Here is a 57,671-nt window from a genome sequence, read left to right as displayed (position 1 = left end):
CCACCTGGGCAGGATCGGCCCCGGCGTGCACAGCATCGAAACCCCGGTGGGCACGGTACAGGCAACCTTGCACGAAGACCGCTCGGTCAGCGTGCGCAACGTGCCGGCCTATCGTTACCGCAAGGCACTGGCCCTGGAAGTGCCCGGCATCGGCCCGGTGGTGGGCGATGTGGCCTGGGGCGGCAACTGGTTTTTCCTGATCGCCGAACATGGCCAGCGCGTGGCCGGCGACAACCTCGACGCATTGACCGCCTACACCTACGCCGTGCAGCAAGCCTTGGAGCAACAGGGTTTTCGCGGCGAGGACGGCGGCCTGATCGACCATATCGAACTGTTTGCCGATGACCCGCAAGCCGACAGCCGCAACTTCGTGCTCTGCCCGGGCAAGGCCTATGACCGCTCCCCTTGCGGCACCGGTACCAGCGCCAAACTGGCGTGCCTGGCGGCCGATGGAAAACTGCAGCCTGGACAGATCTGGCGCCAGGCCAGTGTCATTGGCAGCGAGTTCGAAGGTTCCTACGAACGCTCGGGCGAGCGCATCGTGCCAACCATTCGCGGTCGCGCCTACATCAGCGCCGAAACCACCCTGATCATCGACGCGGACGACCCGTTCGCCTGGGGCATTCGCCCGTGAGCCAGGGCCATGTCGCCGACGTGATCATCATCGGCGCGGGCATCATTGGCGCAGCCTGTGCCCAGGCATTGGCCCGGCGCAACGTCAACGTGTTGGTGCTGGACGCCGGTTGGCACGGCGCCACGGCAGCCGGCATGGGGCATCTGCTGGTGCTGGATGACAACCCGGCGGAACTGGCCCTCAGTCAATACTCCCTGCAACGCTGGCGCGAACTGGCCCCGGCCCTGCCCGAGGGTTGTGCCTGGCGTAACAACGGCACCTTGTGGCTGGCGGCCAGTGCCGAAGAAATGGCGGTGGCCCAGAGTAAATACCTGAACCTGCTGGCCCATGGCGAAGCCTGCGAATTGATCGGCCAAGCCGCTCTGCAACAGCGTGAACCCGAGCTACGCCCAGGGCTGGAAGGCGGGCTGCTGATCAAGGGCGACGGCATCCTCTACGCTCCGGCAGCCGCCCGCTGGATGCTGGACGCGCCCAACATTCGCCAGCAGCGAGCCCAGGTCAGCGAAGTCGACGGAAACCGCGTGCGCCTCGGCGACGGTCGCTGGCTGAGCGCCGACGCGGTGGTCCTCGCCAATGGCATCCAGGCCACCGAGTTATGCCCGGAACTGCCGATCGAGCCGAAGAAGGGCCACCTGGTGATCACCGACCGCTACCCCGCCACCGTCACTCACACCCTGGTGGAACTGGGCTACGTCACCAGCGCCCATAACGCCAGCGGGCCGTCGGTGGCGTGCAATATCCAACCACGTCCGACCGGACAATTGTTCATCGGCGCCTCGCGGCAGTTCGGCAGCGTCGATCCGCAGGTGGAAGGCTGGATGCTGGCGAAGATGCTCAAGCGCGCCGTCGAATACATGCCAGGGCTGGCGCATCTGAACGGCATCAGGGCCTGGACCGGTTTTCGCGCGGCGAGCCCCGATGGCTTGCCGCTGGTGGGTCAACATCCACAGCGCAAGGGGCTGTGGCTGGCGGTCGGTCACGAAGGCCTGGGGGTCACCACGGCGCCCGCGACGGCCGACCTGCTGGTGGCGCAGCTGTTCAACGAAACCTCGCCGCTGCCCGCGCAGCCTTACCTGCCGCAGCGCTTCCTGGGAGAACCCGTCCATGCCTGAGCCTGACGCCCACACCTGTGGCGCGGGAGCTTGCTCCCGCTCGGTTCGTAGGAGCTGCCGAAGGCTGCGATCTTTTGACTTTGATCTTTCGTTTGAAATTCAAGTGTCTGGGGAAAGATCGCAGCCTCGTTGCACTCGTCAGCTCCTACAACGCGCCCCAGCGGGAGCAAGCTCCCTCGCCACGGGATGGGCGTTTGGCGCTGATATCCATTTACCCCTGGGGGATTGTTCCCATGCCTGATTTATTTCTCGACGGCCACCCCTTGTCAGTGGCCAACGGCACCAGCGTCGCGGCGGCATTGGCGCTGGGCGCGGACGGTTGCAGTCGCACCTCGGTCAGCGGCCAGCGACGGGCGCCCTTGTGCGGCATGGGCATCTGCCAGGAGTGCCGGGTGTTGATCGATGGCCGTCGCCGCCTGGCCTGCCAGACCTTGTGCCTCGATGGCATGCATGTGCAGACCCGACCATGAACGAAACCACCGACCTGCTGATCATCGGCGCCGGCCCTGCGGGCATGGCCGCTGCCCTCGCCGCGACAAGCAGCGGTGCACGCATCGTGCTGCTGGACGACAACCCGCTGCCCGGCGGGCAGATCTGGCGCGACGGCCCCCAGGCCAACCTGCCCGCCGCCGCCCGCCGCCTGCGCGATCAACTGCACACCTGCACCAACGTACGCTGCCATGCCGGTACTCGCGTGATCGCCTGCGCGGCGGATAAAACCTTGCTGGTGGAAGACGCCGAGCGCGGCTGGCAGATCAGCTACGAGCGCTTGATCCTGTGCACGGGTGCCCGTGAGCTGCTGCTGCCGTTTCCCGGCTGGACACTGCCCGGCGTGACCGGCGCCGGCGGGTTGCAGGCGTTGATCAAGGGCGGCTTGCCGGTGCGCGGCGAACGGTTGGTCATCGCCGGTAGCGGCCCCTTGCTGCTGGCCAGCGCCGCCACGGCAAAGCATCAGGGCGCACAGGTGGTACGCATCGCCGAGCAGGCCCGTCGCGGCGCCGTCGCCGGTTTCGCCGCGCAATTACCACGCTGGCCGGGGAAGTTTTTCCAATCGTTCAGCCTGTTCGACCGGCACTACCGCACCGATACCCATGTGGTGGAAGCGCTCGGCCGGGACCGGCTGGAGGGCGTGCGCCTGCAACAGCAAGGCGAGACGATTGAATTGGCCTGCGATCGGCTCGCCTGCGGTTTCGGGCTCATTCCCAATACCCAGTTGGGCCTGGCCTTGGGCTGCGCGGTCGAAGACCAGGCGCTGGCGGTGGACGCCTGGCAAGCGACCTCTCGCCGCGAACATTACGCCGCCGGTGAGTGCACCGGTTTCGGCGGCAGCGAACTGGCGCTGGTGGAAGGCGCCATCGCCGGCCATGCCGCCGTCGGCAACAGCAGCGCCGCCCAACAGCTGTGGCCCCGTCGCGCACGTTGGCAGGGTTTCGCCCGGGCCCTGAACACGGCCTTTGCCCTCGATCCACGACTCAAGACCCTGCCCACGGCGGACACCCTGGTCTGCCGCTGCGAGGACGTACCGTATGGCGAACTGGCCGGCCATGACAACTGGCGCGAAGCGAAACTGGCCAGCCGCTGCGGCATGGGCGCCTGCCAGGGCCGAGTGTGCGGCGCCGCCCTGGAACACCTGTTCGGCTGGACCCCACCCCTGCCGCGCCCGCCCTTCAGCCCGGCGCGGATCGAGACCTTGCTGAACCTGGCAGAAACCCCGCCCACCTGACTGATCTGCACTCACCCCAATCCCCTGTGGGAGCGAGCTTGCTCGCGATAGCGGTGGGTCAGCTTGCATCGATGTCGGATGCACTGACGCCATCGCGAGCAAGCTCGCTCCCATAGAAGGTTTGCAGGAGACACCGCGGCCCCCAATGTGGGAGTGAGCCTGCTCGCGAAGGCGGCGTGACAGGCAGCACATTTTCGACTGACACTGCGCCATCGCCCCCACAAAAAAAGACGACGCCGGCCATGTACCCCTCGCTCACCTCCCTAGCCCCTTGCGACCTCGACACCCTGCTGCGCAGCCTGCAGCCCATCGCCCCGCTGCTGGACACCCTCGCGGACGTGGTGTTTTTCATCAAGGACCCGCAGGCCCGCTACGCCTTCGTCAACCAGACCCTGGCCCGGCGCTGCGGTTTCAAACACCGCGGCGACCTGCTCGGCCTCACCGCCGACCAGGTGTTCCCCGAACGCTTCGGCCCGCTGTACACCGAACAGGATCGCCGGGTGCTGGCCAGCGGGCGGGAGTTGGCCGACCAGCTCGAACTGCATTTGTATTACGGCAACCAGCCCGTATGGTGCCTGACCCACAAGCTCGCCCTGCACGACCCGGATGGCCGGATCGTCGGCCTGGCCGGCATTTCCCGCGACCTGCAACTGCCGCAATCGAGCCACCCGGCGTTTCACAAACTGGCGGCGGTGGACGCCCATATCAAGCAGCACTTCGCCCGCCCCATCAGCCTTGCCGAGCTGACCGCCATCGCCGAATTGTCGGTGGCGCAACTGGAACGCCACTGCAAGCGCATCTTCCAACTCACGCCGCGGCAGATGATTCACAAGGCCAGGCTGGAGGAAGCCTCGCGGTTGTTGCTCGATCAGGAGCTGCCGATCACCGAGATCGCCCTGCGCTGCGGTTACACCGATCACAGCGCCTTCAGTCGCCAGTTCCGCGCCCTGACCAGCCTGTCCCCCAGCCAGTATCGCGAGAATCAGCGCTGATCCCTTGTTCCCTGATGGGGCATCGGGTCCCATGGTTGCTCCCATCTGTAACACCACGGGCCAACGCAGCCCCTGCCTCTATGTGCCCCGTCCGCCGGAAAAGCCTCTAGGTCAGTCCTCCCACACAATTACTGCGACTCAACCCGAAACAGGCATGCTGCTTGCTTATCTAATATCGTATACGAAATCCTCAATACGATATCTCACCGCATTTATTCGACAGCGAGGCATTTATGAAAAACCCTGCATTGGCTGTAGCCCTCAGCGTTGTCCTCACCCCGCTTTTCATCGCCCCGGCCCACGCCGACAAACTCGACGACATCATCGGTTCCGGCAAACTGCGCTGCGCCGTGACCCTGGACTTCCCGCCCATGGGCTTTCGCGACGAAAGCAACAAACCGGCGGGATTCGACGTGGACTATTGCCAAGACCTGGCGAAAGTCCTCGGCGTAGACGCCGAAGTGGTGGAAACGCCGTTCTCCGACCGAATCCCCGCGCTGCTGTCGGGCCGCGCCGACGTCATCGTCGCCTCCACTTCCGACACCTTGGAGCGAGCCAAGACCGTCGGCCTGACCGTGCCCTACTTCGCCTTCCAGATGGTGGTGCTGACCCGCGACAACACCGGCATCAACAGCTACGCCGACCTCAAGGGCAAGGCCTTGGGCAACACCAGCAGCACCTACGAAGCCATCGCCCTGGAGAAAGACCAGAAGAGCTGGGGCAGCGGCAGCTTCCGCGCCTACCAGTCGCAGAACGACACCCTGCTGGCCGTCGCCCAGGGGCACATCGATGCCACCGTGGTGACCAACACCGTGGCCGCCGCGACGATCAAGTCGGGCAAGTACAAGGGCCTGAAGATCGCCGGTGACGCGCCCTACGTCATCGACTACGTGTCCCTCGGCGCCAAGCGCAGCGAGTACGGCCTGCTCAATTACCTCAACCTGTTCGTCAACCAGCAGGTGCGCACGGGTCGCTACAAGGAGCTGTTCGTCAAATGGGTCGGTACCGACATCCCGCCGGCCAACCTCACCGTCCCCCAGGTCTACTACTGAGGATCGGCGCATGCCAAGCACGCCTGTCCGTGTGAAAGGCCGCAGCCTGGTGGAGGGTGCCGCCCAGGGCGCCCTGCTGTTCGCCGAGGTCGGGCTGAGTTTCTGGGGCGGAGTCGATCCGGCCAGTGGCGAGGTCATCGACCGGCACCATCCCTTGAGTGGCCAGCACCTGGCCGGGCGCGTATTGGCGATTCCCAGCGGACGCGGCTCCTGCACCGGCAGCAGCGTCTTGATGGAGCTGATCAGCAACGGCCACGCCCCCGCAGCCCTGGTGCTGGCCGAAGCCGATGAAATCCTGACCCTGGGCGTGCTGGTGGCGCAGGTGATTTTCCAGCGTTCGCTGCCGGTGTTGTGCGTGGGGCACGAGGCCTTCAATGGTCTGCGCGGCCAGGGTTTTGTCCGTCTGGAAGGCGATGTCCTGACATTGTCTGGCCGGCCCCTGGACGACGGCTGGCAAGGTTCGTACGCGGCGTCGCAACCGCCCACTTTCTCAACCCTGGGGCTGACCGAACACGACCGGGCATTGCTCGACGGCAGCCATGGCAAGGCCGCCCAAGTGGCGATGCACATCGTGCTGCGCATGGCCGAGATCCAGGGCGCCACGCAACTGCTGGACGTGACCCAGGCCCACATCGACGGCTGCATCTACACCGGTCCCGCCAGCCTGCGCTTTGCCGAACAACTGGTGCAGTGGGGCGCGAAAGTCCGTGTACCCACCACCCTCAATTCCATCTCCGTGGACCAGCGTCGCTGGCGCGAGCTGGGCGTCGAGCCGGCCCTGGGCGAGCCTGCCAGTGCCTTGGGCGACGCCTACATGGCGATGGGCGCCCAACTGAGTTTCACCTGTGCCCCCTACCTGCTGGACACCGCGCCAAAAGCCGGCGAGCAAATCGTCTGGGCCGAATCCAACGCGGTGGTCTATGCCAACAGCGTGTTGGGCGCGCGCACGCAAAAGTACCCGGACTTCCTCGACATCTGCATCGCCCTGTGCGGGCGGGCGCCGTTGACCGGCTGCCATCTCGACGACCCGCGCAAGGCCCGGTTGATCGTCGACGTGCCGGCGCTGGGCAGGGTCGACGACAGTTTCTATCCGCTGCTGGGCTACCACATCGGTAGTCTGGCCGGCCGGCGTATTCCGCTGATACGCGGCCTGGAACACGCCGCACCGAGCCTGGACGACCTCAAGGCCTTCGGCGCCGCGTTCGCCACCACCAGCGCCGCGCCGCTGTTCCACATCGCCGGGGTGACACCGGAAGCCCTCGAGCCGGCCGATGTCCTGGAGCGCGACGTCGCGTTGCCACAGGAAAGCGTCGATGCCGCGGGCCTGCTTGCCAGTTGGCGCGAACTCAACAGCGCCCGGGATAACTGGGTGGACGTGGTGTCCCTGGGCAATCCGCATTTTTCCCTCAGCGAGTTCGCCGCCCTCGCGACCTTGTGCGCGGGCCGGGTCAAGCATCCCTATGTGGTGCTGGCGATCACCTGCGGCCGGGCGGTGCTGGAGCAGGCCCGCAAAGCCGGGTATCTGACCGCCATCGAGGCCTTCGGCGCGGTGCTGGTGACCGACACCTGTTGGTGCATGTTGGGTGAGCCTGTGATTCCGCCCCACGCCACCACACTGATGACCAACTCCGGTAAATACGCCCACTACGCACCCGGCCTGGTCGGTCGCGGGGTGCACTTTGCCGCTCTCGCCGATTGCGTCGAGGCCGCGTGCAACGCCGCGACTCGCGGCCAGCCGCCGACGTGGCTACAACCGAACCGCACCGGGAGCCCGACCCATGTTTGACTACAGCTTCCAATGGCGCCCGGCCTTGCGCGCCCTGCCCGACATGCTCGCCGGGGCCTGGGTGACCTTCGAGACCGCCGCGCTGTCGATGATTTTCGGCGTGCTGATCGCCCTGGTGCTGACCGTGATGCGCCAGGCCCCGAATCGCTTGCTGCGGGGCGTGGGCAATGGCTGGGTGTCCATCGCCCGCAACACGCCCTCGCTGTTCCAGATCTACATCCTCTACTTCGGCCTCGGCTCCCTCGGGCTGCACGTCAGTTCCTGGCTGGCCTTGCTGGCAGGGATCACCTTCAACAACGCCGGCTACCTGGCGGAAAACTTTCGCGGCGGCCTCAAGGCCGTGCCCGGTACGCAAATGCGCGCCGCCCGTTCGTTGGGGATGAGTGCCTTCCAGGCCTACCGGATGATCATCGTCCCGCAACTGTTGCGCATCGTCTTCTACCCGCTGACCAACCAGATGGTCTGGGCGGTGCTGATGACGTCCCTGGGGGTGGTGGTCGGCCTGAACAACGACCTCACCGGCGTCACCCAGGAATACAACGTCAAGACCTTCCGCACCTTCGAATACTTCGCCCTCGCGGCGGTGCTGTATTACCTGATCGCCAAGCTGATCGTCGGGTTGGCCCGACTAGTGTCCTGGCGCTTGTTTCGTTACTGAGGAGGGTGGGTCATGTTTTCTACAAGCCTCAGCGTCAACGACCTGCTGTATTTGCTCGAGGGGGCCTGGGTCACGCTGCAACTGACCGTGTGGTCGATCCTGCTGGGCACCTTCGCCGGGTTGCTGTTCGGCCTGTTGCGGGCGCTGTTGCCGCGGGCCAGCCTGCCACTGGCCTGGCTGCTGGACGTGTTTCGCAGCGTGCCGCTGCTGATCCAGTTCGTGCTGTTCAACTCCCTCAAGAGCATCGCCGGCCTGAACCTCAGCGCCTTCGCCGTCGGCTGCATCGTGCTCGGGGTCTACGCCGCAGCGTACTTCACCGAAATCGTGCGCGGTGGCGTGCTGGCGGTGCCGTCGAGCACCCGCCGGGCCAGCCGGTCGCTGGGCCTGAGCTATGTGCAGGACCTGCGCTTCATCGTCCTGCCGATTGCCACGCGGGTGGCCTTTCCCGGCTGGCTGAACCTGGTGCTGGGCGTGATGAAGGACTCCGCGCTGGTGATGTGGATCGGCATCGTCGAATTGCTGCGGGCGTCGCAAACCATCGTCACGCGCATTCAGGAACCCCTGCTGGTGCTGTGCATCGCGGGCCTCATTTACTACGTCATGAGCCTGGTGGTCGCCCGCCTCGGCGCACGCCTGGAAAGAAGGTGGCAGGAAAATGATTGAGATCGAAAACGTGCATAAAGCCTTCGGCGCCCTGGAAGTGGTCAAGGGTGTGAGCCTGACGGTGGACAAGGGCGAAGTGGTGTCGATCATCGGCGGCTCCGGCTCTGGCAAGTCAACCCTGCTGATGTGCATCAACGGCCTGGAGCCCATCCAGAAAGGCAGCATCCGCGTGGACGGCATCGAGGTTCACGACCGGGCCACTGATCTCAATCGCTTGCGGCAGAAGATCGGCATCGTCTTCCAGCAATGGAATGCTTTCCCTCACCTGACCGTGCTGGAGAACGTGATGCTGGCGCCGCGCAAGGTGCTGGGCAAGAGCCGGCAGGACGCCGAGGCGCTGGCGGTGAAGCAGCTTGAACATGTGGGCCTGGGGGATAAGCTCAAGGCCTTCCCCGGCAAGCTTTCCGGCGGCCAGCAACAACGCATGGCCATCGCCCGGGCGCTGGCCATGTCGCCGGACTACATGCTCTTCGACGAAGCCACCTCGGCCCTGGACCCGCAACTGGTGGGCGAAGTCCTGGACACCATGCGCATGCTCGCCGAAGACGGCATGACCATGGTGCTGGTGACCCACGAGATCCGCTTCGCCCGGGACGTGTCCGACCGCGTGGCGTTCTTTTGCAATGGGCGGGTCCATGAAATCGGCCCGCCGGACCAGGTGATCGGCAACCCGGTGCAGCCGGAGACGGCGGCGTTTCTCAAGTCGGTGAAATAGCGGATGGCCCTATCGCGAGCAAGCTCGCTCCCACAGGGGAACGTATTTCAATGTGGGAGCGAGCTTGCTCGCGATGAGGCCCGACCAGACAACCCAAGGATTTGACTCATGCGCTCATCAAAAATCATCCATGTAGTCAGTTGCCACGCCGAAGGCGAAGTCGGCGATGTGATCGTCGGCGGTGTCGCGCCACCACCCGGTGCCACGGTGTGGGAGCAGTCACGCTGGATCGCCCAGGACCAGGCCCTGCGCAACTTCGTCCTCAACGAACCCCGTGGCGGTGTGTTCCGCCACGTCAACCTGCTGGTGCCAGCCAAGGACCCGCGTGCGCAGATGGCCTGGATCATCATGGAACCGGCCGATACGCCGCCGATGTCCGGCTCCAACTCGCTGTGCGTCGCCACCGTGTTGCTGGACAGCGGCATCCTGCCGATGACCGAACCCCAGACCCGCCTGGTGCTGGAAGCGCCGGGCGGCCTGATCGAAGCGGTGGCCGACTGCCGCGACGGCAAGGTGCAACGGGTCGAGATCAAGAACGTGCCCTCCTTCGCCGACCGCCTCGATGCCTGGATCGAAGTCGAAGGCCTGGGCTCCCTGCAGGTGGACACCGCTTATGGCGGCGACAGCTTTGTCATCGTCGACGCCCAACGCCTGGGCTTTGCCATTCGCCCCGACGAGGCCGCCGAGCTGGTGGCCGTGGGCTTGAAGATCACCCGCGCCGCCAACGAACAACTGGGCTTCGTGCACCCGTTGAATCCTGATTGGTCGCACATCTCGTTCTGCCAGATCGCCGCGCCCATCGTCCAGGAGAATGGTATCGCCACTGGCGCCAACGCCGTGGTGATCCAGCCTGGCAAGATCGACCGCTCCCCCACCGGCACCGGCTGCTCGGCACGCATGGCGGTGTTGCAGGCCAAGGGCTTGATGCAGGTGGGCGAGCGGTTTATCGGCCGCTCGATCATCGGCTCCGAATTCCACTGCCGCATCGACTCACTGACCGACATGGCCGGACGCCCGGCGATTTACCCGTGCATCGCCGGACGGGCGTGGATCACCGGGACCCATCAGCTGTTGCTCGACCCGGACGACCCGTGGCCGCAGGGCTATCGGCTTTCCGACACCTGGCCTGGCGCATGATCTTTCAACTTGCACACACCCCTGTGGCGAGGGGATTTATCCCCGCTGGGCTGCGAAGCAGCCCCCTGGTTCCTACTGATACACCGAGTCGCCAGATTTCAGGACCGCTTCGCGGCCCAACGGGGATAAATCCCCTCGCCACATACCATTAACCACCGGAGACAACCCATGAGCAAACGCATCAACTGGAGCGGCGTGTTCCCTGCCGTCACCACGCAATTCAACGATGACTTTTCCATCAACCTGGAAAAAACCCACCAAGTGATTTCCAACGTCATTCGGGACGGCGTTTCCGGCCTGGTGGTCTGTGGGTCGGTGGGGGAAAACACGTCCCTGAGCGCCGAGGAAAAAATCGCTGTGACCGAAGTGGCGGTGGACGCCTCCCGCGGCCGCGTGCCAGTGATTTGCGGCGTGGCCGAGTTCACCAGTGTGCAGGCCGCCAAGGTCGCCAACGCGGTGCGCAAGGTGGGCGTCGACGGGGTGATGCTGATGCCGGCGCTGGTCTACGGCTCCAAACCCTTCGAGACCGCCGAGCATTTCCGCTACGTGGCCCGCCACGCCGATGTGCCGCTGATGGTCTACAACAACCCGCCGATCTACAAGAATGACGTGACCCCGGACATCCTGATTTCCCTGGCCGATTGCGACAACGTGGTGTGTTTCAAGGACTCCTCTGGCGACACCCGGCGCTTCATCGACGTGCGCAATGAAGTCGGCGATCGCTTTGTGCTGTTCGCAGGCCTCGATGACGTGGTGCTGGAAAGCCTTGCCGTGGGCGCCGAAGGCTGGGTCTCGGGCATGTCCAACGTGTTCCCGAAGGAAGGCGAGACCATTTTCCGCCTGGCCCGCGCCGGACGGTTCGCCGAAGCGATGCCGATCTACGAATGGTTGATGCCGATCCTGCACCTGGACGCCCGCGCCGATCTGGTGCAATGCATCAAGCTGTGCGAAGCCATCGCCGGCCGCGGCAGCGCCCTCACCCGCCCACCGCGCCTGGCCTTGCCGGACGAAGATCGGCTGTATGTGGAACAAATCATGGCCAAGGCCATGGCCAATCGGCCGGCGTTGCCGGATGTGGGGCTTTGACCCCGGGGCATGGCGCTAACTGGCGGTGACTGGGACGCCGCCATCGCGAGCTAGCTCGCTCCCACAGGGATTTGTGGTGAATACGCGATAGTGAGCCCAGGGGATTCAAACGGTGGGAGCGAGCTTGCTCGCTCCCACAGGGATTTGTGGTGAATACGCGATAGTGAGCCCAGGGGATTCAAACGGTGGGAGCGAGCTTGCTCGCGATAGCGGTCTGCCTGAAGCGGCTATGCTGGATGTGCCGACTAAATCGCGAGCAGGCTCGCTCCCACAAAGTTTGACGAGGCTTCCCATGAATTATTTCCTGGCCCAGGCCCTGAACAACCGATGGGCCAACCACAGGCTGCTCGGCGCCTGCGCGCAGTTGAGCGAGGCTGACTACGCCGCGCCGCGCACGGGATTCTTCCCGTCCATCCAAGCCACGCTTTGCCACATCCTGGAAGTGGACCGTTACTACCTCACCGCCCTGGAAGGTGACCGGGATGGCCAGATAAAAGATTTCTCCCAGACCCTGCCCTTTGCCCAGCTCATGCAGAGCCAGGCTCAAACCGACCAGCGGCTGGTGACCTTCTGCGAATCACTGCGAGAAAAAGACCTCGCCCGCTCCGTCGACCTGATGCGTGCCGACGGTGTGGTGCTCGAACGAATCGACCGACTGCTGTTGCACCTGTTCGAACATCAGATCCATCACCGCGGCCAGGTGCATTCGATGCTCAGCGGCACGGGTGTCAAGCCACCGCAGCTCGATGAGTTTTTCCTCGACTGCGACCGTAGGTTTCGGCAGCAAGAAGAACAAACACTGCAACTCAACGAAGCAACTGTCTGGCGAGACTATCGGCCCGACTGAAGCGCTACGCCGAAAAAAAGGCGACGGCCGCTGCCGGCCATCGCCAAATCGCCCACCCGGGCGCTCTCAGATCCGTGCGGGAGACACGATGATCTTCACGTTGTGCTCCTTGTTGTTCACCAGTTCCTCGAAGCCCTGCCCGACGATCTCCTCCAACTGAATGCGCCCGGTCACCAGCGGCGAGATGTCCAGGCGTCCGTCGGCGATGAAGGCGATCACATCGGCGAACTCACCGTTGTAAGCCAGCGCGCCGAGCACTTGCTTCTCGGTGGAGACCAGGTCAAAGAAGTTGAACTCGCTCGGTTCCTCGAAAATGCCCACCAACACGCATTTGCCGGCCTTGCGGATCAGGTCGATGGCCAGCTTGGCGGTGTGCTTGTTACCAATGCACTCGAAACTGACATCGGCCCCCAGGCCAGCGGTCAGGCGGCGGACTTCGGCCAGGGCGTCGCATTCGTTCGGATCGATCACGTGGCTGGCGCCGACTTCCAGGGCCTTGGCCTTGCGGGCACCGGACATTTCCAGGGCGATCACCTGGGCCGCGCCGGCCGCCTTGGCGCACATGATGGTGCACAGCCCGATGGTCCCGGCACCGACCACCACCACGTTCTGACCCAACAGGCTGCCGGCCTTTTTCACCGCATGCATGCCCACCGCCAGCGGCTCGATCAACGCACCGGCCTCGGTCGGAAAGTCGGCAGGCAGTTTGTAGAGCAGGTTCGCCGGCACGTTGACCAGCTCCGCGAAGGCACCGTTGTTCATCAGCCCGGTGAAGGCCAGGTTCTCGCAGATGTTGTAGAGCCCGTGGGTACAGTAATAACAAGTGCCGCAGTGCTGGCAAGCATCGGCCGCCACCGGTTCGCCGACGCTGAAACCCTCGACGCCAGCGCCCAGTTCGACGATTTCGCCGCAGAACTCGTGGCCGAGGATGCATTGGCCCTTGATCCCGGTCAGCGGGTGCGGCGCGTCCACCGGGATGAACACCGGCCCGGCCACGTATTCATGCAGGTCCGAGCCGCAGATGCCGCACCATTGCACGCGGATCTGCACCCAACCGGCGGGCGGCGAAACCGGCAGTGGCACGTCTTCGACGCGAATGTCGTTGCGGCCATGCCAGACGGCGGCGCGCATGCTGCGGGTCGGCTTGATTGAAACGTTCATAGTTGCCTCCAGAGGATTTTATGGGGCGGCGATTCATCGCCGCCCGCTGGGTCAGTGCTGTGCGATGAACTCGAGAATCGATCGATTGACCTGCTCGGCCGCTTCCATCTGCACCATGTGGCCCTGGCCGGGGAGCACTTCGACCTGGGCATCCAACCCTTCGCTGTGGGCCGCCGGGATGATTGCGTCGTCGCTGCCCCAGATCACCAGGGTCGGTACGTGGCCGGCCTGCACCACCTCGCGCAGGTCCACCTGCTGGCGACCGTCGGCGAACAGCGTCGCCGACAGTTGCCGCAGGGCGGCGTCCACGCCTTCCAGGCGCTTGTACTTGAGCATGTCGTCGAGCATCTGCCGCGTAACCAGCTCGGCATTGGAGAACAATTGCACCAGTGGCGGCTTGAGGGCGTTGCGGTTGGCCGCTTCGACGAAACCTTGCAGGTAGCTGCCGTTGATCTGCGCGCCCAGCCCGGCGCTGCCGATCAAAGTCAGCGACCGTATCCGCTGAGGCATCAGGCGCGCGGCATTCAGCGACACCGCCCCGCCCATGGAATGCCCCACCAGATGCACCGCGTTGATGTCCAGGTGATCGAGCAAGGCCAGCACCACGCCGCTCAGCTCGTCCAGGTCGCCGCGTTGCAGGGTTTTCGAAGATTCGCCATGGCCCGGCAGGTCCAGGGCAATGACCCGACGCCCGGCGGCCAGTGCTTCATGGTTGAACAGCCAATTGTTCAGGTCGCCGCCGAAACCGTGCACCAGCACCAACGGCACGCCGCCCTCGCCGCGTTCGAAATAGCGGATCACCCGGCCGTCCAACTCGACTTTCTGCGGTGTCGGGCCGCTGTCTTCATCGGCTGCATCACCGGGCACGAAGTTGGATTGGAACTGCTCGATGACCGCGTCGATCTCGGCGTCGCTGGCCTCGCCGTCGACGACGATGCCAAGCAAGGCGCCGACCGCCAGGGTTTCGTCCTGGCGGGCAACCTGCCGGCGCAGGATTCCGGAGAACGGCGCCTCGACGCTGCTGGAGATCTTGTCCGTCTCGACGTCCATCACTTCCTCGCCCTTGGTGATGGCCTGGCCCTCCTCCTTGAGCCAGGCATCGACCCGGCCCTCGGTCATCGACAGGCCCCACTTGGGCATGGTCAAGGTATGAATCTGGCTCATCAGCGCTTGCTCCACTCGATCACGTTGAGCACGGCTTGCTCGATCTTCGCCGCGTCAGGGATGTACAGGTCTTCCAGGGCATCGGAGAACGGCACCGGCGTGTGCGGCGCGGTGACCATTTCGATCGGGGCCTTGAGCGCGCCGAAGGCCTTTTGTGCCACCAGCGCGGAAATGTCGGTGGCCATGGAGCAGCGTGGGTTGGCCTCGTCGATCACCACCAGGCGCCCGGTCTTCTCCACGCTTTCGAGGATGCTGTCCTCGTCCATCGGGCTGGTGGTACGCAGGTCGATGACTTCGCAGTCGATACCGCGCCCGGCCAGGCTGCGCGCGGCGTCCATCGCGGTGTTGACCATGCGTCCGTACGATACGAGCGTCACGTCCTTGCCGTCGCGCAGGAAGTTGGCCTCGCCAAAGGGGATGGTGTAGAGCTCTTCCGGCACTTCGCCCTGCATGCTGTAGAGCAACTTGTGCTCGCAGAAGATCACTGGGTCGTTGTCGCGGATCGCCTGGATCAGCAGGCCCTTGGCGTCGTAAGGCGATGACGGGCAGACCACTTTCAGCCCCGGAATGTGCGTCCACAAGGACGTGAGCATCTGCGAATGCTGGGCGGCGGCGCGCAGGCCGGCGCCGACCATGGTGCGGATCACCAGGGGCGTGGAAGCCTTGCCGCCGAACATGTAGCGAAACTTCGCCGCCTGGTTGAGGATCTGGTCCAGGCAGCACCCGGCAAAGTCGACGAACATCAGTTCGCACACCGGGCGTACGCCACAGGTGGCAGCCCCGACCGCCGCGCCGACGTAACCGATTTCCGAGAGTGGCGTGTCCAGCACGCGCCCGGGAAACTGGTCGTAAAGGCCCTTGGTCACCCCAAGTACACCGCCCCAGGCGTCGTTTTCACCGGGGGCGCCAGCGCCACCGGCCACGTCCTCACCCATGATGAACACGCTTGAGTCCCGGCGCATCTCCTGGGCCAGCGCTTCGTTGATTGCCTGCTGATAGCTGATTTTTCTCGCCATGATGGAGTTCTCTATTCTTGTTGTTCAGGAGGGCGTTCAGGGATAGCTGACGTAGACGTCGGTCAGCAGGTCCGCTGCGGAGGGCTTGGGATCGGACTTGGCCTTGTACACGGCGTTTTCAATCAGCAGGTCCACTTCCTTGTCGATCTGGTCCAACTGCTCGACGGTGAGCAAGCCGGCCCGGGTGGTGCGCTCGCGGAACTGCATCAGGCAGTCCTGGTTTTCGCGGAAGTGCTTGACCTCGTCGGGGGCCCGGTAGGTCTGGGCGTCGCCCTCGAAGTGCCCGTAGTAGCGGGTCAGCTTGACCTCGATCAGCGACGGCCCCTCCCCGGCACGGGCGCGTTCGACGGCAGCCCCGGCGGCTTCATGCACGGCAAAGAAGTCGAAGCCGTCGACAGTCACGCCGGGCATGCCGAACCCGGCCGCGCGATCGGCGATGTGATCGCAGGCCACCGACCAATTGGACGCGGTGGCTTCGGCGTAGCCGTTGTTTTCCGCGACGAACAGGCACGGCAGGTTCCACACCGAGGCCATGTTCATGGCTTCGAACACCGCGCCCTCATTGGAGCCGCCGTCGCCGAAAAACACCACGGCGACGCTGTCGGTGCCCTTGAGCCGGGCCGCCAAAGCCGCGCCGACCACCAGGGGCGCGCCGGCGCCGACAATGCCGTTGGCGCCGAGCATGCCTTTCTCGAAATCGGCGATGTGCATCGAGCCGCCCTTGCCTTGGCAGACGCCGGTTTTCTTGCCATAGATCTCGGCCATCATGCCGTAGACGTCCACGCCCTTGGCGATGCAATGACCATGGCCACGGTGGTTGGAGGCAATGCAATCGTCATCGCCCAGGTGGGCCATGACGCCTGCGGCCGAGGCTTCTTCGCCGGCATACAGGTGGACGAACCCGGGGATTTCACCCGTGGCGAACTCCACGTGAAGGCGCTCTTCAAAGGCGCGGATGGTGCGCATCACCTGGTAGGCGTGCAGCAGTTGATCGTGGGTGAGCGGTGTCGACATTTTTATTCTCCAGGGGTGTCTTGAAGGTTCAGAGGGTGTTGCGGGTGTTCGCGGCCGATGGCCAGCAAACGTTGTTGCGCGGCGTAGGCCAGCACCGCGTTGACGTCGATGCTCAGTGGACCGCCGGCATCGAGGGTGACCGTGGGCCGGTCATGCACGTTGAATTCGATTTCCCGCTCGCCGTCCAAGGCCAGGGTGCCGCTGGAGAGCGACAGGCCATGGGCGACACCAGGTTCCAGGGGGCCGGCGGCGAGCACGCCACAGCCCTGCAACAGGCCCGGCGCGAGCGGCACCAGCAGCGCTTCGGAGGATTGCGGGTCCAGGCGCATCCAGGCACCACCCGGCGCCTGGCGTGACACCGGAAACCACAAGCCGCATAGCGCCGACAGGCCGATGGACTGCGGTTCGGCGAAGGTCACGAAGACTTCGGCCAAGTCCTGTGCCCGACTGATGGCCCGGGCGCCGACAAACCGCAGGGGCGACACGGCGACGTCCACCAGGGCGATTTCGCGCAGGCCACGTCCGGCGTCGCAAACCAGCAAACGCTTGTTGCGGCGCAAACCGATCTGCGCCGGGACCCGGCCGCTGGCGTACAACCCACCGGCCAGCCCGGCACTGGTGGCCTCGCGCAGCTCGGGAAAGGCGTTGTTGGTGCCGGTGGACAGGGTCAGCAACGGGATGTCCCCCACTTCGGCGGCCACCGCCTTGTGGGTACCGTCGCCACCGAGCACGGCGATCAGCGCCACCTCACGCTCGGCCATCAGGCGCGCGGCCCGGCGGGTGTCTTCGACGGTCTGGCGCAGGGTCAGGTCGAGGAACTCCAGGGCCGGCCAGTGGCTGCTGCGGGCCTGGCGGCTGTGGCTGTTCTTCAGCACAGCGGCGGCCATGCCAATCATGTCGGTGGGCATCAACACCTGCTCGATGCCGGTGGCACCGAAAGCAGCCAGCAGGCGCTGGATCACCGAGACCTTGTCGGTGCTGGAAAACAGCCCGGCATTGGCGGTCAGGCGCCGCACGTCGCGGCCCGATGCGGGGTTGGCGATGATGCCCACGGTCAGTGGCCGGCGGCTCATGGTGCCACCACGGGAGGAACAGGCGAACGGCCTGGGCAGGAGAACATAGGCACCTCGTTGTTATTATTGGATGACCCGTCAGGCGGGCTCCAGGGGTAGAGCAAGGGCGGTGCCAGTTACCGGAAAAACCCAGGAAACAGCCGGGCCAGAGCGGTCCAGGCGGGATGTTCGATGCGGCCAGGCGAGCCCCGCTGAGACGCTCCATGTCAGCCTGCACGAGGTGGCGGCGAGACGCTGAGACGTGGCGTCTCACACCTGCCCGAACAACCCGTCGTGCTTGTCGGCACCCGGCGAACGGCGCTTAATGTGCGCACAACGACAAGAAGCTGAATCGGAGGCCTCTATGCTTTCCGCTCACTCCCGGGCGCACGTGGATTGCGTCAGCCGCGTGGTGAAAAACGCGGCGCAATTGCCTCAACTGCCGGTCCCGGACCTGATCCTCGACTCCTGGCGTCGCTCCCTGGAGCAACATCACCTGGACCCCGGTTCGCTGCAGGGCCCGCGCATCCTGTCCCAGGACGTGCTCAAGCAATGCCGCGAGCGCTCCGAGCTGTTCCTCAATATCGCCAGCGAAGAAGTGGCCCGCCTCCATGGCCGGGTCCGTGATGCCGACTACTGCGTGCTCTTGACCGATGCCCAGGGCCAGACCATCGACTACCGGGTGGAAACCACGATCCGCAATGACTGCCGCAAGGCCGGGCTGTACCTGGGCACGTGCTGGTCGGAGGGTGAAGAAGGCACCTGTGGCGTGGCGGCGGTGCTCACGGGCAAAGCCCCGGTGACGGTGCACAAGCGCGACCATTTCCGCGCGGCGTTCATTGGCCTGACCTGCTCCGCCGCACCGGTCTTCGACCCCCAGGGCGAATTGCTCGGGGTGCTGGACGTGTCGGCCGTGCGCTCGCCGGATGATCGGCGCTCGCAGCACCTGATCCGGCAAATGGTGGTGCAGAGCGCCCGGGAGATCGAGCAGGCGTTTTTCATGAGCAGTGCCCAGGGCTACTGGGTGCTGCGGGCCCATCGCAACGCCGGCTACGTCGACAGCCAGCCGGACTTCCTGTTCGCCTGGGACGACGACGGTTGCCTGCAAGCCCTGAACCCCGCCGCCCGCCAATACCTGCTGCAGCATTACGGGCAGTTGCCGCAACACATCGGCCAGGTGTTCGACCAGCAGCGGCTGCACCGGGCCCGGGACGAAAGCCTCTGCTTCCTCGATCACGCTTTGCATGCCCGCTTGAGCGCCCCACGCCAGCGGGCCACTCCGCGTCCGCGGGTGGCGATGACGCCGGCCGAGATCGATCCGCGCCTGACCGACAGCCTGCGCCTGGCGGTACGGGTCAAGGATCGCAACCTGCCGGTGCTGATCCAGGGCGAAACCGGTTCCGGCAAGGAAGTGTTCGCCCGGCAGCTGCACCAGGCCAGCCAGCGCCATGATCGCCCTTTCGTGGCGTTGAATTGCGCCGCCATTCCCGAAAGCCTGATCGAAAGCGAATTGTTCGGCTACGTCGCCGGCGCCTTCACCGGAGCCTCGGCCAAAGGCATGCAAGGCCTGCTGCAACAGGCCGATGGCGGCACCTTGTTCCTGGATGAGATCGGTGACATGCCGCTGGCCTTGCAGACCCGCCTGCTGCGGGTGCTGGCCGAGGGTGAAGTGGCGCCGCTGGGGGCATCCCGCCGCAAGGCCGTGGACATCCAAGTGATCTGCGCCACCCACCGCGACCTGGAGACCCTGGTGGCCGCTGGCGAGTTTCGTGAGGATTTGTATTTCCGCCTCGGTGGCGCGCGTTTCCAGCTACCGCCGTTGCGCGAACGCAGCGACCGGCTGGCGCTGATCAATCGAATGCTTGCCGAGGAATCGACGCTTTGTGGGGAGACGGTGCAACTGAGCAGCGCGGCGCTGGAATGCCTGCTCGGTTATCACTGGCCGGGCAATGTCCGCCAGTTGCGCCATGTGCTGCGCTATGCCTGCGCGGTGTGCGAAGCCAGCGTGGTCCAACTCAGCCACCTGCCCGAGTCATTGCACCGCGCGGACGCCGCCGATCATGGACCGCAGCCGAGCGCCAGCCCGGAACGCCAGGCGCTGCTCGATGCCCTGGTGCGCCACCGCTGGAAACCCACCGCCGCTGCCCGGGCCCTGGGCATTTCCCGGGCGACCCTGTATCGGCGGGTGCACCAGCACGGTATCGAGATGCCAGGCCGGAGCCCGGCCTGAGGCCTATCGGCGTGCCAGCTCATGACGGACACATTGTTCGTAGTAGGTCTGCTTGACCGCAGCGGGTTTCAGACGCGAAGCGCTGTTGTAAGTCTGCTCGGTAATGCCCAGGGCGGTCATGCGCATCCAGGGCCGGGGAAACTTGCGCACTTGCAGCTTCTTGCGCGCGCCATACAGGCTGACGCCAGAAAGCTTTGACGCCTGCGCGCCCGCCGCGATGTCCGAACCCCAGCGGCATACTGACTGCTGGTTCTGCGTCAGCGCCTTGGCCTGGGCCCCAAGCGAGACGGCGGCCAGGAGAAACGTCGTTACGACCCACATAGAAATACGCATAGGTTTGTCGCCCAACTTTCTGAAAGGAAAGAAGTTTGACCGTATGCAAATGAGCAAGGGGCCAGCATTTGCATGCGGCCCCTGTGGCTTTACCCTCACTATCTGCGCCATCCGTTTCCAAATGGCACGACAATCTAGAAACAAGAAGAGAATACAATTTCAAATAACTGATATTTAACAATTTTTAATTAGATAACTGGCTTGCCTTCGCCTCCTGCAACAACTGCTGGATCACGTGCTCCTGCTCGCCATAGCGCCCTTCGCCAAAATGGCTGTAGCGCACCTGCCCCTTGGCATCGATGAAGTAATGGGCCGGCCAGTACTGGTTGTTGAAGGCGCGCCAGATCGCATACTGGTTGTCGATAGCCACCGGATAGTGGATATCCAGCTTGCCTACCTGCTCGCGCACGTTGTCGATGATCTTCTCGTAGCCATATTCCGGGGTGTGGACGCCGATCACCACCAGCCCGTCCTTTTCATACTTCTTCGCCCAAGCGTTCACATAGGGCAAGGTGTGCTGGCAGTTGATGCAGTCGTAGGTCCAGAAGTCCACCAGCACCACCTTGCCCCGCAGTGACTCGCTGCTCAGCGGCGGCGAGTTCAGCCATTGCACCGCGCCGTCCAGCGCAGGCATGGCGCCCTGGGATTCGAGGGCCGGCATGGAACTGGCGCCGGCCTTGCTCACCACATAGTCGATGACCTTGGGCACGTTCTTCAGCAAGCCTTGTTCCAAGGTGGCCGAGGGTTGGGAGGAAGTCGCCGCCAACAACCGATCATCCGCGCCGGTGCCAATCGCCACGGCCGCCAGCAACACCACCGCCCCCGTTCCCCGGCGCAACCAGGTGGTGATCGGCAGCGAGAGTTTCAGGCGCCCGACCAGACCACGCCCGGCCAGGATCAATGTGCCCAGGGACAAGGCACTGCCCAGGCCGTAGGCGAGCAACAGCAGGCTGGTTTGAGCGCTGGCGCCTTGCAGCATGGCGCCGGTCAGGATCACCCCGAGTATCGGCCCGGCGCACGGGGCCCAGAGCAGCCCGGTGGCGACCCCGACCAGCACCGAGGCCACCGGCCCGGCCATCCGCCCGGCCCCGGCGTCCAGGCGGTTGCCCAGGCTGACCAGCGGCCGCGCCAGCCAGATGCCGACCCGGCTGAAGATCAATGACAAGGCGAACACCACCATCACCACCAAGGCGACTTGCCGGCCGACGCTGCTGGCGCGCACCACCCACTCGCTACTGACAACCGCCAGGCTGGAGACCAGGGCGAACGTCAGCACCATGCCACCGAGGGTCAACAGCACCGAGCCGCGGGAGCGATCGGCCCGGGCGAACAAAAACGGCACCACCGGAAGAATACAAGGGCTGAGGATCGTCAGGATCCCGCCGAGAAAAGCGATCAGAAGCATGGCAACACCTCAATATAAAAGGCTGACGTAACCCCCGTGGCGAGGGCGCTCGCTCCCGCCGGGGCGCAGGAGCTGCGTAGGAGTTGTCGAGTGCAACGAGGCTGCGATCTTTCCCCTGACACTTGAGTCCCGAGCGAAAGATCAAAAGATCGCAGCCTCCGGCAGCTTCTACACAAGCCCGGCGGGAGCAAGCTCCCTCACCACAGGGAAAATACGGTCAGTTCTGGTTGCTGCAGTTATCGGAAAGCTTGCGATAGTCCAGCGCTTGCTCGTGGCCGGCCGAATCCAGGTAGGTCATATGGGCCTTGACCACACCGCAGGTCGGCTCGGCGTCTTCGGTCAGGGAAAGCACCTTCTGGATGTCCAGGTGGGTGCCGTAGGTGTAGCTGTGCGTTTGCACGTTGCTTTCTGCCCGGGCTGACAGGGTGCAGATGTTCAGCGCGGCGAAAAGGCAGGCGGCGTAGAGGGCTTTGGTGTTCATGGCGATTCCTCGATTCAATGGGGGTTATCTGCCGAGGCTGCGTTGTGTTGCCTCGATGGGTGCCATTGAATGCCGCGCAGGTATCGCGTCTGTATCGAGCCACGTGGCTTTTTGCATCGCTGTGTATCCGTCGCGCGCCAGATACACTGCAATACAAACCGCCGCGAGCCGGGCCGGCCGGCGCCTGTAGACTGCTCACAACGAAACGCCGAGGAGCTGGACACCATGGATCATGTCGATCACGTGTTGATAGTGGATGACGATCGCGAGATCAGAGAGCTGGTTGGCAACTACCTGAAAAAGAATGGCCTGCGCACCACCGTCGTCGCCGACGGTCGGCAGATGCGCGCCTTCCTGGAAACCACCCCGGTGGACCTGATCGTGCTGGACATCATGATGCCCGGCGACGACGGCCTGGTGCTGTGCCGGGAACTGCGTGCCGGCAAGCACAAGGCCACGCCGGTGCTGATGCTCACCGCGCGCAACGACGAAACCGACCGCATCATCGGCCTGGAGATGGGCGCCGACGATTACCTGGTCAAGCCGTTCGCCGCCCGTGAACTGCTGGCGCGGATCAACGCCGTGCTGCGCCGCACCCGCATGCTGCCGCCCAACCTGGTGGTCTCCGAAAGCGGTCGCCTGCTGGCGTTCGGGCGCTGGCGCCTGGACACCACCGCCCGCCACCTGCTGGACACCGACGGCACCATGGTTGCCTTGAGCGGCGCCGAATACCGTTTGTTGCGGGTATTCCTCGACCATCCGCAACGGGTGCTCAACCGCGACCAGTTGCTTAACCTCACCCAGGGCCGGGACGCCGACCTGTTCGATCGCTCCATCGATTTGCTGGTCAGTCGCCTGCGCCAGCGCCTGCTGGACGACGCCCGGGAACCGGCCTACATCAAGACCGTGCGCAGCGAAGGCTACGTGTTCTCGCTGCCGGTGGAGATCCTCGAGGCCTCGGTATGAGTCTGTCGCTGCGCTGGCCACGGACCCTGGCCTCGAGGTTGTCGCTGATCTTCCTGATCGGCCTGATCCTGGCCCAGGGCTTGTCCTTCGGTGTCCAATACTACGAGCGCTATCAGAGTGCCAAGTCGACCATGCTCGGCAACCTGGAAACCGATGTCTCGACCTCCGTCGCCATTCTCGACCGCCTGCCTGCCGCCGAGCGCCCGGCCTGGCTGCCGAAACTCGCCCGGCGCAACTATGGCTACCAGCTCGACGAAGGCCAGCCCGGGCAACCGATGGATCTTGCCGATGCGCCGATCTCGGTCAGTTCGATCCAGGAAGCCATCGGCCAGGCCTATGGCCTGACCTTCAAGCAGATTCCCGGGCCGAAAATGCACTATCAGGCGCTCCTGCGCCTGGGGGACGGCAGCCCGCTGACCATCGACGTACGCCCGGCGATGATGCCCCTCTCCCCCTGGCTGCCGATGGTGTTGCTCGGGCAGTTGGCGCTGTTGATCGGCTGCACCTGGCTGGCCGTGCGCATCGCCGTCGGCCCCCTGACCCGACTGGCCCAGGCGGTGGAAACCCTCGACCCGAATGCCCACAGCGTCCGCCTGGACGAAAAGGGCCCGACCGAAGTGGTGCATGCGGCCAAGGCGTTCAATGCCATGCAGGACCGCATCGCCGCCTACCTCAAGGAGCGCATGCAGTTGCTGGCGGCGATTTCCCATGATTTGCAGACGCCCATCACGCGCATGAAGCTGCGCGCCGAGTTCATGGACGAAGGGATCGAACGGGACAAACTGTGGAGCGACTTGAGCGAGATGGAACACTTGGTGCGTGAAGGCGTGGCCTATGCCCGCAGCATCCACGGCGCCACCGAGGCCAGTTGCCGGATCAGCCTGGATGCGTTTCTCGACAGCCTGGTGTTCGACTACCAGGACACCGGCAAGGACGTGCAACTGTGCGGGAAAAACGCCGCCGTCATCGACACCCGCCCCCATGCCCTGCGGCGGGTGCTGGTCAATCTGGTGGACAACGCCTTGAAATTCGGCGGCGCGGCGCAGATCCAGGTGCAACCGGTCGCCAACGGGCAACTGGCGATCCAGGTGCTGGACCGTGGCCCCGGGATCAGCCAGCAGGAACTGGCCGAGGTGCTCAAACCGTTCTACCGGGTGGAAAGCTCGCGCAACCGGGAAACCGGAGGCACCGGCCTGGGCCTGGCCATCGCCCAGCAACTGGCGATCGCCATGGGCGGCTCACTGACCCTGAGCAACCGCGACGGCGGCGGCCTATGCGCCGAGCTGCGCCTGGCATTCGCAAGCTGACACCACCACAACCTTTGTGCCTTTGTGCCTTTGTGCCTTTGTGCCTTTGTGGGAGCGAGCTTGCTCGCGATAGCAGTGGATCAGCCAGCATCCATTCAACTGACCTGACGCCATCGCGAGCAAGCTCGCTCCCACACTGATCCGAAGCGCTACACAGGTTGATGCCTTACCAATCCCCCTGTGGGGTATTGGATGTGGATGGGGGTTTGTATGTCAGTGTGTCTGCGGACGATGGGCACACACAAACTTGCACGAGACTGCGTTGCGGACACACCCCGCTTACACCGGCTTGAAAGACTCCTCGTACCCCGGCGGCCATCACGACCGGGCCTCGACTTCCAAGGAGCTTTACATGCCTACCGCAACTGCATCTCCCCTTCGTTTCCAGGGCTGGTCGCTGTTCAGCCTGCTCGCCGCCCTGGTGCTGTTGATGACCGGGTTGATCCTGGTGCTCAACCCGGACCTCACCGAAGGCGTGCGCAGCGCCATTCGCGCCACGGCTCGTTCGTCCTTCTTCCTCTTCTTGCTGGCCTTCACCGCCTCGGCATTCGCGGTGCTGGTGCCCTCGCCCCTGAGCCGCTCGCTGGTGCGCGAACGGCGTTTCATCGGGCTGGCGTTTGCCTTCTCCCATCTGGTCCACGCGGTGCTGATCTACAGCTACGGCCAGCTCAACACCGAGTTCTGGCCCGGCCGCACCACCCTCGGCAACGTGCCCGGCACCGTGGGCTACGTCTTCATCCTGCTGCTGGCCCTGACCTCGTTCAAAAGCACCACGCGCCTGATCGGCTTCAAGGCCTGGAAGCGCCTGCATGTCACCGGGATGTGGGTGCTGGCGGCGATCTTTGCCTATTCCAACTTCAAGCGCATTCCCATGAGCGACTGGTACGTACTGCCATTCGGCCTGATCTGCGCCGCCACCGCCATCCGCCTGGTGGGCAAGCTGGCCCAGGCCACTCAGCGCCGCCAACGGCCGCAACACGCTTGAGCCCAGGGAGGCCGATCATGTATTCAAACGTGCTGAAAACACTGCACCTGCATCTCGATCAGGCAGGCGCCTGGCTCGCGCCGCTGGGCCTGCGCCTGTTCCTGGCCTGGGAGTTTTTCGAGTCCGGCCTGGAAAAATGGAATGGCGAGAACTGGTTCGCCGAGATCCAGTCCGCCTTCCCGTTCCCCTTCGACCATGTGCCGGCCCAGTGGAACTGGGAACTGGCGATGTGGGCCGAACTGATCGGCGCCATCGCCCTGTTGATCGGCTTGGGCACGCGCCTGTGGGCGCTGGTGCTGGTCGTCGTCACCGTGGTGGCGACCGCTGCCGTGCACTGGCCGGCGGACTGGTCGAGCTTGAGCGAACTGGCCCAGGGTTATGCGATTACCAACAAGGGGCATGGCAACTTCAAGCTGCCGTTGATCTATCTGGTGGCGTTGCTGCCGTTGGTGCTGCAAGGGGCTGGGAAATTGAGCGTGGATGCACTGCTGAAGAGCGGCCTGCCTCACCCAAGCAAGGCCTGACCAAAAACCCTTGTGGGAGCGAGCTTGCTCGCGATAGCAGTGGGTCAGTCGACCTCACAGTGACTGACATGCCGCCATCGCGAGCAAGCTCGCTCCCACAGGGTTTGGGTTTAATTGACGGGGTGTGGCTGCACGCCAACAACCCCTTGCTCCTGCATCCGCCGCAACAGCGCCACGGCGCTGTCCATGAACTCGAACGAAGCCCCCCCTGCCTCCTGCGCCAACGCCAGCAACTGCCCTCGCCCCGCCAACCCGGGATATTCCTCGATGCGCTGCAAAAGGCGCCAGGCCAACGGGCTGAGCTCGGCAAAGCGTACCTCAAACCCAGGCGTGCGCCGCACCAGCAACAGCGTCGGCTGGGCCGGTGGCGTCGAGGGCTGGTAGCTCGGGGCCAGGCGATGCACTGGCCACTGGTACGCCAGCGGCCAGGCCAGGGGCGAGACACGCAGCGGCAGATCGAGCAAGGCGGCCTCATCATGACTCGGCAACGGCTCGGCCTCGGATTGCAGCAGCGCCATCTCGACCCACTCATAGTGCGCCAGCTCCGCCACGAACGGCGGCCAGTCCGGCGATGGGTGGGCCGCGAGGTAGGTCACGAACGCCTCGGCGATTTCACCGAACATGGGCGTGACGCAGCGGTGTTCGCGCAGGAACCGGCGCACACACGCACGCCATTGCTCCTGCCCCAGCACGCTCACCAGCACCGGAAAAGTGCCGCTGAGCAGCGAACGCATGTTTTCGAAGATCAGGTCGCGATACACCTGCGCCCGCGCCGCGTCCATGCCGGTCGGAACCGGGCAGTGCTCCGGGTCGCGCAGGTAACGGGTCAGCGCCTGTTGCTGCTGATGCAGCGTCTGCCGGGCCTCAGCCATGGCTCACCGCCTGCCGGGGGACGGCCGGGTGTTGCAACTGGCGAATCGTCTGCAATTCGGCCACCAGCGCGGAATAAGGTGGGAAGTTGAAGTCCCGTTCGAGCAAGGTCGGTTGTACGCCGAAATGCGTGTAGGCCTGGGCCAGCAGCGCCCAGACCAGCGGTTTGACCGGTGCGCCATGGCTGTCGATTTTCAACGTGTCGGACTCATCGTAATGCCCGGCCACATGCATCGCGACCACCCGCCCCGGCTCCAGGCCCGCCAGGAATGCCCGGGGATCGAAACCGTGATTGATCGAGTTGACGTAGACGTTGTTGACGTCCAGCAACAGGTCGCAATCGGCTTCGCGCAACACCGCCCGGGTGAATTCCAGCTCGCTCATGTCTTGTTGGGGGGCGGCGTAATAGGAGACGTTTTCCACCGCCAGACGGCGCCCCAGCACATCCTGGGCCTGACGGATCCGCGCCGCCACGTGATGCACCGCTTCTTCGGTAAAGGGCAGCGGCAACAGGTCATACAGATGCCCGTCATCGCCGCAGTAGCTCAAGTGCTCGCTGTAGAGGGGCACGTTGAAACGCTCGAGAAACCCGCGCACCTGGCCGAGAAACGCCAGGTCCAGCGGTGCCGGCCCGCCCAGGGACAACGACAGGCCATGGCACGTCAATGGATAACGTTCGGCCAGCGAACGCAAGGCGGCCCCATGGGGGCCGCCGATTCCGATCCAGTTTTCCGGGGCAACTTCGAGAAAATCGAAATCCCCGGCCGATGCCTGGCGCAACTCATCGAGCAAGGCCCGGCGCAGGCCGAGGCCTGCCGAGGGTTGAGGTAACTTCGACATGACACATCTCCTGGGGAAACGAGATGTGGCGAGCCTCATGGAGCGAACACCCGTGGCGAGGGTATTGGCCCGCTGGGTCTGTAGGCGCAGACCTGACGGGCCCTCATCAACTCATCAGGCTCACCACCCGAGGCGAATCAGGACTCGATAGCCGCCCCGCACTTGCCTTCGCCACATTTGCCTTCGGCGGTCTTCGCCTGGGCCGACAGGTATTGCTTGGCTTCCGGCAATGAGATGCCGCCGTCGTGGTTGGCGTCGATCTTGTCGAACTCCGCCGCGCGCTCCGGTGCCGCGGCGATGAACTCGTCCCGCGAGACCTGGCCATCGTGGTTGGTATCGGTCTTGGCGAACTTGTCTTCGCCGCACTTGCCTTCGGCGGGCTTTTTCACGGTATCGGCTGCCGCCAGGGTGTAGCCCTGGGCCAGGTCGTTCATGGTCAAGGCCGAAGCCGCCGTGGAGAGCCCCAGGCCGCCAACCAGGGCCAGACCGAGTGCAAGGGACGAATGACGGGAGAAGTTGAGCATGGGTATTCCTCTGACGATTGACGATTAAGGTGCCAGTCATCCGCACCGAGCTTCGGTGTCGGCTGGCTGGCGTAGTTAATCGCCGGTGTGTATCCGGCCTGTGTCGCCGGCCCGGGCCTTCGTCAAGCAGGTGTATCCGGGCCGGTGCGGTACACACTGCGATACACGCCCGCCCGGCCTTAGGCCCCTGGGGTTGAAAAAATCGAAACCTTGGAAGGCCTGCGCCGGTCAAGTCCTGTATGAACGTCAACCGCTGCGCGTCGCGCCGAGCGACCGCAGCCTGAAACGAGGGACAGACATGAGCATGACCGTCGGTGATTTTCTGGTGGAACGTCTTTATGAATGGGGGGTTCGCCGTATCTATGGCTATCCGGGCGATGGCATCAACGGCGTGTTTGGCGCCTTGAACCGCGCCCAGGGGAAAATCCGCTTCATCCAGGCCCGCCATGAGGAAATGGCCGCGTTCATGGCCTGTGCCCACGCCAAGTTCACCGGCGAGCTGGGGGTCTGCATCGCCACCTCCGGGCCCGGTGCATCCCACTTGGTGACCGGCCTCTACGACGCCCGGATGGACCACATGCCAGTGCTCGCCATCAGCGGCCAACAGGCGCGCGCCGCGCTGGGCGGGCATTACCAGCAGGAACTGGACCTGGTCAGCCTGTTCAAGGACGTGGCCGGGGCGTTCGTGCAGCAAGCCAGCGTGCCCGCCCAAGTGCGTCACCTGCTGGACCGTGCCGTACGCACGGCGGTGGGCGAGCGCCGGGTCACGGCGCTGATCCTGCCGAACGACCTCCAGGAGATGGAATACACCGCGCCACGTCACAAGCACGGTACGGTTCACTCCGGCGTCGGCTACCACAAGCCCAGCATCGTCCCCTACGAAGAGGACCTGCGCAAAGCCGCCGACGTCCTCAATGCCGGCAAGAAAGTCGCCATCCTGGTCGGCGCCGGGGCACTGCACGCCACTGACGAGGTGATCGCCATCGCCGAGAAGCTCGGCGCCGGCGTGGCCAAGGCGCTGCTGGGCAAGGCCGCTGTGCCGGATGACCTGCCCTGGGTCACCGGCACCATCGGCCTGCTCGGCACCGAACCCAGCGACAACCTGATGGCCGGCTGCGACACGTTGCTGATGATCGGCTCCGGCTTTCCCTACGCCGAGTTCCTGCCCCCTGAAGGCCAGGCCCGGGGGGTGCAGATCGACATTCAAGCGGACATGCTCAGCCTGCGCTATCCCATGGAAGTCAGCCTGCACGGCGACAGTGTCGACACCTTGCGCGCCCTGCTGCCGCTGATCGAAGAAAAGACCGACCGCGCCTGGCGCAAGAAAATCGAGCATTGGCGGGAACGCTGGGACGGGACCCTGGAAAAACGCGCCAGGGTATCGGCCAAGCCGATCAATCCGCAGCGGGTCACCTTCGAACTGTCGCCGCGGCTGCCGGAGCACGCCATCATCACCTGCGATTCCGGCTCCTGCGCCAACTGGTTCGCCCGAGACATCAAGATCCGTCGCGGTATGATGTGTTCGCTGTCCGGTGGCCTGGCGTCGATGGGCGCGGCCGTGCCCTATGCCATCGCGGCGAAGTTCTGCCATCCGCAGCGTCCAGTGGTCGCCCTGGTGGGCGATGGCGCCATGCAGATGAACAACATGGCCGAGCTGATCACCGTCGCCAAGTACTGGCGCACCTGGGCCAACGGCACCTGGATCTGCGCGGTGTTCAACAATCGGGATTTGAACCAGGTGACCTGGGAACAGCGGGTCATGGAGGGCGATCCGAAATTCGCCGCCTCCCAGGACATCCCCGACGTGCCCTACCACCTGTTCGCCGAATCCATTGGCCTGAAGGGCATCCTGGTGCTGCATGAGGACGACGTGGCCACGGCCTGGGAAACCGCGCTGGCGGCGGATCGTCCGGTGCTGATCGAGTTTCGCACCGACCCCGACGTGCCACCGCTGCCGCCGCACATCAAGCTGGAACAGGCGAAGAAGTTTGCCTCGACCCTGCTCCAGGGCGACCCGAACGAGCGAGGCATCGTGGTCGAGACCGCCAAGCAGGTACTGAGCAGCCTCCTGCCGGGTCAGCGCACGGACAAGGAATGAGGCCGACGCGAGGGCAACCGTTGAGCTGCATCGTCGCTAGTTGCGCGAGGTGTTGCTGCCGGTTGCGCCAGCAACAGGGGTCGGGGGCTGTTTCCTGGCCTGGAGCCTGATTCTCGCGTCGCCGGCCATTTACGAGATCATTGAATGGCTGGCCGCCGGGGGCAATTCCCTGCGCCAACGGGATGGCGCCCTCGAGTGGCCTCACGCTTGAAGGCCCGCACATGACAAAGACAACGCAGCCCGTCGGCCCCTTCGTCAACACGACTCAGTAAATCAGCCCACCCGCCGATATAAGACACGTGCGGGTGAAATCGCTTTTGGCTGATGACTTATCTTTATGATTGAAAATGCTGGCAACGACTCGACTGTCCTTTCCCCGGGCTCGCCAACCCGTAGCTTCACCCGTCGCACTTTTCCGGCCATCATGCTCCTGCTGTTTGTCATGTCCGCACTGGCGATTGCCGTGTTGCTCAACATCACCGGCGCCCAGGACCGACGCTCCCGTGAGCAGAGCCTGTTTTTCGCCCAACGGGCCATCGAGGGGATCCGCACCGGCATCGGCCGGGACCTGAGCGACTATTCCAAATGGAGCGACGCCTACCGGCACCTGCACGTCAAGGTCGACAAGGAATGGGCCTATGACCAGGAAAACGTCGGCAGCAGCGTGTATTCGCTCTACGGTTACCAGGCGGTGTTTGTCATTTCCCCGACCGGCAAGACCGTCTATTCGGTGATCGAGGGCCAAATGAGCGACGTCGATGCCGACACCTGGCTGACCGGCGACCTGCGCGCCCTGTGGAACAAAGCCAGCACCGAGGAAAAACACGACGAAGTGGTCGTCGAGATGCTGCATCACGAAGATGCCCCGGCGTTCGTCGCCGTGTCCGCCATCACCACCGGCACGGACAACAGCGTGGCGCAAATTCCCGGCCCGCCCAGCCTGATGCTCTTCGTCAAGGTCCTGGACCCCGGCGCCCTGGAAAACCTGGCGCGGGACTTCGCCCTGCCCGATGCCCATATCGCCAGGACACCCGGCCCAGCCGATACCGCCCAACTGCCGCTCGACAACCTGACCCTGGAGGCCCTGGCCTGGCGACCCCAAACCCCGGGCCAGGATCTGCGCAAGGTACTGCTGCCGTTGCTGGCCCTGGCGTTACTGGTGCTGGGAATCCTGGCGCTGGCCGTCCTGCGCCATGCCTTGGTGATGTTTCGCGCCCAGGAAAGCCAATACGCCAGCCTGCTGGCCCACCGCAAGGCGCTGGAACGCAGTGAAGAACGTTTCCGCGACATTGCCGAAGTCTCATCCGACTGGTTGTGGGAGGTCGATTCGACCGGGACGCTGACCTACCTGTCGGAGCGTTTCGAACAAGTGACCGGGTTCAGCCCCACGGAATGGCTGGGCAAACCTCTGCAACGGCTGCTCCACCCCCACGGCGGCTCGATCTCGATTGCCCAATGGCTGCTCGGCGGCGCCAACAGCCTCTCTTCGACGCCGCTGCTGTGCGAGTACACCGCGCGCAACCAGCGCATCCGCACCTGCAAGCTGTCGGTACGGGCCATCGAGGCCGGCACCCTGGGTTTTCGCGGCACCGCCACCGACATCACCGATGAATTGCGGGCGCTGGCCCAGATCAAGCACCTTTCCTTGCATGATCCGCTGACCGGGCTGGCCAACCGCAACCGCTTGTTCGATTGCCTGCGCGAACATCTGGACCGACCTGATCGCCCGCCTCTGGCGCTGCTGAACCTGGACATGGACCGGTTCAAGCCGGTCAACGACTCCCTCGGCCATGCCGTGGGCGATAAAGTGCTCAGGGAAGTGGCGCATATTCTCCAGCAAAACGTCCGGGGCACCGATCTGGTGGCGCGCCTGGGCGGTGACGAATTTGTCATTGTCATGCCCGACCCCGGCGACGCCGACGATCTGGATCAATTGTGTGAACGGCTGATCGATTGCATGCAACGGCCCATGCACCTGGACGGCAATACGCTGTACCTGGGGGTGAGCATCGGCGTTGCCTGGGCGCAGCCCGGTGACGAACGCGCCGATGAACTGCTGCGCCACGCCGATATCGCCTTGTATGCGGCCAAGGCAGCAGGCCGCAACACCTGGCGCGTGTATGTCGAAGCCATGGGCAACCTGGCCCGCGACCGGCGGCGATACGAGCAACAACTGCGCGACGCCATGCAGCGGGACCAACTGGAACTGCGCTACTTGCCTCGCTTCGATGTGAGCGCCGAGCAACTGCACGGGTTCGAAGCCCAGACCTTTTGGCACCATCCCGAGAAAGGTGAGCTGGCTGGGGGCGACTTCATACCGGTGGCCGAAACCTCGGGCCAACTGGAAGAGCTGGGCAACTGGATGTTGTTCAATGTCTGTGAGGAGGCCGCGACCTGGCCGAGCGCCGTCAATGTCTCCATCGCGGTTTCACCCCGGTGGTTCAACAGCAGCTTCCTGCTCGACCAGGTCCAGGAGGCCCTCCAAGCGAGCGGCCTGGCGCCTCACCGGCTGACCCTGGAAGTGGCCGAAGGGGTTTTGCTGGCCGACCACAAGACCGTCGCCAGCACCCTCCATGCGCTCAAGGACCTCGGCGTGCGGATCAACATCGACAAATTCGGCACCAGCATCGCCTCCCTGCGCGAAGTGCTGGACCAGCCATTCGATGGTATCCGCTTCGATCGCAACATCCTGTCGCAGCTGGGCCTGGAGGACGACAAGGAAGGCGTCCTGGCGATGATCCGGTTGAGCCGCAGCGTAGGGCTCATGGTCACCGCCGAAGGCATCGAAAACGCCCGGCAATTCAGCCAACTGCGTAACGTGGCCTGCGACCATGTCCAGGGCCCCTACTTCGGCGCGGCACTGGCCCGCTCGGAAATGGCCTCGTTCTTCACCACGCCGCGGTGGCTGTAACCCACTTTCCACCGCTATCGCGAGCAAGCTCGCTCCCACAATGGGATCTGTGGTGCATGCAAAAACTCATGAACACCTGGCTCTCACAATAGGCTCTGTGGTGCATGCACAACTCATGAACACCCCCGGTTCCCCTGTGGGAGCGAGCTTGCTCGCGATGACGCCAGCATAGCCCACCTCAATGCAAGCTCAATCCCTACAAACTCAACCGCCCCCGCTCCTCCTCGGTCAGCCGCTGGCGGTTCTGCTCGTCCAAAGGCCCCGCGCCCAGGACCTGCACCGGGCTGGCCGGGTCGTAGGCCCGAGGCGCGTCGCGGTTGGCGCCATCGCGTGACGGGGCCAGTTGCTCGGAGCCAAAACTCACCACCTGCACCGTGAACACCGACGCCTGGTTCTGCCGCGCCGCGTTCTGTTGCTGACGGGCCACGTCTTCAGCCGCCTGCGTCGCCGAAGACGCCGCCGAACTGGCCGAGGTGATGGCCCCGGTGTTCACCGAGGCCGCCAGCGGCACGCCGGTGGATTTGCCCTGGGTCTGGATGTTGGCCGCGTTCACCACGGTCAACGCCGCGATGTTGACGTTGCCCGACACGCGGATCCCCGCCTCGCCCGCATCAATGGTGCCCAACGGCGCGATCAGGTCGATATCCCCCGGCGCCACTTCGGCAATGGGGTTGAGGGTGGCGATACCGGCCCCGGTGCTCGGCACCGAAGGCGACAGCGTCACGTTGCCCCAGGTGTCGTACAAGCGCTTGGGCGGCGTGTACACCACGGTGGTCTTCGAACCCCGGCCGGCGTTGATATCGCCCTGGGCCGACCAGCCGAGGATCGAGCCGCCAAAAGTGGTCATGATCCGGCTCTGCCCCAGCAGGATGCTGTTCTGCGCATACAACTGGATATCGCCCTCACCCTGGGTGATGACCCCGGCGGTGGACGGCGGCGCATTGCCCTCAATGCCGAAGGTCTGCCCGCCACCCGGCGTCAGCATCTGGATGCTGCCGCCGAAATCGGTGTGCACCCCCGCCCCGCCGAACATCGTGATGTCGCCCTTGTAGGTGATCGGATTGCCCGCCACGTCCTTGGTCGGGAACAACAAGTCGATAGCCTCACGGCCCCGCAGGTAGCTGCCCTGGCGCACGCCGCCGACTTCGTTGTACTCACGACCACCGGCCTTGAGCTCGGCGAAGTACACGTCGCGGGCAAACACCCGTTGCTGCTCGGCCGGCAACGCCGCGAAATAGCTGCGAGCCTGTTCGCTGTCGCCGCTGAAGCCGAAGCGTTCCCTGAGCCAATCCACCAACTCCGCCTCGTAGGTCTTGGCGACCTTGCCGTCCTGGTTCGCCAGCGGCACACCGGCCAGGGCCCGGTTGGCCGGGTCCAAGTAGGCCTTGACGAAGCGCTCGTAATCCGAGCCGTTGAGGCCCGCGCCAGCTTGCAGCACCAGGCTCGCGCCAGGGCGCGAGTCCCCCGGCACCACGGCGCCGAGGCTGGTGATGCTGACCTTGTCGTCCATCAGGATATTGCGCCCGGCGGTGATTTCCAGCAGGCCGGGACCGGCGACGTTGAAGTTGCTGTAGAGGATGTCGCGGCCGGCGGAGACGATGGAGATGTCGGTGGGGTTGTGGTGGATGAAGAGGTTGCCGGTGCTGGTGTAACTCCCCGCGTCGGAATTCTCACTCAGAGACCCGCCCAACGGTATGCCGCTGCTGACAATGTCTCGCCCAGCCATCATCCGTACAGCTCCGGCGCCTTCGTAGGCGATTCGCCCAGGCCATCTGCCCGTAGAGGCTGATGTCATCGACCGTCCGGTGGTGACTGCCAGCAAATCACCTTCCAGCGCATAGAAACGCGCAGGGTCGGCATTGAGGGCCCATTCACCGGAGGCGCTGCTGGTGTCGAAGGCAAACAGCGGCAATATATTCGCACTAGGACGCGCGAGGTTGCCATCGGCTGAGAGGTTACTGGCTTTGATGACGGGACCGAAATCGACAGTCTCGACGAGACCGACAAAGGCCGGCCTGAACGGCGTGGCCAGGGCTGCAGACGATGCACCGGAACGACTGACCGACATATCGCCGCCGTAGATGGAATCGCCGGCCATAAATTGCAGCTCACTGTTGATACCGGGAGCAAGCAGCAGGGCTGGACGGTTGTCGCCGTTGTAGCCGGTTCCATCCCATATTGAGGACTGGCCGTAGTAAAGACTGCCGCTGGCCGCCACAGCCCTCAGGATCGATGGGTAGACCACGGCCAGATCCGTTGCCGTAGCACTAGTCAAAGGCGTCAGGTTGCCTCCCGACGACCACAGATCAATCGCCGTATTGGCCGTCCATAACGAAAACCAGCTCACGCCGGATCCGTTAGTTGTGCCATCTTTGAAAGGCGATACGTTCATCATCGGCGCCCGACCCGGGTCCGCTACGTCCATCACTACCAGGTCGCCTGACGTTGTCAGATCGAACGTGGCATCGCCCGGCATCAAAGTCAGCCCGCCTGTTGGCAGGCCACGTGTGGCTCTGAAGGAGTCGTACGCACGCGTTTCCCCCGGAGACTGTGCCGAAGCAACGTTGCCATAGCGCAGGTCGATTCGACCGATGGCGCCGCTGTCGATCTGCGCGTGCCCCCGCAGGTTGATGACCGCGCCGTTGAGATGCCCGTCCACGAACAGGCTCTCGGGATTCAAAGCACCACCCACTCGCAGATTGAGATCTCCACCGCCGGTCAATTGCAGGCTGCCATCAGCCCCTACACGTCCGGTGCTGCCCACCGCCAACAGCAGTCCCTGGCTACGAGGGTTGATGTTTGAGTTGAAGCCGCTACCGGCGAGTCGGTTCAACACGCCCGCGTCACCCTTCACCTGCACATCCAGATCACCGCCACCCAAGGTTCCGAACCCGGTGAAAGCGGCCATTTGATCAGCGCCACCCGATACCGTCGACGCGGTATAACTACCGAAGTTGATCCACCAGGCGGTCGGCTGGCTGCTCACTGAATCACCATTGCCCTGGCGCCAGAGCCAATTGCCCACATTGGCCGAGTCCTGGCCCATGTCGGCGGGATTCGGTCGTCCGTTCGGGGTGGCTGCAGGCGCGGTCAGGTTACCGCTGAGGTCGCCGCCGACCTTGAGCAACAGATTGCCGCCCGCGTCCGGATACCAGGCGCGGTAGAGACTTTCAGTGCCGCCATCGACCAGCTTTTCGTTGCTGCCATCCTCGTCGTTGAGCACCTTGCCGTTGGCGCCCAGGGCCTTGGGCTGGTTGTAGGGATCGCCCGGGAACGTTGGTGCTGACGAGGTGCCGGCGGTGTAGATGCCGAACAACGAATCCATGCGCAGGTTGCCACCGCTGAGCAGCTCCAGGTCCCCGGTACCGGTGCGGATGACGCTCGGACGGACACTGCCGGCAACCGCTTGATACTCCACATCTGCGGGAGCACAGACACTCGGCGCCGCGTCGCAGAGTGACTGAACCGAATCAAACTGGAAAAACTGCGCAGCGGCCTGGCTGATCAGCTCGCCGGCCTTGACCTCAAAGCCGGAACCTGCCAATTCCTCCTCCGCGGCCTTGGTCCATCTGTAAGAAGCTTGAAGCGCGCAAATACCGGCGAAATCCGCACAGAAGGCGTCAACCGAGTCGTAGCCAAAATTGCTCACGATGTCCAGGTCAACGGTTTGGCCAAGCTCTACCGTGAACCCCGCGCCCGCCAGCTCATCGACCCCTAGTTGAGTCCACTGATAGGTGCCCTTGGCCGGCACGGATTTGCCAAACATGCCGTAGTGACTATCGGCAAGACGCAAGTCGCCTTGTACCGGATCGGGCTGGACGATCCGGCTGTCCGCCGCCGTCGTATCGGCCCCGGCCACCAGCCGCAGCGACCAGGATTGCGAACCCTCGGCGAGCATCGGGGCGATAGCCCACATGCGGCCATCGCTGCCGGCGATTTCCGGACGTAGCTGGATCGACTCGACGCCATCCGGCAACTTCACATCGGTGCCCGAGGGGATCAGCGAACCACGGTTCAGCGCCAGGCTGCCGTCCAGCTTGAGAATATTGCTCTGGACATTGCCCGCGTCGGCCACGTTGGGCAGCGCCACGCCCTTGGGCCAGGTGAAACCGAGCAAAGCGGTGGCGCCGCTCAACACGCTGCCAGCGCCCAACTGCGAGCCGGCTTCGAGGGTCTGGGCCCGGCTCAGCAAAGTGCCGGCGGCAAACAACAGGTTGCCGGAGGCGTCGTGCACCGCAGCCGCCAATACCGTGCCGGCCGGCAGTTCCAAGGGTTGTTCCAGGATCGCCGCCACTGGCAACCGGGTGCCGGCCGCCAGGGTCACGTTTTTGATGGGTAAGTCGTAGTTGAGCGTGGTTCCCGCAGGGAACGCCGTACCGTCGGCCAGGGTCACGCCGGCACCGGGGACGACGATGTCGCCACCGGTGAAATCGATGCCGGGCAGCAACACCCAGCCTTTGTCATCCTGAGTGGCGGGCGGCGGAGCGAATCCGTCGTTGATGCTGCCGTAGATGCTCAGGTCGCCCCCGGCGCGCAGGGTCAGCGCGCCGGCCTCGCCGGAACCGTACACGGCGGTTTGCCGGGTGTGCGGGTTGACACTGGCGTAGCGATAACCGGACAGGTCCAGGTCCCCCTGCACCACCAGGTCACCGTCGGCCGTCGCACTGACGATCTCGACGCCGGGCCGCAGGTGGAACGCATCGGCATAACGGGCGTTGTTCAGACCAGCGAGTTTGCGTTGCATCAAATCGCTGTTGGCCAGCGCCGCGTTGATGAAGGCGAGGCTGTCCTGATGCTTGCCATCCAGGTAGGCCTGGTCGATGACCTGATACGGACGGCCACTGGCCGCCGGATCGCTGCCAAAGGCGGCGTCGTTGTATTGCCACATACCATTGACGGCGATGGACCGTGCGCCCTGGATATCCAGGTTGCCGCTGGCGTCGATGGCAATGTCACCGTGGGTGGCATCCGGGCCGGCGCGCCGGGCATTGAGCTCCAGAGTGCCGCGAGCGCGACCATCCTGCTGCCCCGCAGGCGCCGCGGTACCATGACGCAGATCGATGCGCGCACCGTCGGCCAATGTCAGCACGCCGCCCCGGGAGGTCAGGTCGACCATGGCGCGGTTCGGTGAGTCGATGATCTTGCCGTAGCTGTCCACCCGCAGGCGATTGCCGTGGGCGTCGAGCACCGCGTTGCTGCCCAGGGTCAGAGAGCGCCCGGCGGCGAGCCGGATGCTGCCGACCCGTTCGCCGCTGGCGTCTACCTTGCCATTGACCAACAGGTTTCCGTTGTCGACCGACACACTGATGGTCGAGGCCTTGAGTTCGTTGCCAATCACCAGGTCGCCCTGCTTGAGCTGGAAGCCACGGGAGCCGTAGACCTGCCCATCGTTCAAGCGTTGGTTCAGGGCCGCGAACTGCTCGCTGAGGTCGCCGCTGTCGCCCAGGCGCTGAGCCTGGATTTCCACGCCGCCGGCCAGGTACGGCATGGCGGTGCCGCCGGCGTCATATTCGCCACTGCTGCTGCCGAGGATTCGCCCTTGCAAGTCGACCAGCCCGGCCGCCTCGCCCAACGCCACCGCACTGAGCCGGCCAGCCTGGTTGTTGCGAGCCGAAAGGTCGATGCTTGAACCATCCGCCTGGCGGATGTTGCCGTTGCGGCTTTGCAGGATCACCTCGCCACCGGCACTGTAGCGCGTGACATCGTTGAAGGTGATCGCCCGACCGGCTACATCGATCAACGCTTCATCGGCCAGGGTCAGATCATCCGTCGCGCTGAGGGTCAGCTTGCCGCTGGGCAACACCACCGCACTGGCGAGATTGAGACGCTGGCCCTTTAGGGACAACTCCCCCCCAAGCCCGGAAACAGTGCCCGGTTTAGCATTGGTGCCGGTCACATTGACCACCCCACCCGCCGTGATGCGGTTGACCGACCCGGCCTCCCCGGTGAGCAACGGGGTAAGGATGTTCAGGTTGCCGCCGCTGTAGGCGTAGCCTGTTTTCGCGTCATAGGCGCCTTGGCTCTGATACACCGCCAGGCTGCCCTTGTGGTTGGCGGTCAGGCGTTCGCTGGCGCTGAGGTTGACGTTGGCAAAGCCCAGGGCCAGGCGGTCCAGGGTAGTGACCGAGCTCGGTTGGGCGAATTCACCGTAGCCAAACTCGATGCGCTGGGCCTGGATGTCCAGGCGACCGGTGCCGGTGCCAGCCCCGCCGGCAATCACTGAACCCGGCGCGCCGACGGCACCGTTCCAGATCAGGTTGGCGGTACGGATAGTCGCCACGTCATTGGCGTTGCCGGCGCCATAGATAGCCGGCGTGCTGAGCATCAGGTTGCTCAGGCGCGATTTGCCGGTGACCGGGTCATACGTGTCGAGGCTGACGGTTGCGTAGAAATTCAACGCCTCGCGGGCCGACAGCTCTAGGGTTTCCAGGGCCGGTGCGCCATATTCGGTGTCGCCACGCAACAGGCGATCAAGCACGGTCTGGCTCAGGGTCAGACCCGCTGGCAAGACCTGGCGCATCGCCGCATCGCTGAGTGCCTGGGCGGTGCCGACGTTGATATTACTCAAGGCCAGGGTCAGGTGACGGGTGCCGTAGCGCACTTGGTCACTCAGGGCCACGCTGCCGCCCGAAGCAGCGACGATACTGCCCTCGGAATGAATCCGTGTGACGCCACTGCACGCTATCAGGCTGCAACCGCCGATGTTGATGGCGCCGTTGGAACCCGACTCGGGCGCAAGCACATTGAGCAAACCGTTGGAGGCAGCCAGCATGCTGTAGTTGAGCGATTTCCCGCTCAGGTTATAGATAAAACCATCACGGGCGTCATAGGCGGCCTTGCCCCGGCCGATGGTATTGATGGCGGCGCCTTGCTCCACCAGCACTTCCCCGCCACTGGACAGAAGGAATACTTCGGGAGCTGCCAAGGTCGCGCCTTCGCGCAAGATCACGCTGCTCGACACCTTCTGCGGGCTGATGTAATTGCCGCCTTGTCCATAGATCACTGAAAACTGGCCACCGATCACTTGGCGCGAGGCATTCAACGCATTCAGGCTCTCGGCATTGAGGGTAACGCCTTCGAAGCCGGCCGTCGCCCCACTTCCCTCGGCTACCACCTCCAACGCCTTATTCGCGATAGCAGTCACAGCGACAGTACCACCATACCCCCCCGTTTGAGGCGCGAACTTGCCGATGCCCTTGAAGGAAAACGCCTGATCTCCCGCGCCAGGCGACAGGCTCAACTTCAAGGTCTTGGCATCGACCGGCAAGACGGCCCGAGGCACGCCCAGGCGAGCGGCATCGGCCACGGCAAATTGGGCGTAGCTGGTTTCGTTATATTGCGAATAGCGACGCAGCACATCTCCCGAGGTCAGGATGACCTGGCTGGACAAACTGTCGCGCTGCCCGGTATTGGCAACCGAGAGCACGCCAGCGGTGGTCCAGGAGCCGTTGCGCATCTGTTGCGCACCCGTTGAGAGGCCTTGCCCCGCCAGGCCATTGACCTCGACTCGGAACGCGCCTGGCATCAACGCATACGTGGACGGCATCAGGGTATAGGTACCGGCGGCGAGCCCTGGCACACCGGCGCCAATGGTAATTTGCTGGCCAACTCGCGGATCCACCGCGCCGCCTTCCGGGGCAACGGGCGCATAAGCACTCTGGTTGCCCGGCACGATAGCGTAGACCGGATTGCTGGATAGCCCCGGCAAGGTGAAGCCGCCGTTCGTGCCAATTTGTACCAACGGGTTGAAGCGTGCGTCGGTGGAACCGCCACGGCCGGAGATGAAACCAGCACCGAGCAAGTCACCGCCACCCGAGAGGTCGAGTACCGAGCCTTCCTGGCCCTCCACCGACTTGCCGCCCAGAATCACGCCGATATTAATGTCGCCGTTTTCGGAAGGAACCGCGCCTTGACCCAGCAGCACAACCTTCTTGCCGGCATACTGGTAACTCTGACCATCGACAGTGCCGCCATACGGCATGACCAGACCCAGGCCACTGACCGAGGTCAAGCTGCCCGGCAACAGGTTGATCCGATCGGTGATGGCTTCCCCGGGACCACCATTGGTGCCGATTTCAATCAAACCCAGCGGTGCCCGTACCACCCCGCCCTGTTCAATCCTTGCGCTACCCAATTGCAAGCGCCCGAATGCCGAGTAAGGCACCTGGGACGTGGTTTGGGTCGTTCGCCCGATGACCAGGCTGCGCAAAGGATCATATTGCGGCGTTCCCTCCGCGGTCATGCTCCAACCCGCCAAAACCCGGGCGCCAACGCCCGTCGCTGGATACAGCTGAGCGGCTTGCAACATCATGTCCGAAGGCGTCAGGAGTTGGGTGGTAAAGCCTGTAGGCAATCCATCGTTCGAGAACCCGGCCAGGAATCGCACATCCCCCCGACTGCTTAACTGAACCCGGTCAAAACCGGCGCGCTCCAACTCGACGGTGCTGCCGTCGGCCTGTCGCACGGTACCCTTGCTACTGAAGGTCACGTTACCCTGCACATCCAGCAGGTCTGCGTTGACAGAAAACACAGCCTTGTTCGTCTGCAACGATACGCCGCCATCGACCACCGGTCGGACGTAGTTATCCCTGTTTGGAAGGTTGGCCGCGGGGCCCGACAGCAGTACATGGGAAGCATTGAGTTGAGCCCGGGTATTTGGCGCGGCTGCACTGGATACAAAACTGCGGGCATACAGGCTCAGGCTTTGGCCAAGGGACAGCGACACGTCGCCATCGATACTCAACAGCCCGTTGCTCAACAGCGCCAGGCTGTCGAAGCCACCCGACTGGACCTGATCCACACCCAATCGGCCGTGACCGTAGACCAGTGAATCCGCCGAGGTTTCGGCCGTGTCGCCCGGCAGGGCCGCTTGAGCGTTTTGCCCGAGCACCAGCTCACGCACTTGCAAGACCCGGTCACTGACCGCATCGTTGCGGTAATACGGCGTTTCCAGGGCCACTGACAAACTGCCCCCTGCCGCCCCCGTGCCCCCCGAACGAGCGCTGAAATCGCCATCCAGGTACAAACCATTGGCCGACGCCAGGGAAATACTGCCGCCATCGCTCGCCACCGATGTGCGTCCCTGTCCGGGAACATCCAGCACGGCCTGGCTGCCATCCGCTTGCAGACGCGCGCCGTCGCGCACCACGACAAACAGTTCGGATGCGGAAGCCGAACCCTTTGTGGCATCGATCTGGCCGCCGATGACAATCTGCCCGCCATCACGGACCAAGCCATAGGTCTGACCGCGCATATCCTGGGCGGTCACGGCCCGACTGGAGACGTCGATCAGCGCTTGCTCGCCCAGCCAGATGGAACGACCGTGGCCCTGGGCGTTGACGGCTTCACCCTGCGCACCGAGGACGCTCAACCCGGTGAGGCTGACCCGCCCGCCCCAGGCGTTGAGGGTACCGTTGGCAGTCAACTGGCCGATGCTGCGCACATCGATGCCCTGCCCCGGATCGACGCTGATCACGCTGCCCTTGCCCAGGTTCAACACCGTGCTCGCCATGTCGGCCGCGCTGGAGTTCGCGGTACCGGCAGTGAGGCTCAGGCTTGCGCCGCGACGCTGGGTCAGGACGCCTTTGATCGCATCCTCCTGGTACAGCTGCGGCGTCCAGCACTGCAACGCATCGGCCGGTTCTGCGCCGCTGCCGGTGCTCAACGCCTGATCGCCGAAACGGTACACCGGCATCGTCACATCGACGCGGGTGCCTTCGGCCACGGTCAGGCCTTGGTTACCGGTGATGTCATAGGCCGAGAAGCCTTTGTCGAAGAAGTCACCGCTCAATTGCAGGGTGCCGGGTTCGAGGGGTGTACCGCTGTCGCCGATCAGCACCTTGTTGGCCGCCAACTTCAAGGTCCCGCCGCCACTCACGCCGGTGCCGCGCAATTCGCCGCCCAGGTTCAGGGCACCGTTACTGGACGACGTACCGGTACTGGCGATCAGGGTCAGGTCACCGCCCTTGCCGCCACGGGTCTTGCCATCGGCCATGACCGCAGCACCGGAGCTGACGTCGATCAGGCTACCCTGGCGCACGTCGATGTCGCCGCTGCTGCGTACAGACACAGTGCCGCCATTGAGGAACGGCAGGCCCTGGCGATCGTTGCCGTCGAGTAGCAGGTTGCTCCACCGACCAGCGGTGTTCAATGTCACGCCCTCGCCCAGCGTGACCGCGGCACGCTGACCGGTGGCGGGCGAAAGCACAACGTCTTCCATCTGGAAATTATCGGTTCTGACCTGTTTAAGCACGTTACCCAAGGCAATGCGCCCACCACGGGCGGTCAGGTCGGCGTTCACCTCCACCTGCGGCGCATAAAGCGTGATATCCCCGCCATCGGCCACCTTGAGCGTGCCATCGACGTTGATGCCTTGCGCCGCTGCCACCTTGACCGCGCCTAGCTGGAAGCCATTGAGCAGCGCGTTATCCAGCACCAACTTGCCTTGCCGGTCGCTGCCGACCACCGAGGTCAGGTCCAGGCCCGCGGCAATCTTGTCGGTCACCTTGCCGACGGTGACCTGATCGAAGGTGGGGTTCAGGCCGCTATTGATCACGCCACTGGTCTTGTCGTAGATCGGCGTGTAGCTGCCTACCCACAACTGAGCCCGTCGGGCCACGGCGTTTTGCGATTGCTGGTAACCATCGAGGTTGAGGTTCGGCGCCTGGGTCTGGCGTTCACCCTGGTAGACCTCGCCAACGATCTGGCCTTCCAGCACCGCGTTGCGGGTCGATACCACCAGCTTGCCGGCATCGCGGCCGACGGTGTAGCCGGCTTCGAAGCGTTCGCGTGGGGCGATCAGTGGGTTGTAGTAGTAATCGGTCTGGCCCCAGCGTTGGCTGTGATCTTCGTAGCCCTTGTAGATACCGGTGTAGAGGATGTCCCCCGGTGCCTTGGACAATTCGTACAAGCGTCCATCGGGGCCCTTGAGCCAGGACTGGCGCAGGTAGCCGCTCTGCACATCCAGGGTGCCGCCAGACAGGTTCAGTTGCGCCGCCTGCTGGGTCACCACGTCATTGCCGGTGAACGTCAGGGTACCGCCTTGTGCGGCCCATTCGCCGACACTGTGGCCGCGGGTGCCCAGGTAACCGCCGACCTCCAACAATCCACCCGCCGTGTACCAACGGTCAGTGGCGTAGCCGTTGGTGCCCGCCGGCACGTAGATCAAGTCACGCACGTCCACCCACACATCGTTGTTGGTCAGCTTGCCGCCATCGCGGTTGACCGGGGCGTCGCGCTGTTCATTGCCCTGCACGTTGACCTTGATGGAATTGGACTCCATCGCCACCTTGACGCCGATGGCACCGGACACATCGATCACCGCGCCATCGCGCACCAGGCTGCGCCCGGCAGCGCTGACCGCGACCTGACCGCCGGTGGCCAGGGTGATGGAGCCGTTCTGGAAGTCGACACTGCCGCCGCTGACGATCTCGACCCGGGACTGATCGCTGCGGTCCACGACGCTGCTGAGGTTGTTGAACGGGCCGGTGATCAGGTTGTTCGGCGTGCCATCCAGGCCCGCCGGTCCGGCATTGCGCTGGCTGTCCAGGGCACTGCCGCCGGCAGCATCGAGCAACACCGCCGTGGCGCTGCCCTGCCCCAGGATCACGCTGCCGCTGCTGTCGCTCGCGGCGTTGAGCAGGTGCACGGTGCCGCGGGTGTCCACCGAACTGCTGGCCACGGCCACGCCGTTCTGCTGGACAGTGTGCCCGGTGAGGGTGATGTCGCCAGTGCTGGCCTGGATCAGGCCACTGTTGATCACCGTGCCGGCGCTGCTGCCGGGCTTGAGGGACGTCGCGACCTCGTTGCCACGGGTGGTGGAACGCAGGTTGCCGCTAGTGCCCTGGCCGCGCCGGATGTAGAAACTGTCGCCCGCCGCCAGGGTGGTCTGGCCCTTGGCGGTGATGATGGAACCGGCGTTCTCCACTTCAGAGCCCAGCAGCAAGGCATAACCACCACCGGCCGTGGAGGTGGCGGCGCGATGGGTTTCGATCAGTGCGCCCTGCTGCACTTCGACCTTGCCCGCCGCGTCGGTGAAGGTCGGTTGGCTGCCGGTGGCATCGACATACAAGCCGCGCTGGCTGAATTGCTCATCGCTGATATTCGCCGCCACCGCCGCCAGGTTGCGCACGTTGACCTGGCTGCTGCCGCTGAAAATGATGCCGTTGCGGTTGACCAGCATCACCGTGCCATTGCCCTTGATCTGACCTTGGATCTGGCTCGGTCGCGCCTGGGGGTCGTTGACCCGGTTGAGCACGGCCCAGTCCGCTTGCTGTTGGAAATCCACCGTGGTGTTGCGGCCGACGTTGAAGGTTTCCCAATTGAGAATCGCCTTGTCGGCGGTCTGCTCGATCTTCACCGTGGTCTTGCCGCCGGCCTGGGTCTGCTGCGGTCCCTTGGCGTTGAGCCAGCCCTGGGTCAGGCTGTTGTCGACCTTGAGCCCGCCCTCGCCCAAACCATCGGGTACGACCTGCACCTGCCCCAACGCCGCTTGCCGCCCCGCGGCCTGGGCCGCCTGCTGAGCCGCGATGGCGGCCACGGTGTTGTTGAGGTTGGTCAATGAACGCTGCAGCTGCGCATTGGCCCGTTGCTGTTGGGCCAAGGGCGGAGGCATGCCCGGCTGCGCCGTCGTAGGCCGCGCCGCGCCACCGGCCTGGGACGCCCCCTTGGCGGCAAACCAGGCCGAACTGAACGCCGTCGCCGCGTGGGCATTGCCGGCCACCATCAGCAGGGCAATGGCCTGGGCCAGCGGCTTGAGCCGCAACATCGACAACTCATCGCGACGGGAAGCATTCAGGTTCGTCTGGGGTTTGCAGCGCAGCATCCTACTCATCCTTTCGGGTTCGCTCTAAGGGGGCGCAACGCAGTGCCATCAAGCTGCCAGCGTTGGTTATAGGGGTTAGGCGGTTACAACCGCTCGGGACCGAACGGATGTCATGAAAATTTCATGTGGCTGTGTTGATACGGCTATGACGCAAAAAAGTCAGCAACGGCTTTCACCGTTGCTGACCGGGTGTTGCGAGTCGTTCAAGCCTGGGCTTACAACGGACGACCGATGGCGTTGCAGACGCTGGTGTTGCCGATGCTCAGACCGCTGGAAGCCGTGACGAAGGAATCACGAATGGCGGTTTTCCAAGCCGAAGGCAGCGGCACGAAACGGTTGGCGGTGATGGCCGAGTCGTTGTTGGTCAACGAACCGTAGTGGCGGCTGAAGAAGTTGCGCACCTGGGTGGTCTGGGTCGCATCGGCGTAGCACTGGCTGAAGATCACGTTGGTGAAGCCCAGGATCGGGTAGCCGGTGGATGGGTAGGCTACGACGCTAGGGTCGCTTGGGTTGGTGGTAGCGGCGAACACCGGTACCCAGGCGTTCGGGTTGGAACGGTTGGCTACTGCCGGTACCGCAACCGCGGCGATGGCAGTCGAAACGTTGGCTGGGGCTGGGGAAACACCGGCAACGCGGGCAACCTTGGTGGCGTCATCCAGACCGGCCAGAGTGGTAGCGGCGTAGTCCGGGCTCATGTAGGTGATACGGCCTTGGGCGGCATTCACTGCAGTCATCACAGCCTGGCTGCCAGTGGCGGAAACGGCGCCGGCTGGCAGGCCGCCGCTGTAGCTGGAAGCGAAGTTGGTGGTGATGGCGAAGGTGCCGGTTTCAGCGCACTTGGCGTTCAGGAAGCGGGTGAACAGCTCGGTGGTGCCGCTGCTCTCGGCACGGTAAACCACGGTGATCGCGCCGGTACGGCCCGAACCGGTGATCTGGCTCCAGTCGGTCAGGCGGCCGGAGAACACGCCGCACAGTTGGTTGACGCTCAGGTCAACGTTGGCGGTGCCGGTCTTGTTGAACGGAATGGCAACCGAAGTGGCGACCGAAGGCACTTGGATCAATGGACCCCAGGCGGCACCGTGGGCGCTGACGTAGGTGCTCAGTTCGGTGGCGCTGAGCTTGGAGTCGCTACCGGCCCAGTGCACTTTCTTGCCGCTGGTGTCGCCTGGCACGAACTTGGTGTAGTCGTTGGTCAGGAACGCCGACTTGCCGGCACCACTGCCCACGCCGATGTAAGGGGCGAAACCGGCAGTCAGGACGCCGGAAGTCTGGTACAGCGGTTGAGGCAAGGTAGCACCACCGCCATTGACATCAGCCATGGCGGCCTGAGCGGCGCAGAGGCCGGCGAGGGTCAGGGATACCGCGAGAACGTTGCGCTTAAACATGAAGAATCTCCTTTCATCGTGTTCGTACGTAGGTTGGGTGACGCGTGCTTGCCGTCATGGCGCTCGGTCCTGTGCCGATGGCGATGGGGTGAGGCCATGGGTTAGAAATTCGCAGCTTCCGGTGACAGATAAAGGAAAAAACCTCGGGAGCTGAGGGCTGTTTTTCGAGTTTTTTCCTCGGGTGTTCGAGGGCTCTGCGCCGTGGGTTCAGGCGGTTTTTTCAGGGCGACGGCAAGGGCTGGTCGCGAAGATGGCGGCGGATGGTTGCCGGGCGGCGGAAGATGACAGAACGAGGAACCCGAGTTTGGCGATGGCGAGGCTCGGGAGGTGTTGACGGCGTCAACATTTATTTTGCTCGGTGTGCTTTTGTGGCGAGGGGATTTATCCCCGTTAGGCGGCGCAGCAGCCCCATGCCAGCCCAGTCAATTCGTCTGACACACCGAGGCGGCAGTTGTGAGGGGCGCTTCGCACCCCAGCGGGGATGAATCCCCTCGCCACAGGACCTGTGTTTGCCACGAGAGTTGTGTCAACCAGTAGAGGACGGTTTATTGCACCAACTGATTGATCTCGATGATCGGCAACAGCACCGCCATGACGATCACCAGCACCACGCCGCCCATGACCACGATCATCAGCGGCTCCAGCAGCGCAGTCATGCCCATGGCCCGGCGTTCGATGTCGCGGGACAGGGTCTGCGCGGCGCGTTCGAGCATCGGTGGCAGGCAGCCGGTTTTCTCGCCGCTGGCGATCAGGTGGATCAGTACCGGCGGGAAGACTTTTTCCACCCGCAGCGCCGCCGCCAGGTTGACCCCTTCGCGGACCTTGGCCGTGGCCTCGCTGACGCTCTGGCTCAGGCGGTCGTTGGACAGGGTCTGGCGTGCGGCTTCGAGCGCTCGCAGCAACGGCACCCCGGCTCCGCCGAGAATCGCCAGGGTCGAGGCAAAGCGCGCGGTGTTGAGGCCCAGTACGAAACGCCCGATCAGCGGCAGGCGCAACACCCGCGCGTGCCAGTTCAGCCGCGCCGTCGGTTTGCGCAAATACATGCGCCAACTCCAGAAGCCACCGGCCAGCACGCCAAAACACAACCAGCCCCAGGCACGAATGAAATCACTGGCGGTGAGCATCGCCACGGTCAGCGCGGGCAGGTCCTGGCGGGCCTGGGAAAATGCACTGACCACCTGGGGCACCACGTAGCTGAGCAGGAAAATCACGATGGCGACCGACACCAGCCCCACCACCCCGGGGTAGATGAACGCCGTGAGGATCTTGCCCCGCAGGTTGTTGCGCTCTTCGATGTAGTCCGCCAATCGCTCCATCACCTGGGCCAGGTCGCCGGACTCTTCACCGGCGGCAATCAACGCCCGATAGATTTCCGGAAAATCCCGGGGGCGTGCCGCCAGGGCTTCGGCCAGGCGCATGCCGCTGCGCACATCGGCACGCACCGCGCTCAAGGTCTGGGCGATGTGCTTGCGCTCGGCCTGTTCCACCGTGGCGCTCAACGCGGCTTCCAGCGGCAGGCTCGCGCCCAGCAGGCTCGCCAGTTGCCGGGTGGCCCAGGCCAGGTCGTTGTCCGAGAGCTTGGCGCTGAACAAACCACCGCCATTGGCCGGTGTCGTGTTGCGCTCGACCTGCACCTGCAGTGCCGTCAGCCCGCGACTGCGCAACAGGTTGAAGGCCGCCCCCTGGCTGTCGGCTTCCAAGTGTCCGGATTCGATCTTGCCCTGGGCGTCGGCGGCCTCGAAACGGTAGCGATTCATCAGGCGTCCCGTGTCACGCGCAGGATTTCTTCAGGGGCCGTGGTGCCACTGCGCACCCAGCGCTCGCCATCCTCGCGCATGCTGAACATGCCGGCCTGGCGAGCGGCGGCGCGCAGTGCCTGCTCCCCTGCCCCCTGGTGGATCAGCGTGCGGATGTCATCGTCGATGCAGAACAGTTCATGGATCCCGGTGCGCCCGCTGTAGCCGGTCTGGTTACAGGTCGGGCACCCCACCGGGCGCCAGGTGCCGGGCGTGGCCGGATCCGGCTGCTTGCACTGCGGGCACAACCTGCGCACCAGTCGCTGGGCCAGCACGCCGAGCATCGACGAGGCCAGCAGGAACGGCTCGACCCCCATGTCGATCAGGCGATTGATGGCCGACACCGCGTCGTTGGTGTGCAGCGTCGCCAACACCAGGTGACCGGTGAGAGACGCCTGCACGGCGATTTGTGCGGTTTCCAGGTCGCGGATTTCGCCGATCATGATGATGTCCGGGTCCTGGCGCAGGATCGCCCGCAACGCCAGGGCGAAGGTCATGTCGATCTTGGCGTTGACCTGGATCTGGCTGATGCCCGGCAGGTCGTATTCCACCGGGTCCTCCACCGTGAGGATGTTGTGGACGCTGGCGTCCAGCCGGGCCAGGGCGGCGTAGAGGCTGGTGGTCTTGCCGCTGCCCGTGGGGCCGGTGACCAGGACGATACCGTGGGGCTGGCGGATCAGGTGATCGAGCTTGCCCAGCACATCCGGATCCATCCCCAACGTTTCCAGTTGCAGGCGGCCAGCCTGCTTGTCCAGCAACCGCATCACCACCCGTTCGCCGTGACCGGTGGGCACCGTCGAGACGCGGATATCGATCGGTCGCCCGGCGACGCGCAAGGCGATGCGGCCGTCCTGGGGCAGGCGTTTTTCGGCGATGTCGAGCTGGGCCATGATCTTGATCCGCGACACCAGCGCACCGTGCAGGGCCTTGCGCGGCGAAACCACATCGCGCAAGGTGCCGTCGACGCGATAGCGCACCACCGAATGGCTCTCGTAGGGTTCGATGTGGATGTCGCTGGCCTCATCCCGTGCGGCCTGGGTCAACAAGGCATTGATCATGCGAATCACCGGCGCGCCGTCCTGGGTGTCCAGCAGGTCGGTGATCTCGGGGATGTCCTGCATCAGCCGGTCGAGGTCGACTTCGTTCTCCGCCGCGCCCACCACCGCGGCAGCACTGCCGGTGTCGGCATAGGCACTGTTGAGCAGTCCATCGAGCTCCTCGTCGCGCACCCGCTCCAGCCGCACTTCGCCGAACTGACGGCGCACTTCACTGATGGACCAGCCCGGCGTGGACGGGCACACCATCAGCACCGCCCCCTCTTCGGACTGGCTCAACACCAGGCGCTGGGCCTTGGCCCAGGCGTATGGGAGGGTGTTCATGCCGACACCTCGGCCCCAAGAAACATACATACCCCCTGTGGGAGCGAGCTTGCTCGCGATAGCGGTGGGTCAGTTGCAATGCGGTTGAATGAATGGCCGTCATCGCGAGCAAGCTCGCTCCCACAGTGTCTTGGGCTGGCCTCAGCATTGTGCATGCCGCTGATGTTCATCAGCGAGTGCCTCCTTCGACCGGCACCGCCTTGATCACCGCCCTGGGCATCTGCGGCCCGGCAGGCGGCGTCCCCGGGATCGCTCTCGCCGAGGCCGGCAGTTGCGGGGCCTGCATGTCCGGCATTGCCCAGCTGCGATCCGGTTGCAACAGGCCCTGGGCGCGGCGCATGAAGTCATAGCGATTGAGGGTAATGCCGCGTCCCGCCGCCGTGTCGCGGATGATATAGGGCCGCAGGAACACCATCAGGTTGGTCTTGGTGATCTGCCGCCGTTCGTTGCGAAACAGCGCGCCGATCCCGGGAATGGTCGACAGCCACGGTACCGCGTCGTTGCTCTGGCTGTAGCCATCCTGCAGCAGCCCGCCAAGGACCATGATCTGCCCGTCGTCGAGCAGGATGCTGGTGTCGATGGCGCGCTTGTTGGTGACGATACCCGTGGTGCTCGAGGCGCGATTATCGACGCTGCTGACCTCCTGGTAGATGTCGAGCTTGACCGTCCCGCCTTCGGAAATCTGCGGCCGGACATTGAGCTTCAAACCCACCTCCTCGCGGGTCACGGTCTGGAACGGGTTGTTGCTGGTGCCACCCCCGCCCGTGACGTAGCTGCCGCTGACGAAGGGAATGGTCTGGCCGACGAAAATGCTCGCCGCTTCGTTGTCCAGGGTCAGCAGGTTCGGCGTCGACAGCACATTGGTGCCGCCCTTGCTCTTCAAGGCCCGGGCCAGGACCTTGAGGTCGAGGATCTTGCCGATGCCGGGAATGTCCACGGTGCCGTTGACCACGCCGAGGTTCAGGCCCTGGGGCAAGACATCGATGCTGGTCTTGCCGTTGAGGTTGAGCCCCGTGCCGCCGAGATTGACCCCGCCGATCACCCCGCTGCCACCGAGGTTACCGGTCTGCCATTGCACGCCGAATTCGCTGGCGTCGTCCTCGCCAACCTCGACGATCAGGCTCTCGATCACCACTTGGGCGCGACGCTGGTCCAGCAGGTCGATGACTTCCCGCAGGTTGCGGTACAACGGGTCCGGCGCGGAGATCAGCAAGGTGTTGGTGGTGGCGTCGGCCTGGATGGTGACACCGCCGGCGCTGAAAGCAGTGCTCTGTTCGTTTTTCGTCGAAGCGGAGGTTGTCCCGTTGCTGCCCTGGCCGTAGCCGTTGCCGCTGGTCGACGCACTGCCGCTGGTGGTGCTGCTGGTGCCATCACCACTGCTGCCCTGCCCGCTCTGCCCATTGGTGCTGCCACCCATGCCACTGAGCACCGAGCGCGAATTGTCGTTGCCCTCGCCTTCGCTTTCCCCGGTGAGCAAGCCGCGCAGGGCCTGGGCCAGTTTGCCGGCCTGGGCGTTGCGCAGGTATACCACGTGCAGGTTGCTCGGATTGTTCTGAGCGTTGTCGAGCTTGTAGATCAGGTTGCGCGCCAGCTCCGTGCGCTCGGGGCTGCCGGCGCGAATGATGATGGAATTGGAGCGAGGGTCGCCGATCACGTTGATCTTCTGGGTCTGGTCGCCGCCCTGGGTTTCCAGCAGGTCAGAGACCATTTGCGCGATGTCGACGGCGATGCCGTTGTGGATCGGCACCACATCGGTGTCGATGGCACTCGGGGTGTCGATGCCTTCGATGAGCTGCGCCACCCGCGACAGGTTTTCGGCGTAATCGGTGACGACAATGGTGTTGTTGCCCGGGTAGGCATTGATCGGATTGTTCGGCGACACGATCGGGCGCAGCACCGGGATCAGGTTCACCGCGTTTTCGTATTGCAGGCGGAAGGTGCGCGTCAGCATGCCGTTGCCGGCCGGTTTGTCGGCACTGTAGATCGGCCCACCCAACAGCTTGGCATCGGCCTCCGGCACCACCTGGGCCACGCCGCCCACATCTACCACGCTGAAGCCTTGCATGCGCAGCGCGGCCAGCAGCATGTCGTAGGCCTGATGGGCCGGGACCTGGCCTTCGGAAACCAGCGTCAGGTTGCCCTTGACCCGCGGGTCCACCAGGAACTGTTGGCCGGTGGAGCGGGACAAGGCCCGCACCACCGCCTGGATATCCGCCTCGACGAAATTCAGCGTCACCGGTTGATCCCCCAGGGGCGTGCGCGCCGACACATTGCTGCGGGGCTCTCGGGCACGGGCGGTGAGATCGACCTGATGCCGCACCGCGGGCTTGCGTTCACGCAGGTCCTGGGCCCGCTGGCGATCGAGCAATGCATCGCCGCTACGCTGGGTACTCCCCAACGGAATACCCAGCTCGCTGTCCACCAGCAACGGTGGCTGCGACGCGGGCGGCGTGCTGTTGCACGCACTCAACGCCAGCAACAACAGCGGCGCGGCCTTGCGCCAATGACGTGGGTATCGGGCCCCTTTCATGAAGCTTCCTTAGCGCTTTGCGCCTGATCCATGCGAACGGTTCCGGACAGTGTGCCGGCGCTGTTATCGAGGTTGTCGTGGTTATCGGGATTGGCAAGGACGGTGCGCTGCAAACGGGCTTCGATCACCTCCAGGGAGAATGGCCGTGGATTGCCCAGCAGCCAGCTGATGACCGCCTCCGCCGGGGCCTGGTCGAACGTGAGCTGCCAGGCGCCGGGACGCTCGGTGCCGGGCGCTTGCAATTGGTAGTGCTGGCTCAAGCCGCTGGCGTCCAGGCTCTGGCGCAAGGCGGCTTCAAGGGGCAGGCCTTGCGCCGGCCCGGCGACGTCACGCAACAGCACTTCGAGGGCCTCGGTCTGGGATCGCAGCTTCGGGGTTTCGGCTTGCCAGTAGGCGATGGTCTTGAGCGGTGGCTGGATCAGCGCGAGCCAGACCAGAAAGCCGCCCAACACCAGCGCGGCCAGGGCCACGGCGGCTTGTTCGCGCACGGCGAGCCCCTGCCAGAACGTGCGCAAACGCGTGTTAAAGGTTTGCCAACGGACCCGCGCCAATGACAGGGAGTGCTTATTCATCGTCGGCGTCCGGGGTTTCGTCGGCGTCCTGCGCACCCTGGCCGGCCGGGGCCACCCGCAGGCGCCAGCCCTGGTCGATGGCAGCGACGTCGATGCCGGCCTGGGCCAGGGGGATTTTCCAATCCTCTTCGGCGGCGGTTTTCTGCGCCTCGGCCACCACAGTCAGGCGCAACTCACCGTTCTCGAACACCAACGCCTGGACATTGCCGCTCATGAACGGCATGGCGCTGCCCGCCTGCTGCACCAGGCTGGCAAAGCGTTGGGCCGGGTCGGTCGCCGCACCGCTCTGGCGCGCGGCGATTTGCTGGCGTGCCTGCTGCAATGGGTTGAGGATCACCGGCAACTCAGGAAACGCCTGTTTCACCCGCTGGCTCATCTGCGCCTTGAGCCGTTGGCCCTGGGCCGCTTCGCGGGCGGCATAGAGGTTCAACCCGACCACCCATACCGCCAGCGCTGTCGCGCAGATCGCCACCGCCCGGCCCCAACCACCGCGCTTGACGGCGTTGCGTGCAAGGCCGACATGCAAACCCCAGCCCGGTGCAGGGCCCATCCAGCGTTGGCCTTGGGCCAAGGTGTCGAGGGAAGATTGTGGCGGCGCGTCGCCGATCCAGTGCAGCCCAGCCCCCGTTTCCAGTAGCCACTCGTCCAACGCCTCCTCCTGCAACGGTTGCACCACGGCGTGCTGCAGGCCATGGCGCACCAGCAGATGGTCGTCCTCGATGCAGGCCACCGGCCCGGACAGCACCGGCAAGGCGTAGGCCGCCGGGTAGAGGCCACGCAGTTTCATGCCGGCCCGGTGCACTAGCCGCCCGAGATTGGCGAGGGATTCACGGTCCAGCCAGGTGATCTGCACCTGCCCGTCAAGGTCGCGCGGGCTGTGGGCCACCTGCATGTGCTCGCTGGCGCCGAGCATCAGGGCCTGGGCCGCGCACGTCACCGCTGCGCTGATCTTGGCCGCCGGTAACAGTGGCAATTCCAGGCGGGTCAACACGCTGTCGCGGGGATGAAGGAAACACTCCACCGAAAGGTTTTTACCGCCCTGGCCCAACGCCCGAAGGCTGCTGCGGCCTTGCTCGCGGACCTGGCCGTGGCGATCCAGCCAGGCAAACGCCACCGGGCTGTCGAGGTCCAGGCTGCCCAGCGGCGCCAGGGCGATGCGCAAGCGCGTCATACGCCCACCCTCGACCAGATCACCTGGGGCAAGCGGTCCTCGGTGCGTTGCAGCAAAGCCTCCAGTTCGACCCGCCGCTGACCACTGCGCGCCTGCCCCCGCAAACGGAACCAGTCGCTGGTGATGCCGACCTTGACGCTGGCGGTCTCCAGCTCCGGCATGCGCAGGCGATTGACGAAATCCCCGCGGTTGATAAACCAGTGGCCGCCGTCGCGCTCCCTGACCAGCGCCTCGGCCCGTTGCAGCGACAACCCCGGCACGTAGGCGGCCAGCACCGGGGCACTGGCGGTGTTGCCATTGAGCCAGGTGTTGGTGGGCAGGATCGTCACGTAAGGCGCCAGCGTGTCCAGTAACCGCGTGGTGACGCCTTTGACGCTGCGCAAGTCTTGCAAGGTGCGCAACATAGGGCGCGTCGGGGCCAGCGGCGTATTGTCGGCCTGGGGCGACGTTTCGCGCCCGCTGTCGAAGGTATTGGCCTTTGGCGCCTGGTCCGCCCGCTGCGGATTCAACAGGCGCGGATAGGCCTCGACCACCCTGTCGACGATACGCGTGCGGACCGTCGCGGACACGCCCAATTGCTGGCACAGGCGCTCGAAGGCGCGCACTTGCTCCTCGTCCACCCGCTCATTGGCGACGAGGTTGCGCAGGTTGAACTTGCCTTGCTCATCTTCCAACTGGCCTTCGAACGGAGTGTCGATCTGGCCTGAACCCGGTATCACGATGGGTTTGGCCCAGGGTTGGCCGAAGCGCGTCAGTGGATCGCGCTGCCGGGCATCCCGGAGCAACTGGCGACCCAGTTGCAGGCCACCCTGCAACCGCGCCGTGCCCTGGACACGCAACTGCTCGGCCTCCAGGCTGCGAGTGAACAGGGTCTGGCGGGTCAGCATGCCGCCGGCGATGACCGCCACCACGGCGGCGATCAGCAAGGCACTGATCACCGCCATGCCGCGCTGCTTCGCCGCGAGGGGCGAATCCGTTCGCATCACGGCCCTTACAACTGCCAGGAGCCAATGTCGGCATTCACGCCGTCGCCATCGGGCTGGCCGTCGGCCCCCAGGGAAAAGATATCGACTTCGCCGTTGGCACCGGGGTTGAGGTAGTTGTAGGGGCGGCCCCACGGGTCGTTGGGCAGGCGCTCGAGGTAGGAACGCCAGGTGCCGTTTTTCGCATCGGCCGGTTTCTCCACCAGCACCTTGAGGCCCTGATTCATGCTCGGGTAACTGCCGTGGTCCAGGCGATACAGCTTCAAGGCTTGCATCAGGCCGCCAATGTCCTGTTTCGCCGCCGTTGCCCGCGCCTGGTCGGGACGGTCGAGGACCTTGGGCACCACCATCGCCGCCAGGATGCCGAGGATCACCACCACGACCATGATTTCGATCAGGGTGAAACCCCGCTGCCCGCGAGGGCCTAGGGAACGGGCGTTGTAACGGGCGATCTGCATCTCGACGGTCCTTCGCTGGATTCGATTCGAGGCGCAGTGTTGCAAGAAAATATGTCAGTGATATTGAAATTGCTCAGGAGCTTGCGTCGTCAATCGGTCACGAACGCCGGCTACCCTTCAAGACTGCCCTCGCACCCGAGCCCGCGCCATGCCACGCCCTGCTCCGCAAGCCGGCTTCACCCTGATCGAAGTGCTGGTGGCCCTGGCGATCATCGCCGTGGCCATGTCGGCCGCCGTGCGCGTGGCGGCGGTGATGACCCAGAGCAACGGCCTGCTGCGGGACAAATCCATCGCCCTGCTGGCCGCTCGCAGCCAACTGGCGCAGTTGCGCCTGGAAGGCCGTTTTGCCCAGGGCTCCAAAGTGTTCGAATGCGACCAGGGGCGCTTGCTGCTGCGTTGCGAACAGACCCTGCGCCCGGCGGAAAACGGCCGGCTGCTGCGGGTTGAACTGAGCGTGTCGGACCGCAGTCGCGAAGCACCGCCGTTGGCTCGGCTGGAGACGTTGGTCAGCCGCGAGAAGTAAGGAAATGCGTGCGATCTCTTGTGGCGAGGGCGCTTGCTCCCGCTGGGGCTGTAGGAGCTGTCGAGTGCAACGAGGCTGCGATCTTCCCCCAGACACTTGAGTCCCAAGTGAAAGATCAAAAGATCGCAGGCTTCGCCAGCTCCTACAGAGCCCAGCGAGAGCAAGAGTGCTCAGGGCTGTGTCAGGGACGGCAAACTCACCGAGTCCGGCAGCCGGGCCAGGACCAGTCGGGTCTGTTCGTTGCCACGTTCGATGACCACCACTTGTGCCTCGATCGCCACCAGCCGCACCCCCTGGGCCACGCGTTCACCCACCAGGAAACTGCGCGGCGGCCCGTCGTTGAGGCTGAGGATCGCCACGGCGGCGTGGGGGCCGGCCAGCACGCCGCTGACCTTGATGTCCACCGGTGCTGGCTGGTTGGAGAACCATTGCAACGCCGGGTTATCGGAACGCTCGGCCATGCGCTGCGGGGCGACGTCCGGCGTGCGCGACTCGGCCGACGTGAGCAGCAGCGAAGACCAGGTCGCCACCCCGGCCAATGCTGCCAACAAGCCCACGACCTGGACGATTTGCGCCGGGGACACACGCTCGATGAACGCCATGGCCTGAATCTCCTTTTTTTGATTCCAGCTTGCAGCGTACGCGTCAATTCTCTCCGTTTTATTTCACATCCTTATCATCTTCACCGTGCAGGATGACGCTCACGCAAAGGAGCGCACATGAACCTCGGCAAGCAACGCGGTTTTACCCTGATCGAATTGATGG

General features: G+C 64.5%; 43 protein-coding genes (2 of these 43 only partly in view). 22 read left to right on the top strand and 21 right to left on the bottom strand.

What is annotated here, in order from left to right; all coding sequences use genetic code 11:
* The 13 genes from BLU85_RS09865 to BLU85_RS09805 form a co-directional block, all read left to right on the top strand.
* Positions 1-634: the 3' portion of a 4-hydroxyproline epimerase gene (locus BLU85_RS09865; protein WP_092198428.1), read on the top strand. The gene continues 299 nt to the left of window position 1, outside the view; only the last 634 of its 933 coding nucleotides appear in the window; its start codon lies off the left edge, out of view; its stop codon occupies positions 632-634.
* Entirely contained in the window at positions 631-1,746 is a 1,116-nt protein-coding gene (locus BLU85_RS09860) for an NAD(P)/FAD-dependent oxidoreductase (protein ID WP_092198425.1), read from the top strand. Before BLU85_RS09865 ends, BLU85_RS09860 begins: the two co-directional genes overlap by 4 nt.
* A gap of 233 nt (positions 1,747-1,979) precedes the next feature.
* A complete protein-coding gene (locus BLU85_RS09855; protein WP_060742051.1) occupies positions 1,980-2,216 on the top strand; it encodes a 2Fe-2S iron-sulfur cluster-binding protein in 237 nt (78 codons plus the stop codon).
* A complete protein-coding gene (locus BLU85_RS09850; RefSeq protein WP_092198422.1) occupies positions 2,213-3,469 on the top strand; it encodes an NAD(P)/FAD-dependent oxidoreductase in 1,257 nt (418 codons plus the stop codon). The genes BLU85_RS09855 and BLU85_RS09850 overlap by 4 nt, the downstream gene beginning before the upstream one ends.
* A 242-nt stretch (positions 3,470-3,711) precedes the next feature.
* Complete coding sequence (locus tag BLU85_RS09845) at positions 3,712-4,461, top strand: AraC family transcriptional regulator (protein WP_092198419.1); 750 nt, start codon at positions 3,712-3,714, stop codon at positions 4,459-4,461.
* A 233-nt stretch (positions 4,462-4,694) separates the two neighbouring features.
* Positions 4,695-5,513 carry an ABC transporter substrate-binding protein gene (locus tag BLU85_RS09840; RefSeq protein WP_072404405.1) on the top strand — a complete coding sequence of 273 codons (819 nt, stop codon included), beginning with the start codon at positions 4,695-4,697 and terminating at the stop codon, positions 5,511-5,513.
* A 10-nt stretch (positions 5,514-5,523) separates the two neighbouring features.
* Positions 5,524-7,299 carry a cis-3-hydroxy-L-proline dehydratase gene (locus tag BLU85_RS09835; protein ID WP_092198415.1) on the top strand — a complete coding sequence of 592 codons (1,776 nt, stop codon included), beginning with the start codon at positions 5,524-5,526 and terminating at the stop codon, positions 7,297-7,299.
* The gene (locus BLU85_RS09830) at positions 7,292-7,957 is read left to right on the top strand and encodes an amino acid ABC transporter permease (RefSeq protein WP_092198412.1); all 666 of its coding nucleotides are present in this window, start codon (positions 7,292-7,294) and stop codon (positions 7,955-7,957) included. The genes BLU85_RS09835 and BLU85_RS09830 overlap by 8 nt, the downstream gene beginning before the upstream one ends.
* A 12-nt stretch (positions 7,958-7,969) precedes the next feature.
* Positions 7,970-8,620 (top strand): amino acid ABC transporter permease, encoded by a 651-nt coding sequence (locus BLU85_RS09825; RefSeq protein WP_092198409.1) that lies wholly within the window; start codon positions 7,970-7,972, stop codon positions 8,618-8,620.
* On the top strand, positions 8,613-9,335 hold the full coding sequence (locus tag BLU85_RS09820; protein ID WP_092198406.1) for an amino acid ABC transporter ATP-binding protein: 723 nt from the start codon (positions 8,613-8,615) through the stop codon (positions 9,333-9,335). Before BLU85_RS09825 ends, BLU85_RS09820 begins: the two co-directional genes overlap by 8 nt.
* A gap of 108 nt (positions 9,336-9,443) precedes the next feature.
* Positions 9,444-10,472 (top strand): trans-3-hydroxy-L-proline dehydratase, encoded by a 1,029-nt coding sequence (locus BLU85_RS09815; RefSeq protein WP_092198403.1) that lies wholly within the window; start codon positions 9,444-9,446, stop codon positions 10,470-10,472.
* Between the two features lie 168 nt (positions 10,473-10,640).
* Complete coding sequence (locus tag BLU85_RS09810; RefSeq protein WP_092198400.1) at positions 10,641-11,558, top strand: dihydrodipicolinate synthase family protein; 918 nt, start codon at positions 10,641-10,643, stop codon at positions 11,556-11,558.
* A 292-nt stretch (positions 11,559-11,850) separates the two neighbouring features.
* On the top strand, positions 11,851-12,405 hold the full coding sequence (locus tag BLU85_RS09805; protein ID WP_092198397.1) for a DinB family protein: 555 nt from the start codon (positions 11,851-11,853) through the stop codon (positions 12,403-12,405).
* 66 nt (positions 12,406-12,471) lie between these two features.
* On the opposite strand, the gene BLU85_RS09800 is transcribed toward BLU85_RS09805, so the two are convergent.
* The 5 genes from BLU85_RS09800 to BLU85_RS09780 all read right to left on the bottom strand — a co-directional run bounded on the left by BLU85_RS09800 (position 12,472) and on the right by BLU85_RS09780 (position 17,833).
* A complete protein-coding gene (locus BLU85_RS09800) occupies positions 12,472-13,536 on the bottom strand; it encodes a 2,3-butanediol dehydrogenase (RefSeq protein ID WP_256572833.1) in 1,065 nt (354 codons plus the stop codon).
* Between the two features lie 81 nt (positions 13,537-13,617).
* On the bottom strand, positions 13,618-14,730 hold the full coding sequence (locus tag BLU85_RS09795) for an acetoin dehydrogenase dihydrolipoyllysine-residue acetyltransferase subunit (RefSeq protein WP_092198392.1): 1,113 nt from the start codon (positions 14,728-14,730) through the stop codon (positions 13,618-13,620).
* On the bottom strand, positions 14,730-15,746 hold the full coding sequence (locus BLU85_RS09790) for an alpha-ketoacid dehydrogenase subunit beta (RefSeq protein WP_047228964.1): 1,017 nt from the start codon (positions 15,744-15,746) through the stop codon (positions 14,730-14,732). The genes BLU85_RS09795 and BLU85_RS09790 overlap by 1 nt, the downstream gene beginning before the upstream one ends.
* 36 nt (positions 15,747-15,782) lie before the next feature.
* Positions 15,783-16,760, bottom strand: a complete 978-nt coding sequence (locus BLU85_RS09785; RefSeq protein ID WP_092172937.1) for a thiamine pyrophosphate-dependent dehydrogenase E1 component subunit alpha — start codon at positions 16,758-16,760, stop codon at positions 15,783-15,785.
* Between the two features lie 2 nt (positions 16,761-16,762).
* Entirely contained in the window at positions 16,763-17,833 is a 1,071-nt protein-coding gene (locus BLU85_RS09780) for an ATP-NAD kinase family protein (protein WP_092198389.1), read from the bottom strand.
* 343 nt (positions 17,834-18,176) lie between these two features.
* On the opposite strand from BLU85_RS09780, the gene BLU85_RS09775 reads away from it, so the two are divergent.
* Positions 18,177-20,042 (top strand): sigma-54-dependent Fis family transcriptional regulator, encoded by a 1,866-nt coding sequence (locus BLU85_RS09775; RefSeq protein ID WP_092198386.1) that lies wholly within the window; start codon positions 18,177-18,179, stop codon positions 20,040-20,042.
* Between the two features lie 3 nt (positions 20,043-20,045).
* On the opposite strand, the gene BLU85_RS09770 is transcribed toward BLU85_RS09775, so the two are convergent.
* From BLU85_RS09770 to BLU85_RS09760, 3 genes are all read right to left on the bottom strand, one after another.
* Positions 20,046-20,375: a hypothetical protein gene (locus tag BLU85_RS09770; protein WP_060743197.1), complete on the bottom strand. Its 330-nt coding sequence runs from the start codon at positions 20,373-20,375 to the stop codon at positions 20,046-20,048.
* A gap of 184 nt (positions 20,376-20,559) precedes the next feature.
* Complete coding sequence (locus BLU85_RS09765) at positions 20,560-21,780, bottom strand: cytochrome c biogenesis protein DipZ (protein WP_092198383.1); 1,221 nt, start codon at positions 21,778-21,780, stop codon at positions 20,560-20,562.
* A gap of 217 nt (positions 21,781-21,997) precedes the next feature.
* Positions 21,998-22,261 (bottom strand): DUF2790 domain-containing protein, encoded by a 264-nt coding sequence (locus BLU85_RS09760; RefSeq protein ID WP_092198380.1) that lies wholly within the window; start codon positions 22,259-22,261, stop codon positions 21,998-22,000.
* A gap of 225 nt (positions 22,262-22,486) precedes the next feature.
* Between BLU85_RS09760 and BLU85_RS09755 the strand changes: the two genes are divergently transcribed.
* From BLU85_RS09755 to BLU85_RS09740, 4 genes are all read left to right on the top strand, one after another.
* Positions 22,487-23,227, top strand: coding sequence for a response regulator (locus tag BLU85_RS09755; RefSeq protein ID WP_092198377.1), 741 nt, complete (start codon positions 22,487-22,489; stop codon positions 23,225-23,227).
* Complete coding sequence (locus BLU85_RS09750) at positions 23,224-24,534, top strand: ATP-binding protein (RefSeq protein ID WP_092198374.1); 1,311 nt, start codon at positions 23,224-23,226, stop codon at positions 24,532-24,534. The genes BLU85_RS09755 and BLU85_RS09750 overlap by 4 nt, the downstream gene beginning before the upstream one ends.
* 352 nt (positions 24,535-24,886) lie before the next feature.
* Positions 24,887-25,519, top strand: a complete 633-nt coding sequence (locus BLU85_RS09745) for a ferric reductase-like transmembrane domain-containing protein (RefSeq protein WP_092198371.1) — start codon at positions 24,887-24,889, stop codon at positions 25,517-25,519.
* Between the two features lie 17 nt (positions 25,520-25,536).
* The gene (locus BLU85_RS09740; protein ID WP_092198367.1) at positions 25,537-26,043 is read left to right on the top strand and encodes an HvfX family Cu-binding RiPP maturation protein; all 507 of its coding nucleotides are present in this window, start codon (positions 25,537-25,539) and stop codon (positions 26,041-26,043) included.
* A gap of 110 nt (positions 26,044-26,153) precedes the next feature.
* Here BLU85_RS09740 and BLU85_RS09735 read toward each other — a convergent pair whose 3' ends face one another.
* The 3 genes from BLU85_RS09735 to BLU85_RS09725 form a co-directional block, all read right to left on the bottom strand.
* On the bottom strand, positions 26,154-26,915 hold the full coding sequence (locus tag BLU85_RS09735) for an HvfC family RiPP maturation protein (RefSeq protein WP_092198364.1): 762 nt from the start codon (positions 26,913-26,915) through the stop codon (positions 26,154-26,156).
* Positions 26,908-27,753, bottom strand: coding sequence for an HvfB family MNIO-type RiPP peptide maturase (locus BLU85_RS09730; protein ID WP_092198360.1), 846 nt, complete (start codon positions 27,751-27,753; stop codon positions 26,908-26,910). Before BLU85_RS09730 ends, BLU85_RS09735 begins: the two co-directional genes overlap by 8 nt.
* A gap of 137 nt (positions 27,754-27,890) precedes the next feature.
* Positions 27,891-28,277 carry an EF-hand domain-containing protein gene (locus tag BLU85_RS09725; protein ID WP_092198357.1) on the bottom strand — a complete coding sequence of 129 codons (387 nt, stop codon included), beginning with the start codon at positions 28,275-28,277 and terminating at the stop codon, positions 27,891-27,893.
* A gap of 298 nt (positions 28,278-28,575) precedes the next feature.
* Between BLU85_RS09725 and BLU85_RS09720 the strand changes: the two genes are divergently transcribed.
* Both BLU85_RS09720 and BLU85_RS09715 read left to right on the top strand, forming a co-directional pair.
* Positions 28,576-30,375: a thiamine pyrophosphate-requiring protein gene (locus tag BLU85_RS09720; RefSeq protein WP_092198354.1), complete on the top strand. Its 1,800-nt coding sequence runs from the start codon at positions 28,576-28,578 to the stop codon at positions 30,373-30,375.
* A 337-nt stretch (positions 30,376-30,712) separates the two neighbouring features.
* Positions 30,713-33,286, top strand: a complete 2,574-nt coding sequence (locus tag BLU85_RS09715) for a bifunctional diguanylate cyclase/phosphodiesterase (RefSeq protein ID WP_092198351.1) — start codon at positions 30,713-30,715, stop codon at positions 33,284-33,286.
* A gap of 196 nt (positions 33,287-33,482) precedes the next feature.
* Here BLU85_RS09715 and BLU85_RS09710 read toward each other — a convergent pair whose 3' ends face one another.
* The 9 genes from BLU85_RS09710 to gspG all read right to left on the bottom strand — a co-directional run bounded on the left by BLU85_RS09710 (position 33,483) and on the right by gspG (position 56,383).
* Positions 33,483-46,109: a filamentous hemagglutinin family protein gene (locus BLU85_RS09710; protein ID WP_092198348.1), complete on the bottom strand. Its 12,627-nt coding sequence runs from the start codon at positions 46,107-46,109 to the stop codon at positions 33,483-33,485.
* Positions 46,110-46,324: 215 nt separating this feature from the next.
* Positions 46,325-47,494, bottom strand: coding sequence for a substrate-binding domain-containing protein (locus BLU85_RS09705; RefSeq protein WP_092198345.1), 1,170 nt, complete (start codon positions 47,492-47,494; stop codon positions 46,325-46,327).
* 545 nt (positions 47,495-48,039) lie between these two features.
* On the bottom strand, positions 48,040-49,251 hold the full coding sequence (gspF, locus tag BLU85_RS09700) for a type II secretion system inner membrane protein GspF (RefSeq protein WP_092198342.1): 1,212 nt from the start codon (positions 49,249-49,251) through the stop codon (positions 48,040-48,042).
* A complete protein-coding gene (gene gspE, locus BLU85_RS09695) occupies positions 49,251-50,669 on the bottom strand; it encodes a type II secretion system ATPase GspE (RefSeq protein ID WP_092198339.1) in 1,419 nt (472 codons plus the stop codon). Before gspE ends, gspF begins: the two co-directional genes overlap by 1 nt.
* A 169-nt stretch (positions 50,670-50,838) precedes the next feature.
* Entirely contained in the window at positions 50,839-53,199 is a 2,361-nt protein-coding gene (gene gspD / locus BLU85_RS09690; RefSeq protein ID WP_092198336.1) for a type II secretion system secretin GspD, read from the bottom strand.
* Positions 53,196-53,771 carry a type II secretion system protein GspM gene (gspM, locus tag BLU85_RS09685; protein ID WP_092198333.1) on the bottom strand — a complete coding sequence of 192 codons (576 nt, stop codon included), beginning with the start codon at positions 53,769-53,771 and terminating at the stop codon, positions 53,196-53,198. The genes gspD and gspM overlap by 4 nt, the downstream gene beginning before the upstream one ends.
* Positions 53,764-54,942, bottom strand: coding sequence for a type II secretion system protein GspL (gene gspL / locus BLU85_RS09680; protein ID WP_092198330.1), 1,179 nt, complete (start codon positions 54,940-54,942; stop codon positions 53,764-53,766). Before gspL ends, gspM begins: the two co-directional genes overlap by 8 nt.
* The gene (gspK, locus tag BLU85_RS09675) at positions 54,939-55,925 is read right to left on the bottom strand and encodes a type II secretion system minor pseudopilin GspK (protein WP_092198327.1); all 987 of its coding nucleotides are present in this window, start codon (positions 55,923-55,925) and stop codon (positions 54,939-54,941) included. The genes gspL and gspK overlap by 4 nt, the downstream gene beginning before the upstream one ends.
* Before the next feature lie 8 nt (positions 55,926-55,933).
* Positions 55,934-56,383 (bottom strand): type II secretion system major pseudopilin GspG, encoded by a 450-nt coding sequence (gene gspG / locus BLU85_RS09670; RefSeq protein ID WP_092198324.1) that lies wholly within the window; start codon positions 56,381-56,383, stop codon positions 55,934-55,936.
* 148 nt (positions 56,384-56,531) lie between these two features.
* Here gspG and gspI point away from each other — a divergent pair, with 148 nt between their 5' ends.
* Entirely contained in the window at positions 56,532-56,906 is a 375-nt protein-coding gene (gspI, locus tag BLU85_RS09665; RefSeq protein WP_092198320.1) for a type II secretion system minor pseudopilin GspI, read from the top strand.
* Between the two features lie 170 nt (positions 56,907-57,076).
* Here gspI and BLU85_RS09660 read toward each other — a convergent pair whose 3' ends face one another.
* On the bottom strand, positions 57,077-57,508 hold the full coding sequence (locus BLU85_RS09660) for a type II secretion system protein N (protein WP_092198315.1): 432 nt from the start codon (positions 57,506-57,508) through the stop codon (positions 57,077-57,079).
* A gap of 117 nt (positions 57,509-57,625) precedes the next feature.
* Here BLU85_RS09660 and gspH point away from each other — a divergent pair, with 117 nt between their 5' ends.
* Positions 57,626-57,671, top strand: the 5' end (the start) of a protein-coding gene (gene gspH, locus BLU85_RS09655) for a type II secretion system minor pseudopilin GspH (RefSeq protein ID WP_092198312.1). The gene runs 407 nt beyond the window's last position; 46 of the gene's 453 nt are visible here — the first part of the coding sequence; its start codon is at positions 57,626-57,628; the stop codon falls past the right edge of the window.

The sequence above is a fragment of the Pseudomonas sp. NFACC14 genome, assembly GCF_900106885.1.
In the GTDB taxonomy this organism is placed as follows: Bacteria; Pseudomonadota; Gammaproteobacteria; order Pseudomonadales; family Pseudomonadaceae; genus Aquipseudomonas; species Aquipseudomonas fluorescens_AA.
Note: the sequence above shows the minus strand (reverse complement) of the source record. Positions and strands in the feature narration are given on the sequence as shown.

What these genes read in the sequence shown, in the direction of transcription:
- BLU85_RS09855 (WP_060742051.1), top strand. Translation starts at nt 1,980, where the DNA reads ATGCCTGATTTATTTCTCGACGGCCACCCCTTGTCAGTGGCCAACGGC.
- BLU85_RS09850 (WP_092198422.1), top strand. Translation starts at nt 2,213, where the DNA reads ATGAACGAAACCACCGACCTGCTGATCATCGGCGCCGGCCCTGCGGGC.
- BLU85_RS09845 (WP_092198419.1), top strand. Translation starts at nt 3,712, where the DNA reads ATGTACCCCTCGCTCACCTCCCTAGCCCCTTGCGACCTCGACACCCTG.
- BLU85_RS09840 (WP_072404405.1), top strand. Translation starts at nt 4,695, where the DNA reads ATGAAAAACCCTGCATTGGCTGTAGCCCTCAGCGTTGTCCTCACCCCG.
- BLU85_RS09835 (WP_092198415.1), top strand. Translation starts at nt 5,524, where the DNA reads ATGCCAAGCACGCCTGTCCGTGTGAAAGGCCGCAGCCTGGTGGAGGGT.
- BLU85_RS09830 (WP_092198412.1), top strand. Translation starts at nt 7,292, where the DNA reads ATGTTTGACTACAGCTTCCAATGGCGCCCGGCCTTGCGCGCCCTGCCC.
- BLU85_RS09825 (WP_092198409.1), top strand. Translation starts at nt 7,970, where the DNA reads ATGTTTTCTACAAGCCTCAGCGTCAACGACCTGCTGTATTTGCTCGAG.
- BLU85_RS09820 (WP_092198406.1), top strand. Translation starts at nt 8,613, where the DNA reads ATGATTGAGATCGAAAACGTGCATAAAGCCTTCGGCGCCCTGGAAGTG.
- BLU85_RS09815 (WP_092198403.1), top strand. Translation starts at nt 9,444, where the DNA reads ATGCGCTCATCAAAAATCATCCATGTAGTCAGTTGCCACGCCGAAGGC.
- BLU85_RS09810 (WP_092198400.1), top strand. Translation starts at nt 10,641, where the DNA reads ATGAGCAAACGCATCAACTGGAGCGGCGTGTTCCCTGCCGTCACCACG.
- BLU85_RS09805 (WP_092198397.1), top strand. Translation starts at nt 11,851, where the DNA reads ATGAATTATTTCCTGGCCCAGGCCCTGAACAACCGATGGGCCAACCAC.
- BLU85_RS09800 (WP_256572833.1), bottom strand. Translation starts at nt 13,536, where the DNA reads ATGCGCGCCGCCGTCTGGCATGGCCGCAACGACATTCGCGTCGAAGAC.
- BLU85_RS09795 (WP_092198392.1), bottom strand. Translation starts at nt 14,730, where the DNA reads ATGAGCCAGATTCATACCTTGACCATGCCCAAGTGGGGCCTGTCGATG.
- BLU85_RS09790 (WP_047228964.1), bottom strand. Translation starts at nt 15,746, where the DNA reads ATGGCGAGAAAAATCAGCTATCAGCAGGCAATCAACGAAGCGCTGGCC.
- BLU85_RS09785 (WP_092172937.1), bottom strand. Translation starts at nt 16,760, where the DNA reads ATGTCGACACCGCTCACCCACGATCAACTGCTGCACGCCTACCAGGTG.
- BLU85_RS09780 (WP_092198389.1), bottom strand. Translation starts at nt 17,833, where the DNA reads ATGAGCCGCCGGCCACTGACCGTGGGCATCATCGCCAACCCCGCATCG.
- BLU85_RS09775 (WP_092198386.1), top strand. Translation starts at nt 18,177, where the DNA reads ATGCTTTCCGCTCACTCCCGGGCGCACGTGGATTGCGTCAGCCGCGTG.
- BLU85_RS09770 (WP_060743197.1), bottom strand. Translation starts at nt 20,375, where the DNA reads ATGCGTATTTCTATGTGGGTCGTAACGACGTTTCTCCTGGCCGCCGTC.
- BLU85_RS09765 (WP_092198383.1), bottom strand. Translation starts at nt 21,780, where the DNA reads ATGCTTCTGATCGCTTTTCTCGGCGGGATCCTGACGATCCTCAGCCCT.
- BLU85_RS09760 (WP_092198380.1), bottom strand. Translation starts at nt 22,261, where the DNA reads ATGAACACCAAAGCCCTCTACGCCGCCTGCCTTTTCGCCGCGCTGAAC.
- BLU85_RS09755 (WP_092198377.1), top strand. Translation starts at nt 22,487, where the DNA reads ATGGATCATGTCGATCACGTGTTGATAGTGGATGACGATCGCGAGATC.
- BLU85_RS09750 (WP_092198374.1), top strand. Translation starts at nt 23,224, where the DNA reads ATGAGTCTGTCGCTGCGCTGGCCACGGACCCTGGCCTCGAGGTTGTCG.
- BLU85_RS09745 (WP_092198371.1), top strand. Translation starts at nt 24,887, where the DNA reads ATGCCTACCGCAACTGCATCTCCCCTTCGTTTCCAGGGCTGGTCGCTG.
- BLU85_RS09740 (WP_092198367.1), top strand. Translation starts at nt 25,537, where the DNA reads ATGTATTCAAACGTGCTGAAAACACTGCACCTGCATCTCGATCAGGCA.
- BLU85_RS09735 (WP_092198364.1), bottom strand. Translation starts at nt 26,915, where the DNA reads ATGGCTGAGGCCCGGCAGACGCTGCATCAGCAGCAACAGGCGCTGACC.
- BLU85_RS09730 (WP_092198360.1), bottom strand. Translation starts at nt 27,753, where the DNA reads ATGTCGAAGTTACCTCAACCCTCGGCAGGCCTCGGCCTGCGCCGGGCC.
- BLU85_RS09725 (WP_092198357.1), bottom strand. Translation starts at nt 28,277, where the DNA reads ATGCTCAACTTCTCCCGTCATTCGTCCCTTGCACTCGGTCTGGCCCTG.
- BLU85_RS09720 (WP_092198354.1), top strand. Translation starts at nt 28,576, where the DNA reads ATGAGCATGACCGTCGGTGATTTTCTGGTGGAACGTCTTTATGAATGG.
- BLU85_RS09715 (WP_092198351.1), top strand. Translation starts at nt 30,713, where the DNA reads ATGATTGAAAATGCTGGCAACGACTCGACTGTCCTTTCCCCGGGCTCG.
- BLU85_RS09710 (WP_092198348.1), bottom strand. Translation starts at nt 46,109, where the DNA reads ATGCTGCGCTGCAAACCCCAGACGAACCTGAATGCTTCCCGTCGCGAT.
- BLU85_RS09705 (WP_092198345.1), bottom strand. Translation starts at nt 47,494, where the DNA reads ATGTTTAAGCGCAACGTTCTCGCGGTATCCCTGACCCTCGCCGGCCTC.
- gspF (WP_092198342.1), bottom strand. Translation starts at nt 49,251, where the DNA reads ATGAATCGCTACCGTTTCGAGGCCGCCGACGCCCAGGGCAAGATCGAA.
- gspE (WP_092198339.1), bottom strand. Translation starts at nt 50,669, where the DNA reads ATGAACACCCTCCCATACGCCTGGGCCAAGGCCCAGCGCCTGGTGTTG.
- gspD (WP_092198336.1), bottom strand. Translation starts at nt 53,199, where the DNA reads ATGAAAGGGGCCCGATACCCACGTCATTGGCGCAAGGCCGCGCCGCTG.
- gspM (WP_092198333.1), bottom strand. Translation starts at nt 53,771, where the DNA reads ATGAATAAGCACTCCCTGTCATTGGCGCGGGTCCGTTGGCAAACCTTT.
- gspL (WP_092198330.1), bottom strand. Translation starts at nt 54,942, where the DNA reads ATGACGCGCTTGCGCATCGCCCTGGCGCCGCTGGGCAGCCTGGACCTC.
- gspK (WP_092198327.1), bottom strand. Translation starts at nt 55,925, where the DNA reads ATGCGAACGGATTCGCCCCTCGCGGCGAAGCAGCGCGGCATGGCGGTG.
- gspG (WP_092198324.1), bottom strand. Translation starts at nt 56,383, where the DNA reads ATGCAGATCGCCCGTTACAACGCCCGTTCCCTAGGCCCTCGCGGGCAG.
- gspI (WP_092198320.1), top strand. Translation starts at nt 56,532, where the DNA reads ATGCCACGCCCTGCTCCGCAAGCCGGCTTCACCCTGATCGAAGTGCTG.
- BLU85_RS09660 (WP_092198315.1), bottom strand. Translation starts at nt 57,508, where the DNA reads ATGGCGTTCATCGAGCGTGTGTCCCCGGCGCAAATCGTCCAGGTCGTG.